We start from the raw sequence: 57671 nt of genomic DNA on the forward strand, positions 1-57671 counted from the left end.
CTCCACAGCGAAGCTCGAGGGTGCCCGCACCGGCGACCGCTTGTATGGGAAGTAACCCGAACAGCCCATGGAGAGGTCCTCATGACGAACAGCCCGCGTCACCACGCCGAGAAAGGCACGAGCACGATCGCGGCCTCAGCCACGACCTGAAATCGATGTTGTCGCGTCGCCGCGCACTGTTCGTGTTCGGCGCGGCGGGTGCGACCGCGCTCGCCGCGTGCTCGACCGCGGGATCGACGGCGACGTCGTCCTCGACAGGGGCGGCCGCGACCACGGGGGAGACGGTGAGCGACGGCACGTGCGTGGCGGCGGCGCGGCAGGAAACGGCCGGACCGTATCCCGGCGACGGGTCCAACGGCCCGAACGTGCTGGTCGAGTCGGGGATCGTGCGGCAGGACATTCGCAGTAGCTTCGGCGCGTACACCGGGACGGCGGAGGGTGTCGCGACGACCATCGAACTGAACCTGCAGGACCTGACGAAGGACTGCGCGGCCGGCGCGGGAATGGCCGTCTACCTGTGGCACTGCGACCGGGACGGCGAGTACTCGCTCTATGGTCAGGGCATCACCGAGCAGAACTACCTGCGCGGCGTTCAGTTGGCGGACTCCGCGGGCACGGTGTCGTTCACGTCGATCTTCCCGGCCTGCTACTCGGGACGGTGGCCGCACATTCACTTCGAGGTGTTCGACTCACTGGAATCTGCGGTGGCGGGCGAGGACGCCCGGTTGACGTCGCAGATCGCTGTGCCGCAGGACGCGTGCACCACGGTCTTCGCCTACGACAGCGGTTACGCGAACAGTGTCGGCAACCTGTCGAAGGTCTCCCTGGACTCGGACAACGTCTTCGGGGACGGCTGGGATGCCGAGTTGGCCACCGTGTCGGGCGAACCCGCCACCGGTATGACGATCTCGATCACGATCGGTGTCGCCGAGAAGTCGGCGAACGCGCAGTCCGCGCCGAGCGGTCCCGGTGGGGGTGGCGGACAGCCGCCGAACGGGGCGCCCGGCCGGTAGCCGTCGCGGCTCGGTTCCGTCGTCGGTCAGCTGACGTGCCACCCGGGTGGACGGTCGAGTTCGTTCCATTCGCGCGTCAGCTGAGCCTGCTGGCGGCGGGACGCGACCCAGTGCACGACGAGGAACAGGAGGCAGTACCCACCGGTCGCGGTCACCCAGATCCCGCACGCGACGCTCACCGCCGTGGCGGCGTTCTGCGAACCGGTCTCCGGTGCCGGGACGAGATCGCCGTTCTGGTCGAGCCAGACGGTGACGGTCTGGCCGGCCTTCGCGGCCGATTCGGTCGGAACGTCGGCGGTGTGCGTCTGCCCGTTCGCCGACCACTGCACCCGTGCGTGGGCTTGATACTGGGGTGAGGCGGGCAGGGGTTCTCCTGCGCTCCCGGTGCGGGAATCGTCGACGAGCGTGGCGGGTGTCGGGTGCTGGGTGGCGAGTTCGGCTCGCGTCTGCTGGTCGAGCCGCGAGTACGTCTCCGTTCCGTAGGCCGCGGCCAGTGGAATCATCATGAGCACGAAGAACACCCCGATGAGAACCATCGCGGATCGGAGCCGGTCGCACCCCCGCATGAGAGGGTTGCGGCTCCATGGACCCAGACGCCACAGGCGTATCGGCGCTGCACACGTTTCGCTCATCGCGCACCTCCGGGTGGTTGCCCACCACCATTGTGCAACCGAAACGGCTGCACGTGTAGGGCCTTCTGGCAGGTGTTCGCGCGCGGTCGGCGTGGCTGCGTCAGACCCGCCGGGACAGGTCGGGCGACGGGGGAGCTGTCAAACGCCGATGCCGGTGAAGGCTTTGGTCAGTGCCTCGATCCCGGCCCGGACCGTGGGGCGGTCGTTGTCGGCGCGGCGGAGCGCGTAGATCTCGCGCTCGAGTGTGGGACGCACCGGGACGATCGCCACGTTGTCCGGTACCCAGACGCGGGCCAGGCGCGGCACGAGTGCTGCGGCGAGACCGTGCGCGACGAATTCGAGTTGAGCCGCGAATTCGGGCACTTCGTACCTGATATCCGGTTCGACGCCGCGGTTGCGCAACGTCTGCACCAGCCAGGTGTGGTACACCGCGCCCTTCTTCCACGTCGTCCACGGCATGTCCGCGATCTCGTCGAGGTCGACGTGGTCGCGAGAGGCCAGCGGATGGTCCCGGGACAGTGCGACGTCGGCGGAGTCGCGGTGCACCAGGGTGTGGACTGCGTCCTCGGGCAGGTGCAGCGGCATCGTGACCCAGCTGTCGACGACGGCGAGGTCGAGTTCACGGCGCACGATCGCGGGTACGAGGTCCTCGGTCTCGCCGGCGAAGAAGCTGACCGCGAGCTGCGGGTGGCGCCTGCGCAGCGTCGCCACGGCAGTCGGCACGACGACTCTGCCTGCGGAGGAGAAGGACCCGATTCGCAGTTCTCCCACCACATCGCGGTCGAGGGAGACGACTTCGGATTCGGCCTGCGCCAGAAGCGATATCACTTCCTGTCCGCGACGGGCCAGGAGCCGGCCCGCATCGGTGAGCTGGACGCCGCGGCCTGCGGGCACCAGGAGTGCGACGCCGACCTCGCGTTCGAACTTTCCGAGTTGCTGCGACACCCCGGACGGCGTCACGTGCAGGGCGCGGGCTGCGGCGCCGATCGATCCGTGTTCGGCGACAGCGCACAGCGCGCGGAGGCGATCGACACTCAACATAGTAGTAATGCTACTGCTTTCATGACACGACTATTCACTTGTTGTAATGGTTGGAGCCTCGGAGAATTCTCGGTGTGACTACCGCCCTCCGTTTGCGTCCCCGTGCCCTCGTCAGCCCCTCGTTCAGCGTCGCGTCCGTGGATCCGCGACTGCTGGTGCTGGCGGGTGCGGTGGCGACTTCGCTGACCGGCAGTCTCATCAAGCTGTCCGGGGTGGAGCCGGCCACGTCGACGTTCTTCCGGTGTGTGCTGGCGCTGCCCATCCTCGGTCTCCTTGCGCTGCAGGAGTTTCGGCGGTACGGCGGGATTCCGCGTCGGGTGATCGCGGCCCAGGTGCTCGGCGGGATGATGCTCGGCGTCGACTTCGCGCTGTGGGCGCGATCGATCCACCTGATCGGCGCCGGAATCTCCACCGTCGTCGTCAACGTGCAAGTCGTCGTCGTGCCACTGCTCGCGTGGGTCTTCTTCCGTGCACGAGTGCCGGTCCGTTTCGTCGTGGCGGTTCCCTTCCTGTTCGCCGGCGTGGCGCTCGCCGGCGGAATCCTCGGCGGCAGCGGCGACGGCGATCAGCTGTTCCTCGGAACTCTGCTGTCGCTGGCGGCGGGCGTGGCCTACGGGATCTACATCTTCGTCATCGGCCGCGCCGGATCCGCACACCGGGCGCCGTCGCAGGTGTTCGTGTCGACGATCGCCGCGGGCGTCGTCGGGACCGCAGTGGGATCACTGTGGGGAACGGTGGACCTGACGCCGGGATGGCCCGCGCTGGGATGGCTGGCGGCGCTGTCGTTCAGCAGCCAGGTACTCGGCTGGGTCCTCATCGGATTCGCTCTGCCGCGGCTCGCCGCCGAGGTGGGCGCCACGTTGCTGCTGCTCCAGCCGGTGCTGGCGATGCTGTTCTCCATCGTGATCGTGCACGAGCGACCCAGCATCGGGCAGTTCGCCGGTTGCGCACTCGTCGTCGCAGCGGTGTGGATGGTCACCCACGTGAAGCCGGCGGACCGGCGTCCGGTGACCGCCCGAATCGCCGAATGACCCGGGTGCGGCGCCTGCCCGTGTTTCACCCCGTCCGCAGCGACGGCTCGTCGGCGGGCGGTTCGGGTGGGTGCTGTCGCTGCTTCGCCGAGTACAGCTCGCGGTCGGCGTGCCGATAGAGCGCGGTGAGTGGGTCGGCCTCTCCGGTGCACGACGCGGCGCCGAAGCTGAACGGGGTAGGGCTCCGCCGGGCGAGTTGCGCCGTCACGCCGGGCAGCTCGGCGTGATGCTCGCCAACCACGCAGGTGACGAACTCGTCGCCGCCGACCCGGGCGAGAAGGGCGCCGCGGGGCATGTGCGCGGCGAGGTAGTTGGCGAGGTCGACGAGAACCGCGTCGCCCGCGGCGTGGCCGTAGTGGTCGTTGGTCGACTTGAACTGGTCGACGTCGATGAGGACCAACGACACGGAGACCTGTCCCGTGCCCGCGCTTTCGAGCGCATGCCGGAACGCGAGCTCGAAACCGGCGCGGTTGAGCAGGGCCGTCAGTCCGTCGGTGCTGGCCGATTCGATCAGGGTCCGGGTGAGGGACCCGAACATCCCGGCCGCGCCGACTACGCAGGTGACGGCCACGACGAGAACGGCGGCCTTCACGGTCACCGTGTCCACTTCCACCGGCACCAGCGTGAAGGCGGTGGGCGCGACGACGACTCCGACCACCATCAACCCGGTGAGGCATCCGACGAGGAGCCTCGACTGCCGTTTCGGGTAGAACACGACGAAGTACATCGCCAGGAACATCGCCGCGATCGCGCAGAGCAGTTGGGCGACGGCGAGAACGAGACCGGACATGACGATCGGTGTGGCGAGCAGTGCCGCCGCCGTGCAGACCTGGTAGGCGCGTCGGCTCGGCCTGCGCCCGCCCCGGTGCAGCACGACGAGTGCGAACACTCCGAGGAGAATGCCCGCCGTGCGAGCGGCGACGGTCTCCGGCCGGATCGACAACCCGACCATGGGCGGGAGGACGAACCCCGCGAGGTGCAGCGCAGTCGTGATCCACAGGTAGCGGCGCAGGATGCGCGGCTGATAGTCCTGCAGGACCGTGTCGACGGACGAAGCAGCGAGGGGCCTCACCCTCGCAATTATCCAGGACCTGTCCCGGAAAGGGCGGGCTCTCGCGACCGCCCCTCCCGGGAGACCGAGTCAGCTGGGCGTGGACGCGGGAATTTGCGTGGCATCGTCGTGCCACGGCGGTGTCTGGATGCCCGCGCCGTCGTACATCGGGAGTCGAATCCCTTCGCCGTACCGGGCGATCTGGTCCCAGGGGCGGTTGAGGCCGAACGTGCCGTAGGTGCGGACCCGGGTCACCGCGTCGAGGTCGAGGGTGTCGACGAGGACTTCTTCTCCCGACCCTGCCTGCTGGCGGATGATGCCCTCGGGGTCGACGACGACGCTTTCGCCGACTCCGGCCGGGTCGGCGCCGTTCACGTTGACGACGTAGACCTGGTTGGTCCACGCGTTGGCGCGGGAGCAGACGAGTTCCATCTCGCGGTCGCGGGTGGTGGTGAGGGTCGGTTGGATGATCACTTCCGCGCCGAGCCAGGCCAGTTGGCGCGCGGTTTCCGGGAAGGAGCCGTCGTAGCAGATGGCCAGGCCGATGCGGCCGATGCCGGGAATATCGAAGACGACGAACTCGCTGCCGGGTGCGGTCTGCTCGTACGGCTGCCAGGGGAAGACCTTGCGGTAGCGGGCCACCACCTCGCCGAGAGGTGATACGGCGATGGCGGTGTTGTAGATCTTGTCGTCGTCGCCGCGCTCGTAGAGGCTTCCCGGCACCAGCCACAGGCCGGTCTCCTCGGCGAGTGCGCAGATCCGGTCGATGTGGGGGCCGGCGAGTGGGAGCGCCACCTTGTCCATCCAGTCGGCGCGGGCCTGCAGTAGGGGCGCCTCCGCGGCCAGCACGAGTTCGGGGACCACGACGAGTTCGACGTGCGGGAAGGTGTCCCGGACGGCGCGGACCTGGTCGGCGAACCGCTGCCAGGTGGCCTCCACGTCGAACGGGACGGGGGCGGTCTGGATGGCGGCGATGGTCAGTGTGCGCATGGGTTCAGTCCTCTGTGACGGTCAATTCGGTGACGGCGGTGCGGCCGTCTCGGAAGAAGCGGCGGAAGCGGGTGCGGACGAGCACCATCGCCACGGCGCCGACGGCGATCGAACCGACACCGAGCAGGAACACCCCGCCGATGCCGTGGAACGAGGTCGCCCCGTAGTCCGGGTCGAGCATGTCGTGGGCGCTGCGCGCGAAGGCGGCGAGCATGATCGTGCCCCCGAGTGCGGGCAGGATGCCCCGGAGGAACAGGTCGCGCGGCGAGTCGGTCAGGCGGTGGCGGAAGTACCAGACGCAGGCGAGACCGGTGACACCGTAGTAGAACGCGATGAGGAGGCCGATCGAGAGGATCGCGTCGCCGAGGAAGTTGCCGGAGACGAGCGTGAGGGCGGTGAGCAGCACCGCGGCGGTCGTACCGAAGAACACGGTGCCGAACGCGGGCGTGCGGGAGGTGGGGTGGATTCGGGTGAAGGCGCGGGGCAGCGCGCCGTGGGTGCCCATGGAGAGGGTGGCGCGTGAGCTGCCGATGACACAGGTGAGCAGCGCCGAGATCGCCGAAACACAGATGGCGAGTTCGACCACCTTCGACAGTCCCGCGCCGAGTACCGGCGGCCCGAGCGTGGCGAGCACGTCGCCCGCGTTGTCGGGATTGCCCAGGCCCAGCCCGTCGGTGCCGATGCCGGCGAAGCTGATCGCGGCGAATCCGGTGAACAGATACGTGCCCAGCAGGACGAGGGTGGAGATCACCGCGGCCTGACCCGGGATGCGGTCGCTGTCACGGGTTTCCTCGTTGACGGTGATCAGCGCGTCCCATCCCCAGTAGATGAACAGGCACAGCAGTACCGCCTCCGCGAAGGGGCCGAAGCCGCCGAATGCGAACGGGTTCAGCCAGGACAGGCTCGGTGTGGAGGCGCCGGTGCGGGCGAACGCGGCCGCTCCGAAGCCGAACAGGGCGACCAGTTGCAGCCCCAGCAGCACGTACTGCACGGACGCGGCCAGTTGCAGCCCGCGGTAGGCGATGGTGGTGACCGCGGCGACGATCAGGACCGCGGTGACGATCACCGCGACGTTGTCGGACGCCAGCGAATCCAGGCCGAGCAGGGTCAGGAGGTATCCGGCTCCGACGCGGGCGAGTGCCGTCATCGCGATGAGGGTCGCGATCTGCACCACCCAGCCGCCGGAGAGCCATCCCGTGTGCGGACCGAACGCGCGGGTGGTCCAGACGAACGTGGTGCCGCAGTCCGGCATCTCCCGGTTCAGCTCGCGAAAAGCGAACGCCGTCAGAAGGATCGGAACGAAACCGAGGAGGAGGGCGGCGGGGGCGAGGTTGCCGACGACCATCGTCACGAAACCGAGCGTGACCGCGATGCTGTACGCCGGCGCGACCGAGGACAGGCCGAGCGCGACTGCGGCGAGCAGACCCACGGAGCCGCCCCGCAGTCCCTTTCCGGTGGGTGCTGGTGGTGGGTCGAGACTCGTCTCGGCGTCGGTGGGATTGGTCGACACGGTGACTCCTGAGATCGGGGCGGATTCTTTAAACAGAAATTTAAGAACAGTGTGATCTACGTGTCAATAGCTGGGAAGGTATTGTCTAAATCTCCATATAGAAACCGGGGAAGAGCGGAGCGAGGGCAGTGGCGCGGAAGAAGGATCAGGGGGCCCGCCGGGCCGAACTCGGTGAGGCCGTCCAGCGGGCGGTGCTCGCGCGCGGACTGGAGGGGGTGCGTCTTCGTGACATCGCGGAGCAGGCCGGGGTCACCCCTGCGGCGGTGCTCTACTACGGCGACCTGGACGCGTTGATCTACGAGACGTATCAGCGGGCCATCGAACGGTTCAGCCAGGAGCGCGAGCGCGTCGCCGACCAGTTCCCCGACGCGCGCGACCGCCTCCGGGCCTGCATCGACCACGGGGTCGCGAGCGGACCGGACGACGAACTGGTCCGACTGCTGTTCGAGTGCTGGCCTCGATCGCTGCGCGACGCCAAGGCGGCGGCCCTGGACAGTTCGCTGACCGAGCGCCAAATCGCCGTCTACTACGGCATTCTCGTCATCGGGCAGACTCAGGGTCACTTCACGCTCACCGACCCGCCGCGCCTGCTCGCAGCGAATTTCGTGGCCATGGAGGACGGCTATCAGATGGAGGTGCTGGCCGGCCGTCGCAGCCGCGCCGAGGTGATCGCCAGCCTCCACTCCTACGCGCGCGCGGCCACCGGACACGATCTGAATGGCTAGGCAGGGTATGGGAAACTGGGAGTAACAGATAGGTTGGATTCGCGTCGCCAGGCCCGGCCGCCGAGCACCGAAAAGGAGCCTCCCATCAAGATCCTGCAGAACGTCTCGAGCGAGATCCGCGAGTGGGAACGCGGCTTCAGGACGGTGATGCTCCGAGTACGCCAGATCGGGGTGCTGATCGACCGTCTGGGGCCCGCGGCCGACGACCTGTCCGAACTGCTGGACGCCGCCAAGCAGATCGCGGAGACAGCGGAGGGGCTCGCCGTGAGCGCAAAGGGCATCGACCGGAGCGCCGAGATCATCGCCCGCGACGCGGAGAAGATCGCGCAGGCGCTGCCCGCGGTCGAGCGGCTGGGGAGACTCGCAGACCGCCTACCCGGAGGGGGTAGACGGTCTGCTGCCGGGCGGTGACGGATGGACGCGGCCCCGTCAGGCGGTGTTACCGAGCGAGATCGTGAACGTCGGTGCCGACGAGGCGCAGCTCGGCGGGCTGCGCCTTCGGGTCGTCGGCGATCCCCGAAATCGGCATCATGGCGAGAGCCTGATCGAATGCGTCGACGAGCCATTCCCCGGTCACCGTCACGAGTTGGGTGTCTTCGGCGGCGGGCTGCTTCTGGAAGAAAGTCACCACCCACGGGTTCTGCGCGTCCGGATCGGAACTGAGATCCCCCGGTGCGTTGGTGGCGAGCAGGTGAATGCCGCGCTCGAAATCGACCCGGACGGCATAGCCGGTGCCGGTGTTGACGACGGTGGCTGGGCGGTGCGCGGCCAGGGCCAGCGTCATGAGGGCATCGGCGTAACGGGTGGTGTGCTCCACGGTGAGTGGCATGAACGATCACCTTTCAACTTCTGTGAGCGTCGCCGCGGCAGAGCAGGCCCGGAGTTCAGTGGTCCGGAAATGCAGTTCCTCCGACAGGTCACGAGAAGATAGAAGTAAAGCTGTTCGTCGGGAGCTTCGGCTGCGAGAGCGTCGTGCGGTGTGGTGCTCTCACTGTCGGCCACCTTCGAGGTGGGCGTCCTGGCACAGCGTGCACAGTTGGTACGCCCGATCAGAGCACGGACGCGTCGGGCGGTCCGTGAACTGCGGTAGCTGTGTACTCAACTACGACTAACCGTACGGTGCCGGAACCGGATACGCGACACGGGGGCGTCCGCCGGACAGCGTTGTGGCCCATGACCTGGGGTCATGGGCCACAACGTGTCGTCCTGCGGGTCGGCTCAGTGCTGCAACACCGGGTAGTCGGTGTAGCCCTTCGCGCCTTCCGAGTAGAAGGTCTCGGGGTCCGGGGTGTTGAGCGGCAGGTCTTCCTGCCAGCGCCGCACGAGATCCGGGTTGGCGATCGCGGGACGCCCGACGACGACGGCATCGGCGTGGCCGTCGTCGAGGATGGCCAGCGCCTCGTCGCGGGTGGTGACTGCTCCGAAACCACTGTTGATCAGCACCGGACCGCCGAAGCGCGTCCGCAGGTCCTGCGCAAGGGGCCCGGACGGGTCCTTGTGCAGAATGCTCAGGTAGGCGGGCTTCAACGGAGCAATGGCGTCGACCAGCGCGCCGTAGGTGGCCCGAACGTCGTCGGCGTCCAGTTCCAGGGCGTCCTGGATGTTGTGTTCGGGTGAGATGCGGATACCCACCCGGCCTGCGCCGATGGCGTCGGCCACGGCCTCGACCACCTCGACGACGAAGCGTGCCCGGTTCGTGGGGGAGCCGCCGTACGCGTCCTCACGCAGGTTGGACGCCGGGGAGAGGAATTCGTGCAGCAGGTAGCCGTTGGCGGCGTGGATTTCGACCCCGTCCATCCCGGCTGCCACCGCGTTCCGCGACGCCTGGACGAACTCCTCGATGACGGCGGGAAGTTCCTCGGTACGCAGCGCGCGGGGCACCGGGTACGGCTCCTTCCCCTCGTATGTGCGGGTCTCACCGTCGATGGCGACGGCGCTCGGGCCGACTACCTCGTGACCGCCGGTGGTTCCCTCGTGCGTGACGCGGCCGGCGTGCATGACCTGGGCGACGATCCGTCCACCGGCTCCATGCACGGCGTCGGCGACGTTCTTCCAGCCCGCAACCTGCGGGGGTGTCACCAGCCCGGGCTGGCCGGGGAAGCCCTGGCCGGCGTGGCTGGGGTAGGTGCCTTCACCGACGATCAGACCGAGAGAGGCCCGCTGACGGTAGTGCTCGACCACCAGCGGTCCGGGCACACCGTCACGCCCGGAGCGGACGCGGGTCAGGGGTGCCATCACGACCCGATTGGGCAGTTCGAGTTCGCCGAGTGTCAAGGGGGAGAAGAGATTCACAGATATCGGTCTTTCCGTAGGCGTGTTCGGCAGCTCCGTTCTCGGTGCCGCCGCGCAGGATCGGGATCCACTGGGGGAACGGGCCTACGGGTCGGGCTATTCCGACTCGTGACGGCCGTCACTGTGAGGGCACCGTCCCCGAGTCGGGGAATTGCGCTCGCCTACAGGCTGTGGTCGCATTCGAGCAGGGCGTCGAGCCAGAGCAAGGCTTCGACGAGGGCCTGCATGCGAATGAGTGCGGTGTCGGCAGGCACGGGCGGCGGGGGATCGGATCCTGCCCGGTGCCTGCTCTGCAGGTGTCTCACGACGGCGGTGAACAGCCACTCGGCGGGCGCGGGCAATTCCTCGTTCAACTCTGCGGTGTCGTGCACGACGGGTACGACGCTGATGAAGCTGTCGACGGCGTCGGTGACGCTCGAGGCCGGATCCGCGATGAGGTCGGCGATGGTCGTGACGATCCACGCCACGACCGCCGTGAACGCCGACCGGTCGCTGCTGTGGTCGCACGCGAGCTGGGAGATCTCGGGTGCGAGCGCGTGGAAGTCGCGGTCGCCGACCAACGTCAGGAGGCGACCGCCCAGTTCCGCGCCGTCGGCGCGCTGAGGCCCATCGATCATGGCTGTCCCACGGCAGGTATTCGGCGCCGTCAGGTTTGCGGATGGGGCCGAGGGCGTCACGGCCCTAACAGCCGAACGGAATGCACAGAGAACCCGTGCATGCCGCGGCGGCCGCGACAGAAAACGGCTGGTCGAGTCCGGTGGCCAGGACGGTGCCGCCGGCGGCGGGCAGGGCGACCACGGTGCCCGAATCGAACTCGGTGACGTAGTGCGTCCCGCCGGACACCGCCACATCGAACGCGTTGCCCAGGCCGGTGGCGAGGGTGGTGGGCCGGTCGTGACGACCGCCCGACGGACGAGCGGGTGAACGGTGATCGGCGCGTCGGCAAGTCCTCTCCTGGCCCGTGTCCGGAAGAATACAACCCGTCACTGTGCGATCCGCCGGGGTTAGGGCAGGACGTCCGTGCCGCTCAGACCTCTGCTGCGACGGGCGGCTTGACTCCGACGACCGGGCACTGCGCCTCGAGGAGCACACGCTGGGCGACGCTGCCCATGAGGAGTTTGCCGACGGGGGAGCGTCGTCGCATGCCGAGGACGAGGAGCTCGGCGGCGGAGTCGTAGGACGCGTCGATGAGGTTGTCGGCGTGGGAGCGGTCGGGTTCGTTCCGTGCGATGCGGTAGTCGACGCCGGCGGCGTCCGCTTCCTCCCTCGCGGAGTGCAGTTCGGCCCCGAACCCGGGATTCGAGGCGCTGTCGCCGTCCGCGATCACGACGAGATCGGTTGCGCGCATGCGGGCTTCGGCGAATCCGAAGGCCAGGGCACCGCGACCTTCGACTGTCGGAACGTAGCTGAGAATGACGCTCATCGTGACCTCGGCTCGAGTACGGGAGTGGTCAGGGTGCCCTGGGCGAGGTATTCGTCGAGGTTCTGCAGCGTGAGAGCCTCCATCGCGGCCCGGGTCTCGGTCGTGCCGCTCGCGACGTGGGGGAGGAGGACGACGGTGTCGAGGGCGAGCAGCGCTTCGGGCACGTGCGGTTCGCGGGCGAATACGTCCAGTCCGGCACCGGCGAGCTTGCGTCCGGTGAGCAGTTCGACGAGCGCGTCCTCGTCGACGACGCTTCCGCGCGCCACGTTGATCAGGTAGCCGTCGGGCCCGAGGGCTTCGAGAACCGTTCGGTCCACGAGCTTTTCGGTGCCCTTGCCGCCTGCTGCGGCGACGATCAGCACATCCACCCCGGCGGCGAGTGCGGCGGCCGAGCCGACGTACGAGAACGGGGAGCCGGGAACCTCGCGCCGATTGTGGTACGAGATCGTGCAGCCGAAGCCGGTGAGGCGGGTGGCGATGGCGGAGCCGATGCGTCCCAGCCCGACGATGCCGACCCGCGTGCCGCTCACCTTCCGGGTGAGGGGGAAGTTGCCCTCTGCGGGCCAGCGGCCGTCGCGCACGAAGCGGTCGGCGGCGGAGAACCCGCGGAGCGTGTCGATCAGCAGTCCGACGGCGGTGTCGGCCACGCAGTCGGTGAGGACGTCGGGGGTGTTGCTCACGCCGATTCCGAGTTCCTCGGCGAGCACGACATCGGTTGTGTCGTAACCGACTCCGAAGTGCACGATGGCACCGAGGTTCGGTAGGTCCGTCATCAGTGCGGCGTCGACTCCGGTGCGACCGGACGTCACGACCGCGGTGACGGACTCGCCGTGCTCGGCGAGAAAGCCGGTGCGGTCTTCGCCCAGCGGGAGGTCGAGTGCGTCGTACTTCTCGGAGAGCGTCGCGGTGAGGGACGGCTTCAGCGGCCCGACCTTCAGGACGCGTCCTCCCGAAACAGTCTGTACAGCAGCTTCTTTCACGGACGACTCAGTGGTCACCATCGTGCCTCCTGACGAGTGGTGACGCGACTCTCCGCGTCACCGGTTACCCGTACGTTAAGCGGCGCCCGGAATACCTGTCCAACACGTAAATAACATGGATCGATACTCAAACGGCATTGGTCGGCGGAGCGTTGACGTGCGCAGATGTCGAAACTCCCTGTATGTGCCGGTCAGGGGCCTGCCGGCGTGATCGCAGTCTCCATCAATTGTGCGTGTGACGGCCCTCACGAGCTGTTTCGGGCCGTTTCCCCCTGTTGACGCTCCTTCGGGCCGCTCATAGCGTGTGTCTACCGTCACAGGCGGGCCCTCTTCACTCGCGTCGAGTACGCGACACATCCCTACGGAGGACACCATGAGCCCTGCACGTTCGCTGCAGCAGGGAACCCGTTACCGCGCCGTCGTCGTGGCCACCGCCGCACTGACGGTGCCGGCTCTGGTCACAGGTTGCTCGGTGGCCAATTCGAGCCACAGCGACGCCGCCAGCCCCGACACGTTGCGGATCGTGCTCCCGCAGGAGCCGCCCACGCTCGAACCCTGCGACGCGTCACTGACCTCTACCGGAGTCGTCGTCCGCTCCAACATCACCGAGCCGCTGGTGGAACGCAACGCCGATACCGGCGATCTCGAACCGAAGCTCGCCGACTCGTGGGAGCAGACGTCGGACACCGTCTGGACGTTCCGGATCCGTCCGGGCGTCACGTTCAGCGACGGCAGCGTCTTCGATGCCGAGGACGCCGCCTTCTCGATCGATCGCACCGTCAACTCCACCATCGGCTGCGACGTCGACGGGTACGTCTTCGGCGACGACGAACTCGAGGTGAACGCCATCGACTCGTCGACCGTGACGGTGCAGACTCCCGTCGCCGACCCGATCCTTCCGCTGCGGATCTCGTTCGTGGAGATGGTGCCCTCCACCACCGACGCGCAGGACAAGGTGCGCGATCCCATCGGCACCGGCCCCTACGAGATCGACTACTGGGATCACGGGCAGCGACTCGCGCTGGTCCGCAACGACACGTACTGGGGCCCGGCGCCCGAGTACACGCGGGCGATCTACCAGTGGCGGACCGAGGGCAGCGTCCGGGCCGCGATGGTCACCAACGACGAGGCCGAACTCGCCACGTACCTCGGTCCGGAGGACGGCGCGGGCGACCTCGGTGTCGCCTACCCCAACAACGAGACGACGGCGCTGCGCATGATGGCCACCGAACCGCCGCTCGACGATTACCGCGTCCGCGAGGCCATCGACCTCTCCGTCAACCGGGCGGGGATCGTCAAGGCACTGTTCCAGGGTCTCGGCGAGCCGGCCGGGCAACTTGTCGGCAGCAGCATCGTCGGGTTCGACCCCGGCCTGCAGCCGACCCTCTACGACTCCGATCGCGCCGCGCAACTGGTGGCGGAGGCCAAGTCCGACGGCGTTCCCGTCGACAACCAGATCCGCCTGATCGGGCGCACGGGCCAGTTCCCGAAGATCAACGAGACCATCGAGGTCATCCAGAACTCGCTGAGCAAGGCCGGCCTGAACGTGAAGATCGAGATGATGGACACGGCCGGGCAGATGCAGTACCAGATCCGGCCGTTCCCGCAGGGCACCGGACCGATTCTGCTGATGATCCAGCACGGCAACCAGGCGGGTGACGCGCAGTTCACCGTCGACCAGTACATGCGCAGCGACGGATATCAGAGCTACTTCGGTTCGCCCGGATACGACGCGCAGATCGACGCCGCCGAGCAACTCGTCGGCGACGCCCGTCAGGACGCGTTCGCCTCGGTACTGGCCAACGAACCGAAGGAGATCCGGCAGTTCGCGTACATCGCCCACATGAACGCGGTGCTCGCCAAGTCCCCGACCGTGCAGTACGCGCCCAACTCCGCGACCGGCGACGAGATGCGCCTGAGCGAGATGACCCACGCGGACACATCCGCGAACGGCTAACCCACTCTTCCCAGCCCCCCGGAGGAACTGAGATGTCCCAACCGAACCCGATCCGAAGGCGGTGAGTCATGTTCGCCTTCCTGCGCCGACGCGTCTACACCAGCCTCGTACCCCTCCTCGTCGTCCTCTTCGGTGTGTTCCTGCTCGCCCGTCTCACCGGCGACCCGACCAACCTCTACCTCCCGGTCTCCGCGACACCGGATCAGCGCGCCGAGTTCGCGGCCGAGAACGGCCTCGACAAGCCGGTGCTGAGCCAGATGGCCGACTACCTGTCCGGGGTCGTCCACCTCGACTTCGGCGAGTCGCTGCGCACCGGTGAATCCGCCGCGACCATGGCGTTGCGGGCGTTCCCGGCCACGCTGCAGCTGGCGTTCTTCACGATGCTGCTGGCGATCATCGGCGCCATCGTGATCGGTTGCTGGGCGGCGTACCGGCCGAATTCGCTCGCCGACCGGATCTCGAGCCTGCTGTCGATGACCGCGGCCAGCATCCCCGACTTCTGGTTCGCCATCACCGGAGTGTGGATCTTCGCGGTGGTGCTGGGGGTGCTGCCCACGTCGGGTACCGGAAGCGCGCTGTCGTGGATCCTGCCGATCGCCACCCTGCTGATCCGGCCGCTCGGCGTGCTCACCCAGGTGGTCCGCGGTGCGATGGTGTCGGCGCTGTCCGCACCATACGTACGACTGGCCCGGAGCAAGGGCGCCGGCGATCTGCGCGTCGTCACCCATCACGCGCTCCGCAACGCCGCGGCTCCGGCGCTGACGGTGGCCGGCGACCTCACCGTCGGACTGGTCAACGGCGCCGTCGTCGTCGAGGCGATCTTCGGCTGGCCCGGCATCGGCAAGCTGATGATCGACGCGATCCTGCAGCGCGATTTTGCGGTCCTGCAGGCGGCGGTGCTGCTGACCGCGGTCAGCATCTTCGTGCTCAACATCCTGATCGACGCGGGCTACGCACTTCTCGACGCGCGTGTCCGTGAGAAGTCCAAGGTCTAGGAGGCCGCCGACATGTCCATAGACAACGCACCCCGCCTGGACGGAGCCGGCGACGTCTACCCGGGCCCCGACGAGACGCCCGCCGTCGCGGTCCCCGTCGAAGAAACCGTTCCGGCACCGAAACCGTCCCGGAGCAAGGCGCCGTTGTGGCGACTGCTCCTGCGCGACCGGATGGCCACGGTCGCGGCGGCGATCCTGGTGTTCGTGTTCCTCGTCGCCGTCTTCGGCCCGTGGCTCGTCGGCGACGCCGCGACGGATCAGAACCTCGACCAGTCCAACCTCGCGCCGTTCCACGTGGCGAACGGGTGGATGAACATCCTCGGCACCGACCCGCTCGGACGCAGCATGCTCGCCCGCCTGATCGTCGCGTGCCGCACCACCCTCCTGGTGGCGCTGCCCGCGGTCGCGCTGTCCTGCATCATCGGGTCCCTCGTCGGCATGTGGGCGGGCTACCACCGCGGCTGGCGGGAGACGACGGCGATGCGCGTCGCCGACGTCATCATGAGCTTCCCATCGCTGCTGATGGCCGTCGTCGTCCTCTACGTGTTCTCGCCCAGCGCCGCGAACATCGTCCTGGTACTGGCCATCACCCGCATCCCGATCTACCTCCGCACCGCCCGCGCGGAGTCGGCGGAACTGCAGAGCCGGTTGTTCGTGGACGCCGCCCGCACGTTCGGCGCCCGCAGCGGTGCCGTCATCCGCAGGCACGTGTTCCCCATCCTGCTGCCGACGCTGCTCACCGTCGCCACCCTCGACTTCTGCTACGTGATGCTCGCCGAGTCGTCGCTGAGCTTCCTGGGCATCGGCATCCAGCCGCCGGACATCAGCTGGGGCCTGATGGTGTCCCAGGGCCGGACGTACCTGCAGACGGCGTGGTGGCTGTCGTTCTTCCCCGGCCTCGCCATCGTGATCACCACCGTGTCGGCGACCGTGCTCGCGGCGTGGGCCCGGATCGCCACCGACCCCGCCCAGCGCTGGCGTCTGACCGTCCCGCGGTCGCGCCGCTCCCGGCTGTTCCCCACCCGAAAGGTCGTCTCATGAGTGCACCCGCACCGGCTGTCGAATCGCCCGACGTCGCAGACACCGACCGCGTCGCCCTCGAGGTCGCGGATCTGACCGTCGATCTGCGTACCCCCTCGGGTACGGTCCGGGCCGTCGACCACGTGTCGTTCACCGCGCGGCGCGGCGAGACCCTCGCGTTGCTCGGTGAGTCGGGTTGCGGCAAGTCGATGACCGCGCAGGCGCTCGTCGGCCTGCTCGAACCGATCGCCGACATCACCGACGGTTCGGTCCGTCTCGGCGACGTCGACCTGGTGACGGCGAAGGCCAGGACCCGCCGCACCCTCGCCGCCACCGAACTGGCCATCGTGTTCCAGGACGCGCTGACCGCGCTCAACCCGGTCTACACGGTCGGCAAGCAGTTGGCCGAACCGTTCCGCATCCATCGCGGGCTGTCCTCGAAAGAGGCGCGACGGGAGGCGATCTCGCTGATGGAGAGGGTCGGGATTCCCGAGCCCGAATCGCGCGTCGACTCCTACCCGCACCAGTTCTCCGGCGGCATGCGGCAGCGCCTACTGATCGCGATGGCCGTCGCACTGAGCCCGACGGTCCTGCTCGCCGACGAGCCGACGACGGCACTCGACGTCACGGTGCAGGCACAGATCATGTCGCTGCTGCGGGATCTGCGCACCGAGCACGACATGGCCGTCATCCTCATCACCCACGATCTCGCGCTCGTCGCGGAGGAGGCCGACCGCGTCGCGATCATGTACGCGGGCAACGTCGTCGAGACGGGCCCGGTCGCCGAGGTCTTCTCGTCGCCGCAGCACCCGTACACCAAGGGCCTGCTCGATTCGGTTCCCGTGCACGCGGTCCGCGGCGAGGACCTGAAATCCATCGGCGGCACCCCGCCCGACCTGCACTCCATTCCGTCCGGCTGCGTCTACCAGGCGCGCTGCCCGCTGGCCCGCGACCTGTGCCGCACCACCCGCCCACCGCTCGCCGACGTCGCCACACCCGGTCGCCGCTCGGCGTGCCACTTCCCCGAGGAGATCTCGCATGTCTGAGTCGATTCTGAAGGTGCGGGGCCTCACCAAGACGTTCAAGGTGCCTGCCAACGCGGCGGGCAAGAATCAGTTGCGCGCGCTCGACGGCATCGACCTCGACCTCGCCCGCGGCGAAACGCTCGGGCTCGTCGGCGAATCGGGCTGTGGCAAGTCCACTCTCGCCCGCACGCTGATGATGCTCGAGCGCCCCGACTCCGGTTCGGTGACGTGGGACGGCGTCGACCCGTTCTCGCTGAAGGGCAAGGACCTGCTCGCGTTGCGCCGCCGGGTGCAGATGGTGTTCCAGGACCCGTACGCGTCGCTGAACTCCCGGATGTCGGCGGCCGACATCATCGCCGAGCCGTGGCGCACCCACAAGGCGATGTACAAGACGAGCCGCGACCGGGCGGCGCGGGTGCGGGAACTGCTGCACCTGGTGGGGCTGCGGCCGAGCGACGAGCACCGGTACCCGCAGGAGTTCTCCGGCGGTCAGCGGCAGCGACTCGGAATCGCCCGCGCCCTGGCGCTGAACCCGAGCGTCGTCATCTGCGACGAACCCGTGTCGGCGCTCGACCTGTCGGTGCAGGCCCAGGTGCTCAACCTGCTGAACGACCTGCAGAAGCAACTCGGCATCTCGTACGTGTTCATCTCGCACGACCTGTCGGTGGTCCGGCACGTCGCCGACCGCGTCGCCGTGATGTACCTGGGACGGATCGTGGAGACCGGTGCGACGGACGCCGTCTTCGACCGTCCCGCCCACCCGTACACCGAGGCCCTGATGTCGGCGGCACCGAAGCTGGACGCCGCTTCCCGCGGCAAGCGGATCATCCTCGACGGTGAAGTGCCGTCGCCGCTGAACCCGCCGTCGGGCTGCCGGTTCCGGACCCGCTGCGCCCACGCGACCGACATCTGTGCGAGCACCGCGCCACCTGCAGCGGTCGACGAGCGCGAGAGCGGCCACGTCGCCGAATGCCACCATCCCCGGCGTCCGGTCGAACTCGGCGTCCCCGTCGCGGTCGGGTGAGCGGGGCAGAGTTCGCGATCATCGCGTTCGCCGTCTTTCTCGCCTCGTGCATGCAGGCCTCGATCGGATTCGGGATGGGCATGCTCGCGGCACCCGTCGTCGCGCTCGTCGACCCGGGCCTGCTGCCCGGGACGCTGATCATGACGGCGACGGTCGTCACGGTGATGGTGGTGTGGCGGGAACGCGACGCCCTCGATCTGTCGGGCACCGGGTGGGCGCTGGCCGGCCGGGTGCCGGGCACGATCGCGGGCGCGTTGCTGCTGGTGGTGCTGCCGGAACGGGGGCTGTCGCTGCTGCTCGCCGCCGTGGTGCTGGCCGGGGTCGTCTTCGCGACGCTGGGCTGGGCACCGCCGCCGCGGCGCCGGAACCTCGCCGTCGCCGGCGCCGCGTCGGGGCTGCTCGGCACGGCCACCTCCATCGGCGGACCGCCGATGGCCCTGGTGATGCAGGGGTCGAAGGGGGCGCAGCTGCGCGGCAACATGAGCGCGTTCTTCCTGGTGGGCTCCACGCTGTCGGTGGCCGTTCTCGCCGCGACGGGGTCGGTGCACCGCGAGTCGGCGGTGATGTTCCTGCTGCTGACCCCGGCGACGGTGCTCGGCTACGTGGCGTCGCGGTTCGTGAATCGCCACCTGGACGCTGCACGCCTGCGCCGGGCGTCGATCACGGTGTCCTGCGTGGGTGCGTTGATGCTGATCGGACAGCAACTTCTGTGATGCAGTGTCTGCATCGTTCGATGCTCAACAAGTCTTGGACATGTATCGATCGGGCAACTTAGAGTTTTGGTTGTGAGCGCCTCACGGGCGGCGCTGCGCTGTGAAGGAAGGTTTTCGGAGATGAGTACAACGAGCACCCCGGTCGTCACCGACATGCGAGTGGTCCCGATCGCGGGACACGACAGCATGCTCCTGAACCTGTCCGGCGCGCATGCCCCGTACTTCACCCGGAACCTGGTGATCCTCACCGATTCCGACGGCAACACCGGTGTCGGCGAGGTGCCCGGCGGTGAACCGATCCGCCGTACCCTCGAGGACGCCCGCGCCATCGTGACAGGCCGCAGCATCGGCGAGTACAACTGCGTTCTCGCCGATCTGCGGCGCACGTTCGCCGACCGGGACGCCGCGGGCCGCGGCAACCAGACGTTCGACCTCCGTGTCGCGATCCACGCCGTCACCGCCGTCGAGTCGGCACTCCTCGACGTGCTCGGGCAGCACCTCGGCGTTCCCGTCGCGGCCCTGCTCGGCGAGGGTCAGCAGCGCGAGAAGGTGCAGGCGCTCGGCTACCTCTTCTTCGTCGGCGACCGGAACAAGACCGACCTCGAGTACCAGTCGGGTGCGGCGGAGTCCGACGACTGGCTGCGACTGCGGCACGAGGAGGCGCTGACACCGGACGCGGTCGTGCGACTGGCCGAGGCGGCCCAGGCGCGATACGGCTTCGCCGACTTCAAGCTCAAGGGCGGCGTCCTGGCACCCCGCGAGGAGGCGGCGGCCGTCACGGCGCTGGCCGAGCGATTCCCCGACGCCCGGATCACCCTCGACCCCAACGGCGGCTGGCTGCTGTCGGAGGCGATCGAGACCTGCCGCGGACTGAAAGACGTTCTCGCGTATGCCGAGGATCCCGTCGGGCCCGAGGGCAGCTTCTCCGGTCGCGAGGTGATGAGCGAATTCAAGCGCGCCACCGGACTGCCGACAGCCACCAACATGATCGCCACCGACTGGCGCGAGATGGGACACACCATCCGCTCCGGCGCCGTCGACATCCCGCTCGCCGACCCGCACTTCTGGACCATGAACGGATCCGTCCGCGTCGCCCAGCTCTGCGACGCGTGGGGCCTCACGTGGGGTTCGCATTCCAACAACCACTTCGACGTGTCGCTCGCGATGTTCACCCATGTCGCGGCCGCGGCTCCGGGCGACATCACCGCCATCGACACCCACTGGATCTGGCAGGACGGTCAGCGGATCACCAAGGACCCGTTCGAGATCGAAGACGGTTACCTCACCGTGCCGTCGACCCCCGGCCTCGGTGTCGAACTCGACATGGACCGCGTCGAGGCCGCCCACGAGCTGTACCGGCAGAAGGGGCTCGGCGCGCGCGACGACTCGATCGGCATGCAGTTCCTGGTGCCCGGCTGGACGTTCGACAGCAAGCGCCCGGCGTTGGTGCGCACCTGATGAAGGTCGTCGTCGGCGACCGGAATCTGCTGCCGCATCGCGAACTGTTCGAGTCGGGGCTGCCGTCCGGTGCGACGGTGTCGTGGCATCGGACATTCGACGAGTCGGCCATCGTCGCCGACCTCGCCGACGCCGACGTCTATGTCGGCGGCCGGTTCACCGCCGCGATGGCGGCCGCGGCGCCGAAGCTGCGCCTGCTGCACGTCGCCGGCGCGGGCACCGACAACGTGGCGTTCGACGCGCTCCTCGCGGACACCCTGGTGGCCAACACCTTCCACCACGAGGACTCGATCGCCGAGTACATCGTGTCGGCGGCACTGATGCTGCGCCGCGGATTCCTCCGGCACGATCGCGCCCTCCGTGGCGACGTGTGGGCCACCTCGGTGTACGACGACGCGATCGCGCAGTGCCGGTCGATGCGGGGCGCGCGGGTCGGATTCGTCGGCTTCGGTCACATCGGCCGGCGGTCGTGGAACCTGCTGCGCGCGCTCGGGTCCGAGGGCTGCGCCGTGACCGGGCGGGGAAAATCTCGACGCCGACGCGGAAGGCCTCGCCTGGGCAGGGGGCAACACGTCGCTGCTCCGGCTTATGGCGGAGTCCGACGTCGTGGTGGTGTCCGCACCCCTGAACGATCACACTCGCGACATGATCGGCGGCGCGGAACTCGACGCGCTCGGCCCCGACGGCATCCTGATCAACGTCGGGCGCGGCCCCCTCGTCCAGGAACAACCGCTGTACGACGCGCTGGCGTCGCACCGGATCGCGGCCGCGGCGATCGACGTCTGGTACTCCTACCCCGACGCCGGCGGTCACGGCGCCCCGAGCGCGCTGCCGTTCCGCGACCTGCCGAACGTCCTGATGACCCCGCACTCGTCCGGCGTCACCGACCACACGTTCGTCGGCCGCGTCGGCGACATCACCGACAACATCCGCAGGCTGGACACGGGGCGGACGGTCCTGCGCACTTGTCGCTGAGGACCGCCGCAGTCTTGCGACCTTCTATATAGGAGTTCCTATATAGAAGGAGTCGGTGTCAGCGCGAGTGACAGATCCTGAACGATCGGCGGACGGAATCGCTGCGACCAGGCGATTTGGAAAACGGCGGACGGTTCGCGTAACTTATTCCAAGTCAGAGCGACACGGACACCGACCTTCACCGCAAGGTGAATGCAACGAGGTTGTACGAAGTGCCTGACCAATCCGAAGTTCACCATCGTGTATGGTTGTGCTTCAACCCCGGAATGTCTTCAGCGGGTGCCGGTTTGCGCCGGTCAGTCCGATGAGATAAGCTGGAAAAGTTGCCCCGGAGCGGCTGGCAAGTGTGCCAGAAGTGATGGTGTGTGCGTGTTCTTTGAGAACTCAACAGTGTGTCGATGAATGTCAGTGCCAAATGTTTTTGGTACTCCGCATCACGGATGATCAACCGCCTCTTGGGGTTTGGTTGTGAGGTGTGGTGTGGGTATTTGCTGGCTCTTCTCCTTCTTCCGTCGGAGGGGGGTCAGTGTTTGAAAATGCTAGTTTGAGTTTTTGATCGCTAGTGATTTGACTCGATGTCTATGACTGATTTCCAGGTTCGCCTGCGATTTCTAGAGTCTTCAACGGAGAGTTTGATCCTGGCTCAGGACGAACGCTGGCGGCGTGCTTAACACATGCAAGTCGAGCGGTAAGGCCCTTCGGGGTACACGAGCGGCGAACGGGTGAGTAACACGTGGGTGATCTGCCCTGCACTTCGGGATAAGCCTGGGAAACTGGGTCTAATACCGGATATGACCTTCGGCTGCATGGCTGAGGGTGGAAAGGTTTACTGGTGCAGGATGGGCCCGCGGCCTATCAGCTTGTTGGTGGGGTAATGGCCTACCAAGGCGACGACGGGTAGCCGACCTGAGAGGGTGACCGGCCACACTGGGACTGAGACACGGCCCAGACTCCTACGGGAGGCAGCAGTGGGGAATATTGCACAATGGGCGAAAGCCTGATGCAGCGACGCCGCGTGAGGGATGACGGCCTTCGGGTTGTAAACCTCTTTCAGCAGGGACGAAGCGAAAGTGACGGTACCTGCAGAAGAAGCACCGGCTAACTACGTGCCAGCAGCCGCGGTAATACGTAGGGTGCAAGCGTTGTCCGGAATTACTGGGCGTAAAGAGTTCGTAGGCGGTTTGTCGCGTCGTTTGTGAAAACTCACAGCTCAACTGTGAGCCTGCAGGCGATACGGGCAGACTTGAGTACTGCAGGGGAGACTGGAATTCCTGGTGTAGCGGTGAAATGCGCAGATATCAGGAGGAACACCGGTGGCGAAGGCGGGTCTCTGGGCAGTAACTGACGCTGAGGAACGAAAGCGTGGGTAGCAAACAGGATTAGATACCCTGGTAGTCCACGCCGTAAACGGTGGGCGCTAGGTGTGGGTTCCTTCCACGGGATCTGTGCCGTAGCTAACGCATTAAGCGCCCCGCCTGGGGAGTACGGCCGCAAGGCTAAAACTCAAAGGAATTGACGGGGGCCCGCACAAGCGGCGGAGCATGTGGATTAATTCGATGCAACGCGAAGAACCTTACCTGGGTTTGACATATACCGGAAAGCCGTAGAGATACGGCCCCCCTTGTGGTCGGTATACAGGTGGTGCATGGCTGTCGTCAGCTCGTGTCGTGAGATGTTGGGTTAAGTCCCGCAACGAGCGCAACCCTTGTCTTATGTTGCCAGCACGTAATGGTGGGGACTCGTAAGAGACTGCCGGGGTCAACTCGGAGGAAGGTGGGGACGACGTCAAGTCATCATGCCCCTTATGTCCAGGGCTTCACACATGCTACAATGGCCAGTACAGAGGGCTGCGAGACCGTGAGGTGGAGCGAATCCCTTAAAGCTGGTCTCAGTTCGGATCGGGGTCTGCAACTCGACCCCGTGAAGTCGGAGTCGCTAGTAATCGCAGATCAGCAACGCTGCGGTGAATACGTTCCCGGGCCTTGTACACACCGCCCGTCACGTCATGAAAGTCGGTAACACCCGAAGCCGGTGGCCTAACCCCTTGTGGGAGGGAGCCGTCGAAGGTGGGATCGGCGATTGGGACGAAGTCGTAACAAGGTAGCCGTACCGGAAGGTGCGGCTGGATCACCTCCTTTCTAAGGAGCACATCTCCAATGTTGTTGTCACACAGGTGTACAGCGGCTTGGCAGAGACCGTTTAGTCCTCATCAGTAGGGCTGCGGACGCTCATGGGTGGAACACTGACAAACATTCTTTTCACTACTGCCGGCCCGAGTGCCGGTGGGAGAAGAGTTATATCGATGCACTGTTGGGTCCTGAGGGAACACGCGAGTGTTTTTTCTACAGGAAGTGACGACAAGCAAGCACTGCAGGTCAAACCGCAGGAGGGTGTGCCCGTGAGGGTGTGCTTTTTCTGGTCTGGTGTCTGTGTGGGTGGTTGGTTGTGTGTTGTTTGAGAACTGCACAGTGGACGCGAGCATCTTTGTTGTAAGTAATGAAGAGCGTACGGTGGATGCCTTGGCACCAGGAGCCGATGAAGGACGTAGGAGGCTGCGATAAGCCTCGGGGAGCTGTCAACCGAGCTGAGATCCGAGGATGTCCGAATGGGGAAACCCAGCACGAGTGATGTCGTGTTACCCGCACCTGAATATATAGGGTGTGTGGAGGGAACGTGGGGAAGTGAAACATCTCAGTACCCACAGGAAGAGAAAACAATAGTGATTCCGTGAGTAGTGGCGAGCGAAAGCGGAAGAGGCTAAACCATGGATGTGTGATAGCCGGCAGGTGTTGCATTCGTGGGGTTGTGGGGTTCATCTTGTCAATGCTGCCGTGTTGGCCGACAGTAAGAAATCATTGTGTTAGTGGAAGTGGTCTGGAACGGCCTGTCGTAGAGGGTGAGAGTCCCGTACACGAAAACATGATGACTGTCGTGATGGAAACCCAAGTAGCACCGGGCCCGTGAAATCTGGTGTGAATCTGTCGGGACCACCCGATAAGCCTGAATACTCCCTGGTGACCGATAGCGGACTAGTACCGTGAGGGAAAGGTGAAAAGTACCCCGGGAGGGGAGTGAAATAGTACCTGAAACCGTGCGCTTACAATCCGTCAAAGCCTTTGCACACTTCGGTGTGGGGGGTGATGGCGTGCCTTTTGAAGAATGAGCCTGCGAGTTAGTGGCATGTCGCGAGGTTAACCCGTGTGGGGTAGCCGTAGCGAAAGCGAGTCCGAATAGGGCGTCCGTAGTGGCATGTTCTAGACCCGAAGCGGAGTGATCTACCCATGGCCAGGTTGAAGCGACGGTAAGACGTCGTGGAGGACCGAACCCACTTAGGTTGAAAACTGAGGGGATGAGCTGTGGGTAGGGGTGAAAGGCCAATCAAACTCCGTGATAGCTGGTTCTCCCCGAAATGCATTTAGGTGCAGCGTCGCGTGTTTCTCACCGGAGGTAGAGCTACTGGATGGTCTAGGGGGCCCACAAGCTTACCGAAATCAGCCAAACTCCGAATGCCGGTGAGTGAGAGCGCGGCAGTGAGACTGCGGGCGATAAGGTTCGTAGTCGAGAGGGAAACAGCCCAGATCGCCAGCTAAGGTCCCTAAGCGTGTACTAAGTGGAAAAGGATGTGGGGTCGCGAAGACAACCAGGAGGTTGGCTTAGAAGCAGCCACCCTTGAAAGAGTGCGTAATAGCTCACTGGTCAAGTGATCCTGCGCCGACAATGTAGCGGGGCTCAAGTACACCACCGAAGCTGCGGCATTCACACAATGCACCCCCTTGATTCTGCGGAGTCTTGGGCAGTGGTGTGGATGGGTAGGGGAGCGTCGTGTGGCCATGGAAGCGGCGGGGTGACCCAGCCGTGGAGGCCACACGAGTGAGAATGCAGGCATGAGTAGCGAAAGACGAGTGAGAAACTCGTCCGCCGAATGACCAAGGGTTCCTGGGCCAGGTTAATCCGCCCAGGGTGAGTCGGGACCTAAGACGAGGCCGACAGGCGTAGCCGATGGACAACGGGTTGATATTCCCGTACCCGTGTGAACGCGCCCCTGGTGAATCAGTGATACTAACCATCCTGAAGCGTCCTTACGCCCCTTCGGGGGCCCTGGATGTGGATGCATGGGACCTGATCTGGTAGTAGCCAAGCGATGGGGTGACGCAGGAAGGTAGCTGAGCCAGTCAGTGGTAATACTGGTGTAAGCCTGTAGGGCGAATGGTAGGCAAATCCGCCGTTCATCAAGCCTGAGAGGTGACGCATAGCCGAATGAGGCGAATTCAGTGATCCTATGCTGCCGAGAAAAGCCTCTAGCGAGCTTTCACACGGCCCGTACCCCAAACCGACACAGGTGGTCAGGTAGAGAATACTAAGGCGATCGAGATAACTATGGTTAAGGAACTCGGCAAAATGCCCCCGTAACTTCGGGAGAAGGGGGGCCTCGTCCGGTGATCACTCTTGCAGTGTGAGCTGGGTGGGGCCGCAGAGACCAGTGAGAAGCGACTGTTTACTAAAAACACAGGTCCGTGCGAAGTCGTAAGACGATGTATACGGACTGACGCCTGCCCGGTGCTGGAAGGTTAAGAGGACCGGTTAGCCACTTCGGTGGCGAAGCTGAGAATTTAAGCCCCAGTAAACGGCGGTGGTAACTATAACCATCCTAAGGTAGCGAAATTCCTTGTCGGGTAAGTTCCGACCTGCACGAATGGCGTAACGACTTCTCAGCTGTCTCAACCATAGACTCGGCGAAATTGCATTACGAGTAAAGATGCTCGTTACGCGCGGCAGGACGAAAAGACCCCGGGACCTTCACTACAGCTTGGTATTGGTGTTCGGTTCGGTTTGTGTAGGATAGGTGGGAGACTGTGAAGCGCTCACGCCAGTGAGTGTGGAGTCGTTGTTGAAATACCACTCTGATCGTATTGGACCTCTAACCTCGGACCATGATCTGGTTCAGGGACAGTGCCTGGTGGGTAGTTTAACTGGGGCGGTTGCCTCCCAAAATGTAACGGAGGCGCCCAAAGGTTCCCTCAGCCTGGTTGGCAATCAGGTGTCGAGTGCAAGTGCACAAGGGAGCTTGACTGTGAGACTGACAGGTCGAGCAGGGACGAAAGTCGGGACTAGTGATCCGGCACCGGCAAGTGGAAGCGGTGTCGCTCAACGGATAAAAGGTACCCCGGGGATAACAGGCTGATCTTCCCCAAGAGTCCATATCGACGGGATGGTTTGGCACCTCGATGTCGGCTCGTCGCATCCTGGGGCTGGAGTAGGTCCCAAGGGTTGGGCTGTTCGCCCATTAAAGCGGCACGCGAGCTGGGTTTAGAACGTCGTGAGACAGTTCGGTCTCTATCCGCCGCGCGCGTTAGAAACTTGAGGAAGGCTGTCCCTAGTACGAGAGGACCGGGACGGACGAACCTCTGGTGTGCCAGTTGTTCCACCAGGAGCACCGCTGGTTAGCTACGTTCGGAAGGGATAACCGCTGAAAGCATCTAAGCGGGAAGCCTGTTCCAAGATGAGGTTTCTCACCCCCTCGAGGGGGTAAGGCCCCCGGCAGACCACCGGGTTGATAGGCCAGAACTGGAAGTCCGGTAACGGATGCAGGTGACTGGTACTAATAGGCCGAGGACTTACCACAAAGAAGCTACGCGTCCACTGTGCAGTATCTGAAACAACACACACGTTTCAGAACAGAAGAAAGAAGCACACCCCACCACCCACGGTGATGGGATGTGTCTTCGCTGATGTTCCGTGTGACAGTTTCATAGAGTTACGGCGGCCATAGCGGAGGGGAAACGCCCGGTCCCATTCCGAACCCGGAAGCTAAGCCCTCCAGCGCCGATGGTACTGCACCCGACAGGGTGTGGGAGAGTAGGACACCGCCGAACATCCGTTACCGAAAGCCCCCCAACCTTGTTGGGGGGCTTTCGGCATTCCCGGGGCACGAACACCCGTGCCGCACACGTCCTTTCACCCCGGCGCACCGCAGGCAGACGGTCAATCGGTCGGTCGATTCCGGCAGCCACCGCCAATCGCGTGAAGACATGCCGACGCGTCGCGGAATCGACGCGTGAAATGCGTTCGGAGACCACAGTCGAGGCGCCGGCTGGCGGTAGCAGGGATCTGTGAGGTTCGACTCGATGTAGAGGCGAAGTCGCGCCGGCAGACTGTGCTCGAGTGACTCCCGATGTCGTGCTTCGTCGTCGGCGGCGCTCGCGACGAGTACGCGAGCGAGCCGGACCGTCGCGCACTCGAGATGGTCGAGAAGCAGCGGAGCCGCTGCGGCCGTCCGGGCCAAGTGGTGGAGATGCGTACACAGCATGTCATACAGAGGGTTCGCGGGAACCAGATACTCCACCGCCCCGGTGACAGTCGCCGCCGGCATATCCCATTGCGCGTGATCGAGATTCACCGCGATCCTTAGCCACCTGCGGCTTGTCGAACCAGTTGGATCACCCGGACGCACCAGCGCTCCGAGAAGTACTCGCCCGTCGCGGCGACGGATCCCGGAGTGAAGTACGAATGGCCGATGCAGTAGTCCTTGCCGAGGTTCGGGTCGGCCTCGATCACCTCGTTCAGCCTGGTCATCCGTACCGCGATGCGGTCAACGACCGATTCGTTGTAGCCGCGTTCGATGACGAACTCGCGCCAGGCATCGTTGTACTCCGGCCCCAGATCGAAGAAGGCAAGTCTCCGCCGTAGCGCCATGTCGACCGGGGCCAGGGACCGGTCCGCGACGTTCATCGTGCCGATGAGGTGCAGGTTCGAGGACCGATGAAACGGTCCTTCCCTGTCCCGCGGGTAGGCGAGGTTCAGCGCGTTCTCGGGGTCGCGCTTGTCGTGTTCGAGCAGGGTGAGCATCTCGCCGAAGATCTGTGCGGGATTGCCGCGGTTGATCTCCTCGATGACCACGACGTAGTCGTGTTCGGAAGTCTTGGCGGGCGTTCTGGGCGGCGGTGAGCAGAGGGCCGTCGATCAGGGTGAGTTTGCCGTCGGAGCCGGGCCGGAACCCACGGACGAAGTCTTCGTAGGACATCGACGGGTGAAACTGCAGGAGGGTCATCCGGTCGGAATGAGGCTCGTTGCACAGCACCCAGCCAAGGCGTCGGGCGAGCCACGTCTTGCCGGTTCCGGGTGGCCCTTGCCAGATGATGTTCTTCTTCGACTTCACGGCCTCGATCATTCGCTTCCAGGAGTTGAATGTCGAGGAAAGAGCCATAGGCAACGATGTCGGCGACGACGTACTCCGATGCGACTTCCCGCACTGTCGCCTCGGGACCGTCGTCCGCTGACTCGACGTCCGCGGCGGCTGTGATGTCGTCGGCGGGTGCCTGTGGCGCGTCGCTGATCGCATGGAAATGCCACGCGCTCAGCGAAAGCTCCGGTGGCATGTCGAACGGAGAATCCCGGGACGAGAGCCAGGCGCTGACGGTCTCGGTGTTGGCCAGGAAGTCCTCGCCGGAGATCTTGCCCTCGAGGTTGAGCTGCGCGGCAACGTCGCCGTACTTGTTCGCGAAAAGATTTACGTTGACGCCACCGAAGGCGGTATAGGTTTCTGGCCTGACCCAATACGCGCCCATCGTCAGCATGCGTGTCTGACCTGTGGCGGCCGCATCGAATGCGGTGATCAGCCGTTCTCGGTTGGCCTCGGTCCGGGATTCGGCGTACGCCAATTCGGCCTCGAAAAGGTCCCAAAGGATGTCGATGGCGCCGTCGGCGCGGTCGACTTCCCAGCGTATGAATCACGAGTTCATGTTGTTCACCACGGGTATTCCGTCGAAGGTCACCAACGAGGCGCTACGCAAGCCCAAGACAGGGATACGTGCGGCCGCACGGGACCGGGTGCACTACCCGGTCGGCGGTCTCCGCACTGTATGTCGCGATGCCCTGAAACGGGCATATCAGCTGAAACGGGCATATCGGGAGTGGTGGCTGCGCCTAGACTCCGAAGATGGTGCGCAACGCGAAGGCTGCACGTCAGCAGCCCACCGATCAGCGTTCGGCGTTCGACAGGTTCGTCGAGCAGATCGAACTCCGGGTCAGCCAGGCGCCGTTCTTCGGGATCTGCGCCGGAGTGGTCGCGCTGTGGGTCGTCAGCATTCCGCTCTGGAAGGACCTTCACGAGTGGCAGATCGCCATCCACACCGTCGGCGCCGTCTTCACGTTGCTCCTCGTGGTCCTGCTCGAGAATGCCAGCCGCCGCGCCACGGAGGCTCTGCAGGAGAAACTGAACGTCATCGCCGAGGCGCTCGCCGCCCTGCTCGATTCCTCCGCCCAGGACAACCCCGAGCTGAGGAAGGCAGAGGAGAAGTTGCGGGAGGCCGTCGGGCTCGAAGACCGGCACTAGCCACCCGCCCCTGTGACTTGGCACACCAAGCAGGTAAGTTATGTGTAACCGCAAAAACTACTAACCAGTAGGGGTACGAAATGCCTGTTCCATCCGCCGCCACGTTCGCGCGGCTCGCCGACCTCATCGCCATCCCGGATGCGGCGGATCGCCCGACGCGGTCCGTCGTCGAGGCGTTCACGGGTAAGGAACTGGCCACCGTCCCGGTCGGTACCGCTCAGGACGCCAAGGACGCGATCGCACGCGCCCGGGTGGCGCAGAAGGAATGGGCCAAGCGTCCCGTCACCGAGCGAGCCGCGATCTTCCACCGGTACCGCGACCTGGTCCTCGAGAACCGCGACGCCCTGATGGACATGGCTCAGGCCGAGACGGGCAAGTCCCGCGCCGCCGCGCAGGAGGAGGTCCTCGACATCTCGATGACCGCCCGCCACTACGCGCGCGTCGCCCCCAAGCTGCTGCGTCCCCGCCGCATCTCCGGCATGCTGCCCGGTCTCACCAAGACGGTCGTGCGGTACCAGCCGAAGGGCGTCGTCGGCGTCATCTCACCGTGGAACTACCCCATGACCCTCGCGGTGTCCGACGCCGTCGCCGCGCTCCTCGCCGGCAACGCCGTCGTCCTCAAGCCCGACAGCCAGACCCCGTACTGCGCGCTGGCCTGCGTCGACCTGCTGTACCAAGCCGGGCTGCCGCGCGACCTGTTCGCCGTCGTCCCCGGACCGGGCTCGGTGGTCGGCACCGCCCTCGTCGAGAACACCGAGTACCTGATGTTCACCGGGTCCTCGGCCACGGGTCAGCTCCTCGCCGAGCAGGCCGGTCGCCGTCTCATCGGCTTCTCCGCCGAACTCGGCGGCAAGAACCCGATGATCGTCACCGCAGGCGCGAACCTCCGTGAGGTCGCGGACGCCGCCGTCCGCGCCTGCTACTCCAACTCCGGGCAGCTGTGCATCTCGATCGAGCGGATCTACGTCGAGGAGTCCATCGCACCCGAGTTCACCCGGTTGTTCGGGGAACGCGTCCGCAACATGAAGCTCGGCGCCGGCTACGACTTCGGCATCGAAATGGGCAGCCTCGTGTCCGAAGCACAGGTCAAGGCCGTGTCCAGCCACGTCGACGACGCCGTCGTCAAGGGCGCCACCGTGGTCGCCGGTGGTAAGGCGCGCCCCGACCTCGGCCCCCTGTTCTACGAGCCGACCGTCCTGACCGGTGTTCCCGAGGACGCCGAGTGCTACCGCGACGAGACGTTCGGGCCGCTGGTCTCCATCTACCCCGTCACCGACGTGGACGAGGCGATCGAACGCGCCAACGACACCGAGTACGGCCTGAACGCCAGCGTGTGGGCGGGAACCAAGGCGGAGGGCGAGGCCATCGCCGCACGGATCCACGCCGGAACCGTCAACGTCGACGAGGGTTACGCCCCGGCATGGGGCAGCACCGGTGCGCCGATGGGCGGCATGGGAGTGTCCGGTGTCGGTCGCCGCCACGGCGACGACGGGCTCATCAAGTACACCGAACCGCAGACCATCGCCACCACCCGCATCCTCAACCTCGGCGGTCCGCGCGGACTGTCGCCGAAGGTGTGGGCCAAGATCATGCCGCCTTTCGTGAAGGCGCTGCAGTGGATTCCGGGCCGCTAGACGTGGACAGCGCGAGCATCCTGATCGACGTCCCGCCCGGCAAGGTGTGGAACGTGGTGACCGACGTGGAGGGCATGGGCCGGTTCAGCCCCGAGAACACCGGGGCCCGTTGGAAGTCCGGCACTCCGGCAATGGTGGGCGCGCGATTCATCGGAGCCAACCGGCACGGCCCGGTGCGCTGGAAGACCCACTGCACCGTCGTGGACGTGATTCCGGGCCGGAAGTTCTCGTTCGAGGCGGACGAGCCCAAGGCGCGCTGGACGTATCACCTCGAACCCTCCGGCGCAGGCACACTCGTCACCGAGACCCGGGAGATCTACGCGACGCCCGTATGGTGGGTACGGCTGGTGCAGAAGTCGAAGGTGCTGGGCAGCAACCGCGACCAGCTGATGCAGGACGGGATGCGGCAGACCCTCGAGCGCATGAAAGTCGCCCTCGAGAGCTGATTTTCCACCCTAGGGTGCCGATTCTTCACCCTAGGGTGGCTGTCGCCGCCGCGCGCAGGGCCCGAGACTGGACGCTGTCCACACCTCTCGGAGGCGCCTCCCATGAATCCTCGGCCGACACCCGTCGAAGCTGGTCGGTCGTGCCCTGACGTCCGCCGTGAGGACGTGTGGTTCTCCTCGCGGGGACAGCGCTGCGCGGCCTGGCTGTACCGGCGCCAATCCGAAACCCCTACGGCAGCACCCTGTGTCGTGCTCGCGCACGGTTGGAGCGGGGTGCGCGAACAGAGGCTCGACGCGTTCGCGGAACGGTTCGCGGCCGCGGGAGTCACGGCGCTGGTGTTCGACTACCGCTATTTCGGTGCCAGTGAGGGCGAACCCCGCCAACTGCTCGACATCGACAGCCAACTCGACGACTGGGACAGCGCCGTCGCGTTCGTGCGCAGCCGCCCGGACATCGACCCCAGCCGGGTCGCGCTCTGGGGTACGTCACTGTCCGGCGGGCTCGTCCTGACGGCGGCGGCGCGGGACCGGCGGGTGGCCGCGGTCGTGTCGCAGGTTCCGTACGTCGACGGTCTGACGAACCTTCCGCGACTGGGCGTGGTCGGCCTCGGCCGCATGGCGGTCGCCTACCTGCGGGACCGGTACGCCCAGTTGCGGCACCGGCCGCCGTACATGTTTCCCGTCGTCGGGCCACCGGGTTCGTTCGCGGCCATGACCACACCCGACGCGGAGGCGGGATATCACGGGATGGATCCGCCCGGTTCGACATGGCGCAACGAGACACCGGGGCGGGTGGCGTTGCAGGCGGCGCTGTACCGGCCGACGAAAACGGTCGCGAAGATCGCCTGCCCCGTCTTCTTCGCCATCGCCGACCACGACGTCGTCACGTTCACCCGCAGCGCGCAGAAGGCCGCGGCCAAGACCCCGGGCGCCGAGGTGCACGTGTACCCGGGCGGTCATTTCGACCCCTACTTCGGCGAACTCTTCGAGCGGGTGGTCGCGGACGAGACCGACTTCCTCGTCCGCCACCTCCGTCCCGCGGCTAGCCGCTGACCGTGCCGAACTGTTCGCGCAGAACGCCTTTGACGACCTTCCCGCTGGCGTTGCGGGGCAGTTGGGGGAGGACCTCGACGAATTTGGGCCGCTTGTAGCGGGCGACCCGGCCGTCGAGCCAGTCCGCGAGGGCGTCGACCTCGAGCGCCGCCCCGGCCCGCGGGACGACGACCGCGACGGGAACCTCACCCCAGCGCTCGTCGGCCCGCCCGATCACGGCGACATCCACGATGTCCGGGTGGGCGGCCAGGGCATTCTCGACCTCGGCGCAGTAGATGTTCTCCCCACCCGAGATGATCATGTCCTTCTTGCGGTCCACCACGTACACGAACCCGTCCGAGTCCACCCGCACGAGGTCGCCGGAGTGGAACCAGCCGCCGTCGAACGCGTCCGCGGTCGCCGCGGGGTTCCGCCAGTACCCCTCCATGAGTCCCGGGCCGCGGTAGACGATCTCACCGATCTCGCCCTGCGCCACGTCGTTCATCGCCTCGTCGACCACGCGCATCGCCACGGTGTCGATCGGTTTCCCGACCGACCCGATCTTGCGCACGGCGTCCTTGCCGTCGAGCATGCACGTCACCGGAGACATCTCGGTCTGCCCGAAGAAGGCGACGATCGCGGCGTCCGGGAAGGCGGCGTACAGGCGGTCGAGGAGTGTCGGAGTGGCCGGCGCGGCTCCCCAGCCCAGCACCCGCAGGGCGAGATCCCGGCCGTCGGGGCCGGCGTCGTCGAGGATGGCCTGCCACTGGGTGGGCACCATGAACACACTGGTCACCCGCTCGCGCTCGAGCGCGTCGAGTAGCTCGGCCGCATCGAACGCACCGGTCGGGTGGATCACGATCGTGGCGCCGATCAGCAGGAACGGCCCCACGCTGCCGAGGGCGGCGATGTGGAACAGCGGGGACGAGACCAGGTTGACCTCGGACTCGGTGTCGAACAGCCGCCATCCGCGGATCAAAGTCAGCGCCTGTGCCTGCAGATTGAGGTGCGACAGCACCGCGCCCTTCGGACGACCGGTGGTGCCGGACGTGTACATGATGGCGGCGGGGGAGTCTTCCGCCACGTCCGCGATCGGGACGTCGGGATCGGCTGCGCGCAACTGCGTCTCGAGCGAGACGTCGTCGGGGGCGTCGCCGACCACGAGAACCGGCACGCTCTCGTCGACCTCCGCGGCGAGACCGGTGAGTGAATCCTCCACGACCACGACGGTGGCGTCGCTGTCGGCGACGATGAACCGCACCTCGCCGGGACTGAGCCGGAAATTCACCGGGACCGCGATCGCACCCACGCGAGTCGCGGCCAGCATCACCTCGAGGAACTCGGGGCGGTTGGTCAGCAGCAGCACGACGCGGTCGCCGCGGCCGACACCGTGGGCGGCGAGGACCGCCGCCGTCCGCGCACTGCGGTCCTCGAGCTCACGCCAGGTGGTCGAGGTACCCCGGAACCGGAGCGCCACCGCATCGGGTTTCGCGAACGCATGCCGGGCAACATGATTGGCCCAGTGCGTGCGCCGGGAGGCGAAGGGCTGAGCGTTGGACGTCGCTGTCATCGTGATGCCGTCAGCCGCGGCCGAACACTGCGGGTCGCTTCTCCAGGAACGCCGCGACACCTTCCTGGTAATCGGGGGCGGCGAGGAGGTCGAGCTGACCCGTGCGCTCACGGGCGAACGCGTTGTCCAGTTCGAAGAGGGTGGCGTCGTTGACCGCGTCCTTGGTGAAGTGGAACGCCTCCGACGGTCCGTCGGCGAGACGTCGCGCGAGGGCGTCGACGGTCACGGCGAACTCGTCGTCGGGGTACACGTCGGCGATCAATCCGGCCGCGAGAGCCTCAGCAGCGGGCAGTCGTTCGGCCAGCAGCGCCATCTTCAGTGCGCGGGCGCGACCGATCGACGCGGCGACGAGTGCGGTGGCACCACCGTCCGGCATCAGGCCGACCTTCGTGAACGCGAGCAGGAAATAACTCGACGCGGTGGCGATCGTGAGGTCGCAGGCCAGGGCGAGGGAGACCCCGACGCCGGCGGCGGGACCGTTGACAGCACCGATCACCGGCCGGGGGAACGCGCGGATCGCGGCTGCCGTGCGGTTCGCGGCGTCGATCGTCGCGGACGACGGCGGGCCGGAGACGTTCTCGCCGCCCAGGTCCGCACCCGTGCAGAACGCACGACCGGCGCCGGTGAGGACGGCAGCCCGCACCTCCGCGTCGCCCGCGTACTTGTCGAATGCGTCGGCGACGGCATCGAGGGTTTCGGTGGTCACGGCGTTCATGCGGGAAGGACGGTCGAGGGTGATGCGGAGGACGCCGTCGTCGACGGTCGTGTCCACGCCGGGAATGTCGGAGCTCATGGGGATCCTTGTCAGGAAGGGCGGACGGAGAGGGCGATCTTGCCGGTGGCGGAGCGGGTTTCGAGCGTCCGCAGTGCGTCGCCGGCGTGTTCGAACGAGTAGGTGGTGGGCTCGGCGATCTGCAGCGCACCGGATTCGAGGAGCGGACCCAGGGTCGCCCACTGCCTGCTCGTATAGCCGGGGTTGGTGCGCACGTACTCGCCCCAGCCGGCCCCGAGAACGGAGATGTTACGCAGGAGAAGGCGATTGACCTTGACGGTGGGAATTTCACCGCCGGTGAAGCCGAGGACAACCAGTCGCCCGTTGGGCGCGAGGCTGCGCAGGCTGTCGGTGAAACGGTCGCCGCCGACCGGGTCGAGAATGATGTCGACTCCGCGGCCTCCGGTGAGGTCGCGGACCCGGTCCTTCCAGCCGTCCAGGAGAACGACGTGATCGGCGCGGTTGGCCTTCGCGATGCCGGCCTTCTCCTCGGTGCTGACCACGGCGATCGTCTCGAGCCCCAGCGCGGCCGCGACCTGCAGGGCCGCGACCCCGACACCGCCTGCGGCGCCGTGCACCAGCACGGTCTCTCCGGAGCGGTAGCGGGCGCGCTCGTCGAGAGCGAAGTGCACGGTGAGGTAGTTCATCAGGAAGCCCGCCCCCGCCTCGAGCGACACCGAATCGGGCAGGGGGAACACCGAGTCCGGCTCCACCGCGACGGTCTGCTGCCATGCTCCGTCCGACGCGAGGACGGCCACCCGCTGCCCGGCACGGATGCCGCTGTCCGTGGGTGCGCTGCGGACCACGCCCGCGCCCTCGACACCGAGCACGAACGGCAGTTCCCGGACGAGCTGGTAGCTGCCCGTGGTCTGCAGAAGGTCGGGAAACGACACTCCGGCGGCGTGCAGATCCACGACGACGCGGCCGGTTCCGTCGGGTTCGTCGATCTCGACGAGCTGGACTCCGGCAGGGCCGGAAGCGGTGGTCAATTGCTGGGCATACACGTGGTGATCTCCTCCGTCGGTCCCTGACTATCCATACCAGACGCAACTGAACGGGCGCTAGATAAATTCGACCATTGACCCTGCCGATGACGCCGTGGTACTAACTTTAACGAGCGATCAGTAATCATGCCGAGGCGGAGGACGAGACGTGCCAGAACAGACGGAGACGACGGAGGCAGCCGCACTGTGGGAGCGGCGCGGAGGCATCGGCATCATCACGCTGAACCGCCCCAAGGCGCTCAATGCGGTGAACGGCGCGTTGTCGACCGCAGTGGGCAGTCTGCTCGAGCAGGCCGAGAACGACCCCGAGGTGCGGGTGGTCGTCGTGACCGGGGCCGGCCGCGCGTTCTGCGCCGGCGCCGACCTCAAGGCCCTCTCCACGGGCGGGAACATCGCTGCGGAGGGGCACCTCGAATGGGGCTTCGCCGGATACGCGCAACACTGGATCAGCAAGCCGACCATCGCCGCGGTCAACGGCTTCGCCCTCGGCGGCGGCACCGAACTGGTCCTCGCCAGTGACCTCGCGGTCGTCGATGAGGAGGCGAAGCTCGGGCTTCCCGAGGTCAAGCGTGGACTGTTCGCCGCCGCCGGCGGCGTGATCCGCCTGCAGCAGCAGATCCCGAAGAAGGTCGCGCTGGAGATCGCACTCACCGGCGAACCGATCACCGCGGCGCAGGGCAAGGAACTGGGCCTGGTCAACCGTGTCGCCCCGGCAGGCACCGCCCTCGACGTCGCACTCGAACTCGCCGAGCAGATCGCTGCGAACGCACCGCTGTCGGTGCGCGAATCGAAGGCCATGATCCACCGCACCGCAACTGAACCCGACTGGGGCGACCGGGCGTGGGAGGCGAACAACGCCGCCATCGCCACCATCTTCACCAGCGCCGACGCCAAGGAAGGCCCGACGGCGTTCGCCGAGAAGCGCCAGCCGGTCTGGCAGGGCCGCTGACCCGTGAGTACTTGTTAACGCCCCGCGGTTAATAAGTACTCACAGGCGGCGCAGCCGCACACTTTCTCCTCCTCGAAAGGGAACATCATGACCAACGCTGTCATCGTGGACGTCGTCCGCCTCGCCTCCGGTAAGGGCAAACCCGGCGGTGCGCTGTCGGGCACCCACCCGGTGGAACTGCTCGCGCACGTGCTGCGCACCATCGTCGAACGCAACGGCATCGACCCCGCACAGGTCGACGACGTCATCGGCGGCTGCGTCGGGCAGGCAGGCGAGCAGGCCCTCAACATCTCCCGGACCGCGGTGCTGTCGGCGGGATTCCCGGATTCGGTTCCGGCCACCACCGTCGACCGCCAGTGCGGCTCGAGCCAGCAGGCGGCGCACTTCGCTGCGCAGGGCGTGATCGCCGGCGCCTACGACATCGTGATCGCCTGCGGTGTGGAGTCGATGTCCCGCGTTCCGATGGGCACGACGACCATCGGTCAGGACGCGTCCGGCCCGGGTATCGCCGCCCGCTACCCCGAGGGACTCGTCAACCAGGGCATCTCCGCCGAACTGATCGCCGCCAAGTGGAAGTTCGACCGCGACACCCTCGACGCATTCTCCGCGCAGTCGCATCAGCGTGCCGCCGACGCCCTGTCGAAGGGCCTGTTCGACAAGGAGATCGTCCCGATCTCGGTGACCGACGCCGCCGGTGAGACGGTGACGCATACCACCGACGAGACCGTGCGCGCCTCCACCACCGCCGAGGGTCTGTCCGGGCTGAAGTCGTCGTTCTACTCCGAGAAGTACGCGGCCCGATTCCCCGAGGCGCAGTGGCACATCACCCCGGGCAACTCGTCGCCGCTGACCGACGGCGCGTCCGCGGCGCTGATCATGAGCGAAGAGATGGCGTCGAAGCTGGGGCTGACCCCGCGGGCCCGGTTCCACTCGTTCGCCGTTGCCGGTGACGATCCGGTCTTCATGCTCACCGCGCCGATCCCGGCGACCAAGAAGATCCTCGCGAAGTCGGGACTGAGCATCGGCGACATCGACGCCTACGAGGTCAACGAGGCGTTCGCGCCGGTGCCGCTGGCGTGGGCGCACGAGTTCGGGGCCGACCCGGCCAAGCTCAACCCGTGGGGCGGCGCCATCGCGCTCGGACACGCCCTCGGCTCGTCGGGCACCCGCCTGCTCAGCACCCTCGTCAACAACCTCGAGGCCACCGGCGGACGCTACGGCCTGCAGACCATGTGCGAGGGCGCGGGCATGGCCAACGCCACCATCATCGAACGCATCTGACCCACCTCCCCGAAAAACCCTGCTTCCGAAAGGTATAGACATGATCGTCAACGACAGCGTCGCACTCGTCACCGGCGGTGCCTCGGGCCTCGGCCTGGCCACCACCAAGGCCCTGCTCGCCGACGGCGCCAGCGTCGTCATCATCGACCTGCCCTCGTCCAACGGTGAGACCGTCGCCAAGGAACTCGGCGACCGCGTGCGCTTCGCTGCCGGCGACGTCACCAGCGAGGCCGACGTGTCCGCCGCACTCGATGTCGCGGAATCGCTCGGACCGCTGCGTGTCGCCGTGAACTGCGCCGGCATCGGCAACGCCATCAAGACCGTGAGCAAGAACGGCGCGTTCCCCCTGGCCGACTTCACCAAGATCGTCACCGTCAACCTGATCGGCACGTTCAACGTGATCCGCCTTGCCGCCGAGCGCATCTCGAAGAACGAGCCGATCGACGGCGAGCGCGGCGTCATCATCAACACCGCCTCCGTCGCCGCATACGAGGGCCAGATCGGTCAGGCCGCGTACTCCGCATCCAAGGGCGGCGTCGTCGGCATGACCCTGCCGATCGCCCGCGACCTCGCGTCGCTGCTGATCCGCGTCAACACGATCGCGCCCGGCCTGTTCAAGACGCCGCTGCTCGGCTCCCTGCCGGAGGCCGCGCAGCAGTCGCTCGGCGGTCAGGTTCCGCACCCTTCGCGTCTCGGCGACCCGTCCGAGTACGGCGCGCTCGCCGCGCACATCGTCAGCAACCCGATGCTCAACGGCGAGACCATCCGTCTCGACGGCGCCATCCGCATGGCACCGCGCTGATCGGCGACCTGTGACTCTGCGCGAGGACGGGCCGACCATGACGGAGCCGCTGTACGCCGACTGGCGGACGTTCGAGGCCCTGCCGCTGACGCCCATCCTCGAGCAGGCATTGGATCTGTTCAACGAGAACGGTTACCACGGCACGACGGTGCGGCAGATCGCCCGTCGTGTCGGGGTGACCGTCCCCGCCCTCTACTACCACCACGAGAGCAAGGAAGCCGTTCTCGTGGCCCTGTTCGAACTGCAGATGCGCGAACTGAACGACCGCGCCGAGGCAGCCGCCCGCGAGGCCGGTGACGACGTGGTGGCGCAATTCTCCAACGTCGTCGAGGCGATCGTCCTGTACATGACGTACCGGGTGCGGCACGTCTCCCTCGACACCGAGTTGCGGCACGTCTCGGCCGACAGCCGCAGCCGCTACGCCGCGTCCCGCAAGCGGCTCGAACTGATGTTGGTCGACCTCGTCGCCGACGGCGTCGCCCGCGGCGTGTTCCACAGCGGGGACGTCCCCGAGACCGTGCGCGCCCTCCTCGGGATGTGCCAGTCCATTCCGCGCTGGTACCAGCCGGGCGGGGCACTGACCCCCGAGCAGGTCGCAGACCGCTACGTGAACATCGCCCTACACACCGTCGGGTATCTACCCGCCCACTGACATCGCGCCGGGTCCACCGAGCCGAACTCGTCCCGGCGACAAGGAGAGACCATGCAGCGCACCCTTTTCGACAAGGATCACGAAGCGTACCGGGAGACCGTGCGCGAATTCCTCGCCCGCGAGATCGAGCCGAACTACGAACGGTGGGAATCCGAGCGGCTCATCGACCGCTCGGCGTGGCTGGCGGCAGGCAAGTCCGGGATCGTCGGACTCGGGGTGCCCGAGGAGTTCGGTGGCTCGGGCGTCACCGATTACCGGTTCCGATACGTCGTCGCCGAGGAGATCGCCCGCACCGCGACGACGTCGTTCGGTTCGGGACTGTCCCTCCAGGACGACATCGCCATCCCGTACATCGTGAATCTCGGCACTGAGGAGCAGAAGCAGCGGTGGCTGCCCGGCATGGCCGCGGGCGAGCTGATCGGCGCCATCGCGATGACCGAGCCCGGTGCGGGCAGCGACCTGCAGGGCGTGAAGACCACCGCGGTGCGGGACGGCGTCGAGTGGGTGATCAACGGTCAGAAGACGTTCATCACCAACGGCATTCACTCCGACCTCGTCATCGTCGTCGCGCGCACCGACCCGAGCGCCGGTTCCAAGGGCTTCTCCCTGCTCGTCGTGGAGCGGGGCATGCCCGGTTTCAGCCGTGGCCGCAAGCTGCACAAGGTCGGACTGGCCGGTCAGGACACGGCCGAGCTCGTGTTCGAGGACGTGCGGGTGCCCGCGAGCAATCTGCTCGGCACCGAGGGTCGCGGCTTCGTCCACCTCATGGAAAACCTTCCACTCGAACGTATTTCGATCGCGGTCAACGCGATCGCCGCCGCGAAGGCCGCCTACCAGTGGACGAGGGACTACGTGTTCGAGCGCAAGGCGTTCGGCAAGCCGATCGGCGATCTGCAGAACACCCGGTTCGCGCTGGCGGAGATGCTCACCGAGATCGAGGTGACCGAATCGCACATCGACCGGTGCGTACTCGCCTTGAACGCAGACGAACTCACCGCCGTCGACGCGTCGAAGGGCAAGTGGTGGGCCAGTGAACTGCAGAAGCGTGTCGTCGACCGCTGCGTCCAGTTGCACGGCGGCTACGGCTACATGATGGAGTACCCCATCGGCCGCGCGTACGTCGACAGCCGGATCCAGACGATCTACGGCGGCACCACCGAGATCATGAAGGAAATCATCGGCCGCGATATCGCGGCACGGTAGGCGGCTCCGCCGCCCGTGCGTGGTTGACGAGTCCCTGGACTCCTTAACCGCGCACGGGCGCGAAGCGCCTAGAGCAGGCGGGCTTTCGCGTCCGCGTACTCGCGGGTGAGGCGTTCGACGATCTCCGCTGCCGGGACGACGGCGTCGACGGCGCCGATGCCCTGTCCGGCGCCCCAGATGTCGCGCCAGGGCTTGGCTTCCGACTTCGCGGCGGTGTCCGCCTCCTCGCCGACACCGAAGTCCATGGCGGACGGGTCCGACACGGCGAGGTTGTTCGGGTCGAGTCCGGCGGCCTCGATGCTGCCGCGCAGGTAGTTGCCGTGCACCCCGGTGAACAGGTTGGAGTAGACGATGTCGGACGCGGTGGAGTCGACGATCATCTGCTTGTAGCCCTGGTCCGCGTTCGCCTCCTCGGTCGCGATGAACGCGGAGCCGACGTAGGCGAGGTCGGCGCCTGCGGCCTGCGCGGCGAGGACCGAGCGGCCGTGGGCGATGGAGCCCGACAGCAGGAGCGGCCCGTCGAACCATTCGCGGATCTCCTGGATCAACGCGAACGGCGACAGGGTGCCCGCGTGTCCGCCCGCGCCGGCCGCGACGGCGATGAGGCCGTCGGCGCCCTTCTCCACGGCCTTCTTCGCAAACTTGTTGTTGATGACGTCGTGGAGGACGATACCGCCGTAGCTGTGGATGGCCTCGTTGACGTCGGCGCGGGCGCCGAGGGACGTGATGACGATCGGGACCTCGAACTCGACGATGGTCGCGAGGTCCTCGTCGAGGCGGTCGTTGCTCTTGTGGACGATCAGGTTGACCGCGTACGGCGCGGACGGTGTCTCCGGGTTGTTGGCGTCGTGCTTGGCGAGCTCTTCGGTGATGCGGGTGAGCCATTCACGCAACACCGGCTGCGGGCGGGCGTTGAGCGACGGGAACGATCCGACGATGCCCGAAATCGACTGGGCGATCACCAGGTCGGGACCCGAGACGATGAACATCGGCGACGCGACCACGGGCAGGCGAAGCCGGTCTTGCAGGATGGGGGGCAGGCTCATGAATTTCTCCTTGATGCAGTGGTTTACGACTGGGAGAGCTGGGCGGCCATCAGCGGGATGAGCGCTTGCAGGCCTTTCACGGGGCGGACCATCACCTTGAACGACGTGATCTGGTCGCGGTCGTTCCAGTGGACGAGGTCGATGCCGTTGACGTGGATGCCGTCGAGTTCGGTGGCGAATTCCAGGACCGCCGAACGGTCGCCGTACCACTCCTCGACGTAGTGGAAACCGGTGCCGTCGAAGACGGTCAGGGCGGCGCGGAGGTACGCGAGGACCTTCGCCTTCCCTTCCTGCGGAGTGAACACGGCGGGGGAGGAGAACACGGCGTCGTCCGCGATCAGGGCGTCGAGGGCGGTGAGGTCGCGATGGTCGACGACGTGGTGCCAGCGGTCGACGACGCGGGGGCGGGCCGGTAGTTCGGCGGTCATCCGCGGAACGCCGGGGTCGGGAGGTCGTCGCCGAACACGTCCGGCAGGTCGTCGCGCACGCTGTCGGGGAACACGGCCGGTCGTTTCTCGAGGAACGCGGAGATGCCTTCGCGCGCGTCCGGTCCGATGCCGCGGATGTTGATCCCGCGTGTCTCGACGCGGTGCGCGATCATCGGGTGCTCGGCGCCGAGCGCCCGCCACATCATCTGGCGCGACAGCGCCACCGACACCGGGGCGGAGTGCTCGGTCAGGCTCCGGGCCAGCGCGTACGCCTCGTCGAGCAGGGACTCGCGGGGAAAGAGCTTGTACACGAGGCCGGCGTCGAACGCTTCCGTGGCGGGGAACACCCGGCCGGAGTACACCCAGTCGAGCGCCGTCTGCAGGGGGACGAGGCGGGGCAGGAACCAGGTCGAGCAGGATTCGGGGACGATGCCGCGCCGGTTGAAGACGAATCCGATGCGGGCGTCGTCGGCGGCGAGGCGGAAGTCGGCGGCGAGGGTCATCGTGATGCCCACTCCCACTGCCGGTCCGTTGATCGCGGCGATGATCGGCTTGCGGGATTCGAACATCCGGAGCACCACGCGACCGCCACCGTCGCGGCGGGAGTCGGCTCCCTCGTCCTCGTCCTGCCAATGATCGAACGTGGCGGACCCGGCGGACAGGTCTGCGCCCGCACAGAACGCTCGTCCGGCTCCGGTGAGCACGATCGCCCGGACGGAATCGTCCGCGTCGAGTTGGTCGTAGGCGGCAATCAGCTCGTTCTCCATGGTGGTGGTGAACGCGTTGAGCTGGTCGGGCCGGTTCAGGGTGATCGTCGCGATGCCGTCCGCGACGGCGAGTCCGATGTGATCCACCGCCCCAGCATGACATTGTTACCGAACGATCGCTAGAGCGGGTTCTGTGACGGGACCCACTACCCTGGAGTGGTCGTGTGACGATCGGATCGGGGACGGAGACCGAGGGATGTGCGCTGCAAAGGTGGCCGCCGTGGCAACGGGTACCGGGCGGCAGGTGATCCTCGACTCCGCGGTGGCCAACATGAACGAACGCGGCTATCATGGCACGTCCATGCGCGACATCGCCCGCGGCGCCGACATCACCGTCGCCTCGATCTACCACCACTTCGCGTCGAAGCAGGAGATCCTGCAGGACATCATGGTGCGCGCACTCCACGACGCCATCGCGATGACCCGCGGTGCCCTGCTGCGCTCGGGTGGCGCCCCCGCCGACCAGTTGCAGGCGCTGATGCGGGCGTGGGTCATGTTCCACACCACCCGGCAACTGGACGCAATGGTCGGCGCCACCGAGATACGCAGCCTCGACGACGCCGGCCGCCGGCTCGTCGTCGCCCTCCGCGACGAACAGGAGCACCTCTTCCGCGACGTCGTCGAGCGTGGTGTCGAGGAGGGCGACTTCGCGACCGAATTCCCGCGGGACGCCGTCCGCGGCATCATCAACATGGGTCAATCGGTGTGCACGTGGTGGCACGCCGACGGTCCGCTGAAGCCCGAGGAACTCGCCGAGCGCTACGCCGACCTCGCCCTGGCGATGGTGAAACCGACCGTCTGATCGCCGTGGCCGCAGCCCGGGCAGAATCGGGGTAGCGGGTGTCGCGGAAACGGAGCGTGAGATGAAGTTCGCCAGACGGCTCGACGCTCTCCAGCAGAAGTACCCGGCGATGGGCTTCCCGATCGCCGTCACGTACAAATTCCTCGACGACCAGGGTGTGTACCTCGCGGCGTTGATCGCCTACTACGGGTTCATCTCACTGTTTCCCCTCCTGCTTCTGCTCTCGACGGTGCTCGGGTTCGTGCTGTCGGGGCATCCGGAATTGCAGCAGGACATCATCGACTCGGCGCTGAGCCAGTTCCCGGTCATCGGCGCCGACCTGGCGGACCCGCACCGGATCGGCGGCGGGGTGACCGGCCTGGTGATCGGACTCGTCGGCGCCCTCTACGGTGGCCTCGGGGTGGCACTGGCCAGCCAGAACGCGATGAACACGGCGTGGTCGGTACCCCGCAACATGCGGCCCGATCCCATTCGCGGCCGGCTGCGGGGTCTGCTGCTACTCGGCACGATCGGTCTCGCCGTCCTCGGCACGGCCGCGGTGGCAGCGGTCGGCGCCGCGACGCACCTGTCCGGATCGTTCACCGTGCTTCTCATGCTCGCCGCGATCACGATCAACTCGGCGATCTTCATCCTTGCCTTTCGGCTCGCCACTGCCCGGCCGCTGTCCGTCGCCGACGTCGCGCCCGGCGCCGTCGCAGCAGCCGTGGTGTGGCAGGTGCTCCAATCGTTCGGGGCGTACTACGTGAGCAAGGTGGTGAGCACGGCGTCCGTGACGAACGGGGTGTTCGCCGTCGTGCTGGGGTTGCTGGCGTTCCTCTTCCTCGCCGCCGCGGCGATCGTGGTGTGTGTGGAGATCAACGTCGTCCGCGTCGACCGGCTGCACCCCCGGGCGCTGCTCGGGCCCTTCACGGACAAGGCCGACCTCGTGGAGGGCGACAAACGGACGTTCACCGACCAGGCGAAGGCGCAACGCGCGGTACCGCACGAGGGCATCCACGTCACGTTCGACGAAGTTTCTGCGAAGATGGACAGGCCCAGGCCGCCGTCGAAGGAGGAACGATGACCGATCCGATCTTCGATAAGTCGGAGCAACTGAAACAGGTCCAGCAGGGCATCCTTCCCGGCGAGACGATCATCGCCGTGTACGACTGCATCGGCGCGGGTACCGGCTTCCTCGGGATCACGAACCTCCGCGTCGTCATCCAGGACAAGAGCTTCGTCGGCAAGCGCACCGCGATCACGTCCATCCCGTACAAGAACATCCGCTCGGTCTCGTTCCTCAGCAACAAGTCGTGGGCCGGCCAGTTCTTCTCCTCCAGCAGCATCGCCGTCAACGTCGCCGACACCACGTACGAGGCCGACTTCCGTGGAATGGACAAGGCCCACCACGTGCACACGGTCATCCTCGAACACATCACGTGACGTAGGTCGCTCTGCTCCGGTGCGTCGCCCCAGGTCACGGCGACGCACCCACACACCGCGCCGGTGAGTGGAATCACCCCCGCGTGAATTGTCAATTCGGTTGCAGCCTCGCCCATACTGGTACGAGCCGGTGTGCCACTATCTCGGCCCGGTTCATCCTCAGGCGAGTCCATTGGACGTGCTCGCCGATCCTACGATCAGCCCGACGGGAGTCTTGCTGCCATGACGCCGCCTGCAGTTCACCTCACCGAACCTGCGGTCACCGCTCGTCCGTCTCTGCGTCCGCGGATTCCGTCACCGAGTCGGCGGGGCGCGATGCTGGCGCTTGCCCTCGGCGGGTTCGGTATCGGCACAACGGAATTCGCGTCCATGGGCCTGCTGCCCGCGATGGCCGCGGGGACCGGGGTGTCGGAGCCGGTGGCCGGGCACTTCGTCTCCGCGTACGCGCTCGGCGTCGTCGTCGGGGCGCCCACGATCGCGGCGCTGGCCGCGCGCGTCGAGCGGCGCACGCTGCTCATCGCGTTGATGGCCACGTTCGTCGTCGGCAATCTCGCTACCGCCCTCGCCCCCGGGTACGAGTCGCTGCTGGCCGCCCGGTTCCTCGCCGGGCTGCCCCACGGTGCGTACTTCGGGGTCGCAGCGTTGGTCGCCGCGCACCTAGCGGAACCGGGCAAGCGTGCCAAGGCGGTCGCGACCGTGATGATGGGTCTGTCGGTCGCGAATGTGGTCGGGGTGCCTGCGACGGCGTTCTTCGGCCAGATCCTGGGCTGGCGGTCCGCGTTCGTGCTCGTGGTGATCATCGGAATCGTGACGCTGGTGGCGCTGGCACGTCTGGTCCCGCCGCTGGCCGGGGTGCACGTGAGCAACCCGGTGGCCGAACTCGGGGCACTGAGCCGGGTGCAGGTGTGGATGACGCTGATCTTCGCGACGGTCGGGTTCGGCGGCTCGTTCGCGGTGTACACGTACATCAGTTCGACGCTCACCGACGTGTCCGGGTTGCCGCACGCGATGGTTCCGGTGGCGTTGATGCTGTTCGGTTCGGGGATGATCCTCGGTAACGTCGTGGGTGGCCGCATCGCCGACAACGCGGTGGTCCCCGGGCTGTTCGGGTGCATGATCGCCCTGATCTGCGTCCTGGCCCTGTTCATCGTCGCCGCACACAACCCGGTGACGGCGCTGATCGTGCTGTTCTTCATCGGGATGGCGGTGACGGCGATCTTCCCGGCCGTCCAGTCGCGGCTGATGGACGCGGCGGGTGACGCGAAGACCCTGGCGTCGACGCTGATCCACGGCGCGTTCAATCTCGCCAACGCGGGTGGCGCGTGGATCGGAGGCGTCGTGATCGCGGCCGGATACGGCTACACCGCCCCGGCCGCCGTTGGCGCCCTCCTCGGCGTCGCCGGACTGATCGTCCTCACGATCGCGGTCCTCCTCGACCGCCGGCGCCGGCACGAACCGGCCGCCGACGGCTGACGGTTCAGGCGTGAACCCCGGCGGCGTACCGATCCCGTAGCGTGCCCTTGACGAGTTTCCCGGTGGGGGTTCGGGGGAGGTCGTCGCTGAACACGACGTTCCGCGGTACCTTGAACCGGGCGAGCCGTCCCCGCACGTGGTCGAGGAGTTCACCGGCCAGCGCGTCGTCCCCGATCACACCCGGAACGGTCTGGACCACGGCCAGCACCGATTCCCCCATCTCCTCGTCGGGGATCCCGATCACCGCGACGTCGAGGACGGCGGGGTGTTCGGTGAGGGTGTTCTCGATCTCCTGCGGATAGATGTTGACGCCGCCGGAGATGATCATGAACGACTTCCGGTCGGTGAGGAACAGATACCCGTCCTCGTCGAGGTAGCCGACGTCGCCGGTGGTGGTCCACGTCGGGTGCTGTGGGTGCTGGGCGTCGCGGGTCTTCGCGGGGGCGTTGTGATATTCGAACGGCAGGGTGTCCCGCTCGAAGTAGAGGGTGCCGATCTCGCCCGGTGCGAGGTCGGCACCGTCGTCGCCGCAGATGTGGGCGACGCCGAGCGCGGCGCGGCCGACGGTTCCGGGCTTGCGGAGCCATTCGTCCGAATTCACGAGGGTCATGCCGTTGAGTTCGGTGGACGAGTAGTACTCCGACAGGATCGGACCCCACCACTCGATCATCTGCCGCTTCACCTCCACCGGGCACGGGGCCGCGGCGTGGACGGCGACGCGCAGGCTGGAGACGTCGTACTTCTCCCGGGTCTCGGCGGGCAACTTCAGCATGCGGACGAACATCGTGGGCACCCACTGGCTGTAGGTGACGCGGTACTGCTCGATGTACGCGAGCGCCTTCTCGGCGTCGAAGCGGTCCATCACGACGACGGTGCCGCCGAGGGCCTGCACCGACGCGCAGGTGCGGAGAGGTGCCGCGTGATACAGCGGGGCGGGTGAGAGGTAGACGGTGTCCGGCGTGACTCCCCACACCGTCGCGTTCATCCCGGTCATGGTGTCGCCGGGTTCGTGGATCTGACGTACGGGCAGTTCCGGTTTGATGCCCTTCGGGCGGCCGGTGGTGCCGGACGAATACAGCATGTCCGCCCCGCGGGGCTGGTCGGGGAGCGGGACGTCCGATTCCGCGGCGGCGGCCCGGTCGAGCGAGTTGTAGCCGGGAATGGTTCCCCCGAACGCGAGCCGGTGCTCGGTGGCCGGGGTGAGGGCGGTGAGGTCATGCGCAACCGCGTCGAGTGCGGCGTCGACGATCAACGCCTTGGCACCGCAATCCTCGACGATGTAGGCGATCTCGGGCGGTGTGAGGTGCCAGTTCGCCATCGTGAGATAGAGACCGGAACGCATTGCCGCCCAATAGATGTCGAAGATCGCGGGAGTGTTCGTGGCCAGCACCGCGACGTGATCCCCGCGGCGCAGGCCGAGGGCGTGCAGGTGGCGGGCGATGCGGACCGAGCGGGACTCGAGTTCGGCGAAGGTGACCGTCTGCCCGGTGCCGGCCATGATCACGGCCGGCTTGTCGGGTGTGGTGGCAGCATGAGCGCCGGGATACATGGTTACTCCGATTCGTGAGGGATCTCGAGGGGGGGACACTGTCCGGCCGTCAGCCGAGTTGCTCCTGCGCGACCTTGGACCGGCGGGCCACACCGGCCACCGAGATCAGTCCGATCACCGCCGCCACGATCACGAAGACGGCGGGAGAGAGGATGTTTCCGGTCTTCGCCACGAGCCAGACGGCGACGAACGGGGCGGTGCCGCCGGCGATGACGACACCGAGGTTCCAGCCCATCGCGACACCGGTGAAGCGGACGTCCTTGTCGAACAGTAGCGGCATGAGCGTGTACGAGCCGACCTGGGCTCCGATGGTGTTGACCATGATCAGCAGATAGGCGATCGCGGCGATCCACAGGCTGTGGTGCATGACGGCCATGGCGGGGTAGGTGACGATCGCGAATCCGGCGAGGCTGATCACGGTGAACCGCAACCGTCCGATGCGGTCGGCGAGGACGCCGCCGAGCGGCATCGCGAGTGCGACGACGCCGATGACGGCGGTCGCGATCCAGTACACCGGGGTGCGTTCGTAGCCGAGGCTCTTCATGAGATGGATGCTCATGTAGGTGAGGCCGATGTACGCGGTTCCGTTGCACGCCACACTGATTCCGACCGACTGCAGGAGGGCGAGCGGCTGACGCCGGAAGACGGCGACGACGGGCGCCTGGACCGGCCCGGAATCGGTGTCCTCACCGTGGGTTTCCTCGACCCGGGTGCGGGCCCACAGGCAGAGCAGCGTCAGCGGCAACGCGAGCAGGAACGGGACCCGCCATCCCCAGCTCTCGAGTTGCGCGTCGGTGGTCAACGCCGACACCGTGCCCGCGACCGCTGCGGCCATCGCGAATCCCATCGTGGATCCGAGCGGGGTGAACGCCCCGTAGGTGGCCTTGAGATGCCGCGGCGCGGATTCGGAGATGAACGTGGCCGAGCCGCCGACCTCGCCGCCTGCCGAAAATCCCTGGACCATCCGCACGACGACGAGCAGCACGGTGGCCCAGATCCCCGCTTGCGCGTGGGTGGGCAGGAATCCCATCGCCATGCTGCCGAGGCCCATGCAGACGAGCGTCGCGAGGAGGGCCTTCTTCCGCCCGAGCCGGTCGCCGATGTGCCCGAAAACGATGCCCCCGAGCGGACGCATGAGGTACGCGGTGCCGAACACGGCGAGTGCGGACAGCAGCGCGGTGGCCGGGTCGCTGCTGGGGAAGAAGAGCGGGGCCATCACGATCGCGAGGTAGCCGTACAGGCTGAAGTCGTAGTACTCGATCAGGGTGCCCACGCCGCCCGCGATCGCGGCGCGGCGCGCTCGGATGCGGTCTTCGGTCCGCCATTCGGTGGCGGCAGCAGACCCGGTCAACTGGTCCGTCATTGGTGTCCTGACCTTTCGGAGGCGGATGAGACGTGCATCACTTCTCGTGGATCATGCCAAGCGAACGATCGATTGGCAAGGTGTTCGGGTGGCGGGCCGTTCTCGGCAGTTCCGGGTATTTAGTCGCAGCATACGGAGATATTGACTTCCGACGTTCACTCGGTTGATGATGAGAACCCGCCGAACGAGCGTTTGGCTGAAGATTGAAGTACTCGAAAGGACGCAGCGGATGACGACGTCCCACGCCGAAGCGGACACCCACGAGGACCGGGAGGATTCGGCAGGCGTCGACCTCACCGCTCTCGCCCACTACCTCGACAGCGCACTCGACGGCGGTGTGCGCGGAGACCTCGCCGTCTCGCTCATCAGCGGTGGCCGATCGAACCCCACCTACCGCGTCGCCGACGCCGACCGGACATGGGTTCTGCGGCGGCCCCCGTACGGGCACGTCCTGCCCAGCGCGCACGACATGAAGCGTGAGTTCACCGTGATCAGGGGACTGGCCGGAACAGCCGTCCCGGTGCCCGACGCGGTGCTGCTGTGCGAGGACAAGAACGTGCTCGGAGCCGCGTTCTACCTCATGGAACTGGTGGACGGAACGCCCGTCGGAACGGTCGAGCAGGCGTCGGCGCTCACCCCGGACGACCGCCGCCGGCTCGGGCTCGATCTCGCCGACACCCTCGCCGCGCTGCACGGCGTCGACCCCGACGCGGTCGGGCTCGGCTCGTTCGGCCGCCCCGGCGGATACCTCGACCGTCAGCTCGACCGTTGGTCCCGGCAGTGGGAGGCCTCGCGCACCACCGATCGGCCCGAGGTGTCCGTGCTGCTCGACAAGCTGCGCCGGGCGCTGCCCACCTCGCACTTCCCGGGCATCGTCCACGGCGACGTCAAACTCGACAACGTGCTCGCGTCCCGCGACGACGCCGGGAAGATCGTCGCCGTTCTGGACTGGGAAATGGCCACGCTCGGCGACACGCTCGCCGACGTCGGGATCATGCTGAGCTTCTGGGACCAGCCCGGCGCCGTCGACAACCCGGTGACCAATGGGCTCGCCCGACTCGACGGATTCCCCACCCGTACCGAACTTCTCGACCGTTACGCCACGCGGCGCGGCATCGAGATCCCCGACATCGATTGGTACACGGTGTTCGCCGACTTCAAGATCGCCGTCATCCTCGAGGGCATCAACGCCCGGCACGCGCAGGGCGACACCGTCGGTGGGGGTTTCGACGACGTCGGCGACATGGTCGGCCCGCTGTTGCAGCGTGCACTCGACCTCGCCGCCGTGTCGCCCGTGTCCGAACTCCGCCGCTGACCGCGGCACCACCGAAGAGATTGGAGCCACGGAAGTGGATTTCGACTACAGCCCGAAAGTGCTGGAACTGCAAGCGAAGCTGACGAAGTTCATGCAGGAGCGGGTACTGCCTGCCGAGACGATCGCCGAAGAGCAACTGGCATCGAAGCCGGACCACTGGGGTGCGCCGCCGATCGTGGCCGACCTGAAGGCGGCCGCGAAGCGCGAAGGCCTGTGGAATCTCTTCCTGCCTGCGCGCGAGGGTGCCGGTCTGACGAACCTCGAATACGCGCCGCTAGCGGAACTCACCGGCTGGAGCCCGTTGATCGCACCCGAGGCGTTCAACTGCAACCCGCCGGACACCGGCAACATGGAACTGCTGCACCTGTACGGCACCGACGAACAGAAGCGGGAATGGCTCGAACCCCTGCTCGCGGGCGAGTTCCGGTCGTGCTTCTCGATGACCGAACCCGACGTCGCGAGCTCGGACGCCAACAACGTCCGCCTCGAGATCGCCGAGGACGGCGACGACTGGGTGCTGACCGGCCGCAAGTGGTGGTCCACCGCGGCCCTGCGCGACGACTGCCGGGTGGCGATGGTCATGGGCGTCACCGACCCAGGTGCCCCTGTCGGCAGCCGGCACAGCATCGTCCTCGTTCCCATGGACACCCCCGGTCTGACCATCGTCCGGTCCACGACGGTGCTCGGCTTCACCGACCGCCACGAAGGCGGGCACGGCGAGATCGTCTTCGACGAGGTCCGCGTCCCCAAGGCGAACCTGCTCGGACCGCGCGGCAAGGGCTTCGCCGTCGCGCAGGCGCGCCTCGGTCCGGGGCGCATCCATCACTGCATGCGGTTGATCGGCATGGCCGAGCGGGCGATTGCGCTGATGACCGAACGCGCCCGCACCCGGGTGGCGTTCGGCAGGCCCCTCGCCGACGAGGGTGTGGTGCAGGCGACCGTCGCGGACGCGCGGATCCACCTCGACGCCGCCCGGCTGCTGGTGCTGCGGGCCGCCTGGCGGATGGACGTCGAGGGCACGAAGGCGGCCCGTCACGACATCGCCGCCGCAAAGGTGATGGTCCCGCTCACGGTCAAGCGGGTCGTCGACGACGCGATGCAGATCTTCGGCGGCGCCGGCCTGTCGCAGGACACGATCCTGCCGGTGCTGTACGCGCAGGCCCGGTTCCTGCAGATCGCCGACGGCCCCGACCAGGTGCACCGCCGCTCCCTCGCCCGGGCCGAGTTCGCCACCACCCCGGTCCTGAAGGAAGTCCGCGGGTGAACGAGGACACCACGCGCGCCCGGCAGCAGAGCATCGGCGACATTCCGCGGCGGTCCGCGGCGCGTTTCCCGGACAAGCTCGCCGTGGTGCACCGCGACGTCCGGCTCACGTTCGCCGAATTCGACACGCTGATCGACAGGGTCGCGGCGGCCCTGCACTCCGAGGGGTTGACGCGCGGCGACCGGCTCGCGTTGTTGTCGCACAACTGCTGGCAGTACGCGGTGCTGAACTTCGCAACCGCCCGGCTCGGTGTGGTTCTCGTGCCGGTCAACTTCATGCTGACCGGCGGGGAGATCGCATACATCCTCGACGACTGCGCAGCCGACGCGTTCGTCGTCGAGGACGCCCTGGTGCCCGTTGCCGAGAAGGCGCTCGCGGAATCGAAGGGAAGCGTCCGGGTGCGGGCGACCATCCCGCTCGGCGATACGGCCACACCGGGTGGCTGGCGTTCGTTGAGGGACTGGGCGGAGGGTGAATTCGGTTCGCCGCCCGAGGTGTTCGTGGCAGACGACGACGTGGTCCGCATCATGTACACGTCGGGCACCGAATCACGGCCCAAGGGCGCGATGCTCACCAGCCGGTCGCTGATGTGGCAGTACATCAGCTGCATCGTCACCGGCGGCATGAGCAGCGACGACGTGGAGGTGCACGCGCTGCCGCTGTACCACTGCGCTCAGCTCGACAACTTCCTCAGCACCGACATCTATCTCGGCGCGACGAGCATCATCGTCGACGGGCCCGACCCGCAGGTGTTGCTCCGCACCATCGAGGCCGAGCAGGTGACCAACCTGTTCTGCCCGCCGACGGTGTGGATCTCGCTGCTGCAGTCACCCGAGTTCGCGACCACCGACCTGCGTTCGCTGCGCAAGGGCTACTACGGCGCGTCGCCGCTGCCGGTGGAGATCCTGCGCGAAATGAACCGCCGGTTGCCGGGTATCCGGTTGTGGAACTTCTACGGGCAGACGGAAATGGCGTCACTCGCGACGGCTCTCGGGCCGGAAGATCAAGAGACGCGCGGTGGTTCGGCAGGCAAACCCGCTCTCAACGTGGAGACACGCATCGTCGACGACCGGGACCTGCCGCTTCCGGCGGGCGAGGTCGGCGAGATCGTGCACCGCAGCCCGCACGCCACCGTCGGCTATCTGGGACAACCCGAGAAGACCGCGGAAGCATTCGCGGGCGGGTGGTTCCACTCCGGCGACCTCGGCTACCTCGACGAGGACGGCTACCTGTGGGTGGTCGACCGCAAGAAGGACATGATCAAGACCGGCGGGGAGAACGTCGCGACCCGGGAGGTCGAGGAAACACTCTACGAACTCGACGGCGTCGGTGAGGCCGCCGTGTTCGCGGTGCCGCACCCACGGTGGATCGAAGCGGTCGCCGCGGTCGTGGTCCCCGCCGCCGGCGTCGAACTCGACGAGAAAGACGTCGTGGAGCATTGCCGCGGACGACTCGCCGGATACAAGGTGCCCAAGTACGTGATCGTCGCCGACTCCCTCCCGAAGAACCCGAGCGGCAAGATCCTCAAACGCGTTCTCCGAGACACATTCGGTTCCATTGCCCAAGACTGAGCAGGAGACCACCATGCCCACCGATTCGAACACACAACGCGCGGGCAAGCCCCGGGCCGCGCGCGCCTCGTTCGCGGCCGCCATCTCGACCTCACTCGAGTGGTACGACTTCTTCATCTACGCGACCGCCGCCGCGCTCGTCTTCAACGCCACGTTCTTCGCGACCGACAGCCAGGTCGTCGCCGCCCTCAACTCGTTCGCCACGGTGGCGGTCGGCTTCATCGCCCGGCCGATCGGCGGCGTCCTCGCCGGGCACTTCGGCGACAAGGTGGGGCGCAAACCGGTACTCGTCGCGGCCATCGTCATGATGGCCGTCGCGACCTCGCTGATCGGCCTCGTGCCCAACACCCAGCTCGTGTGGCTCGCACCGACGATCCTCGTGACCCTGCGGATCTGCCAGGGCCTCGCCGTCGGAGCGCAATGGGGCGGTGCCGTCCTCCTCGCCACCGAGAACGCCCCCGCCGGACGTCGCGGGTTCTACGGCAGCTTCGCGCAGCTCGGCGTGCCCATCGGCGTCGTGCTCGGAAACGTCGTCTTCCTGGTCATCACAGCGGTATTCGACTCCGAGTCGTTCCTCGCGTGGGCGTGGCGCATCCCGTTCTGGATCAGCCTCGTGATGCTTCCGGTCGCCTTCGTCATCCACCGCTACCTGGAGGAGACACCCGAGTTCCAGGAACTGTCGAAGAAGCTCGCCGAAGCTCCGGTCGCGCGGAAGTCGCCGATCCTGCAGGTGCTGCGCAACAATCCCGGCACCGTGCTCACCGCGGCCGGCGCGAACGCCATCGGCGTCATCTTCTTCTACACGATGATCACAGGGTCCGTGCAGTTCGCCACCACGTACCTCGGGATCGAACGCTCAACTGTGCTCGGCTTCATCCTCGCCGCCTGCGTTCTGATGATTCCGCTGGTCCCGCTGGCCGGATACCTCTCCGACATCTACGGCCGGAAGCTGATCTTCGGAATCGGCACCGCCGGGATGCTGCTGTGGGGAATCCCCATGTGGCTCATGATCGGACACTCGAGCCAGGGCACGCTGTGGCCGTTCGCGCTCGCCGTCTTCGGCGCCGTGATCGTCATGTCGTTCCAGACCGGAACGCAGGGAACGCTGTTCGCGGAACTGTTCCCGCCCGAGATCCGATTCTCCGGTGCCTCCCTCGGTTACCAGATCTCCGCCATCATCGGCGGCTTCTCACCGATGGTCATGGTGCTGCTCATCAACGGCGACGCGTCCAACGCCTGGCGCGTCGGCGCGTTCCTCGCCGGCGCCGGGGCGGTCGGGTTGCTCTGCCTCGTCACGATCGTCCGCAAGTACTCGAAGCCCGGCATCCAGCAGGCGGCCCGCCAGTCCACCGTGGCGGTGTGAGGCGACGTGAGTGGCAAAGTGTGCTGGCGCACGCTTTGCCCTCACCTGGGGATCAGCGGGACAGCCGGCGCTGCCTCGCGTTGGCGGCGCCGACGAGCGCGCGCAGTGCCTGCGGCGCCCGCTTCGCGGTGCGCAGGATGGCCTGGTCGATCATCCCCAGCTTCGGCGCGAGTCGCGGAACGGTCCGGGGCGCGTGGTCCGCGTCGGTGAGGGAGTAGAGGGGCCAGCGGTCGGGCACGCCCTTGAGGTCGTGTTCCCCGGCGTCGGCGAACCGCAGTCCCGACCCCACCACGAGATCGCGCACGGTACGTGACACCAGCACTTCCCCGGCGCGGGCCGTCGCTCCGATGCGCGCGCCGATGTGGACGGTCATCCCGCTGACGTCGGGACCGTTGCGCTCGACCTGCCCCGTGTGGATGCCGGCCCGCACCTCGAGTCCGAGTTCGGCGGCGCCGTCGACGACCGCCCGCGCGCACCGGACCGCGGACGCGGGACCGTCGAAGATGCTGAAGGTGCCGTCGCCGGCGACGTTGAGGAGGCGACCACCTGCCTTCTCGACCTCGTCGCGGACCTGCCACTCGTGCGCGGCCCGGAGGTCGCGGTAGGCGGCGTCGCCGATCCGCGCGAGCACCTCGGTGGACCCGACGACGTCCGTGAACAGTACGGAGGCCAGGTATCGGCCGGCGTCGGATGCCGGGTGCCCACCGGTGGCCAACTGCTCGACGTGGTCGATGATCGGCTTCCACGCCTCCCCGAGCGACGCGCCGGGAGGCGACGGCGGCAACAGGTGGAAACTGCCGCCCGGGATGCGGTCCGCGACGTACTGCGCGGCGGCCACCGGCACCGGACTACCGGGGACCAGTATCGCCCGCGCCGGGCATTGGATGGACGGCAACGTGTCGGAGTAGTCGAGCCGGAAGATCCACTCCAGGTGGGCCTGTGCGACCGCAGGTGTCGCGGAACTGCGTTCGAGCATCGCCATCAGCCGACGGTTGAACGCCGAGTCCTCCCGGGGATCCCACAGGGGTACCGTGCCGCCCGACCCCCAGTTCCGCGCGGCCGCTCGCCACCCGTCGACGAAGTTGTCGCGTTCGGCGTCGCTCCAGCCGGAGGGATCGTGGTCACCGCCCAGGAGGCGTTCTGCGAACGGCTGGATCAGGACGACGCCGGTGACCCGTTCCGGTGAGCGGGCGGCGACGAGTGCGACGGCACCGCTCCCGCTGGCCACCCCGACCAGCACGGCCTGCCGCATCCCAACCTCGTCCATGATCGCGACGATGTCGTCGGCCTGCTGCTCGAGTGTCGGCAGATGTTCGACCGGGTCGGACAACCCCAGCCCCCGCTGCTGGAAGTACACCGTGCGGGCAAACGTGCTGCCCCGTTCCATCAGGTAGTGGATCTGCGGGTCCGTCCACATGAGGTCGAGGTGCATGTTGATCTCGAACAGCCACACCACGTCGCGTTCACCCGCGCCCACCACCTGGTATGCCAGCGCATGTCCGTCCCGCTGCACGTAGCGGACTGCCGGTGGGTCCATTTTCCCAGCGTAAACGCATGTGAGTGGCAAAGTGGGCGTCCGCACACATTGCCACTCACCTGGGGATGGTGCCCAACTCGCGGGCCCTGGCGATTGCGGAGGTCCGGGACTTGACGCCGAGTTTGCCGAAGATGTGGACGAGATGGGACTTCACGGTCGTCTCGGAGAGAAAGAGTTCCTTACCGATCTCCCGATTGGATCGCCCGGCAGCCACCAACGTCAGAACCTGGATCTCCCGT

50 protein-coding genes, 3 rRNA genes and 3 pseudogenes (1 of these 56 running past the window's edge) are annotated in these 57671 nt (G+C 66.9%); 32 read left to right on the forward strand and 24 right to left on the reverse strand.

The genetic code is table 11. From position 1 onward, the window contains the following. The first annotated feature begins 155 nt into the window (after positions 1 to 155). Positions 156 to 1013 (forward strand): dioxygenase family protein, encoded by an 858-nt coding sequence (locus RHA1_RS18995; protein ID WP_423816239.1) that lies wholly within the window; start codon positions 156 to 158, stop codon positions 1011 to 1013. Between the two features lie 26 nt (positions 1014 to 1039). On the opposite strand, the gene RHA1_RS19000 is transcribed toward RHA1_RS18995, so the two are convergent. Next, positions 1040 to 1645 (reverse strand): Rv1733c family protein, encoded by a 606-nt coding sequence (locus RHA1_RS19000; RefSeq protein ID WP_011596454.1) that lies wholly within the window; start codon positions 1643 to 1645, stop codon positions 1040 to 1042. Between the two features lie 138 nt (positions 1646 to 1783). Continuing rightward, on the reverse strand, positions 1784 to 2686 hold the full coding sequence (locus tag RHA1_RS19005; protein WP_011596455.1) for a LysR family transcriptional regulator: 903 nt from the start codon (positions 2684 to 2686) through the stop codon (positions 1784 to 1786). A 74-nt stretch (positions 2687 to 2760) separates the two neighbouring features. Between RHA1_RS19005 and RHA1_RS19010 the strand changes: the two genes are divergently transcribed. Then, positions 2761 to 3717 (forward strand): DMT family transporter, encoded by a 957-nt coding sequence (locus RHA1_RS19010; RefSeq protein WP_011596456.1) that lies wholly within the window; start codon positions 2761 to 2763, stop codon positions 3715 to 3717. Between the two features lie 25 nt (positions 3718 to 3742). Here RHA1_RS19010 and RHA1_RS19015 read toward each other — a convergent pair whose 3' ends face one another. From RHA1_RS19015 to RHA1_RS19025, 3 genes are all read right to left on the reverse strand, one after another. Next, positions 3743 to 4789, reverse strand: coding sequence for a GGDEF domain-containing protein (locus tag RHA1_RS19015; RefSeq protein ID WP_011596457.1), 1047 nt, complete (start codon positions 4787 to 4789; stop codon positions 3743 to 3745). Between the two features lie 69 nt (positions 4790 to 4858). Then, on the reverse strand, positions 4859 to 5758 hold the full coding sequence (locus RHA1_RS19020; protein WP_011596458.1) for a carbon-nitrogen hydrolase family protein: 900 nt from the start codon (positions 5756 to 5758) through the stop codon (positions 4859 to 4861). A gap of 4 nt (positions 5759 to 5762) precedes the next feature. Then, positions 5763 to 7268: an APC family permease gene (locus RHA1_RS19025; protein WP_011596459.1), complete on the reverse strand. Its 1506-nt coding sequence runs from the start codon at positions 7266 to 7268 to the stop codon at positions 5763 to 5765. Between the two features lie 128 nt (positions 7269 to 7396). Between RHA1_RS19025 and RHA1_RS19030 the strand changes: the two genes are divergently transcribed. Together RHA1_RS19030 and RHA1_RS19035 are read left to right on the forward strand one after the other, a co-directional pair. After that, positions 7397 to 7993, forward strand: a complete 597-nt coding sequence (locus tag RHA1_RS19030) for a TetR/AcrR family transcriptional regulator (RefSeq protein WP_011596460.1) — start codon at positions 7397 to 7399, stop codon at positions 7991 to 7993. A 33-nt stretch (positions 7994 to 8026) separates the two neighbouring features. Continuing rightward, positions 8027 to 8404, forward strand: a complete 378-nt coding sequence (locus tag RHA1_RS19035; RefSeq protein WP_011596461.1) for a hypothetical protein — start codon at positions 8027 to 8029, stop codon at positions 8402 to 8404. 28 nt (positions 8405 to 8432) lie between these two features. Here RHA1_RS19035 and RHA1_RS19040 read toward each other — a convergent pair whose 3' ends face one another. The 6 genes from RHA1_RS19040 to RHA1_RS19060 all read right to left on the reverse strand — a co-directional run bounded on the left by RHA1_RS19040 (position 8433) and on the right by RHA1_RS19060 (position 12709). Continuing rightward, a complete protein-coding gene (locus RHA1_RS19040) occupies positions 8433 to 8822 on the reverse strand; it encodes a hypothetical protein (protein WP_009477012.1) in 390 nt (129 codons plus the stop codon). Between the two features lie 389 nt (positions 8823 to 9211). Further along, on the reverse strand, positions 9212 to 10285 hold the full coding sequence (locus RHA1_RS19045; protein ID WP_041811704.1) for an alkene reductase: 1074 nt from the start codon (positions 10283 to 10285) through the stop codon (positions 9212 to 9214). Between the two features lie 161 nt (positions 10286 to 10446). Beyond that, the gene (locus RHA1_RS19050) at positions 10447 to 10902 is read right to left on the reverse strand and encodes a hypothetical protein (RefSeq protein WP_011596463.1); all 456 of its coding nucleotides are present in this window, start codon (positions 10900 to 10902) and stop codon (positions 10447 to 10449) included. A 64-nt stretch (positions 10903 to 10966) separates the two neighbouring features. Next, positions 10967 to 11272, reverse strand: a complete 306-nt coding sequence (locus RHA1_RS49505) for an NHL repeat-containing protein (protein ID WP_011596464.1) — start codon at positions 11270 to 11272, stop codon at positions 10967 to 10969. Between the two features lie 40 nt (positions 11273 to 11312). Beyond that, entirely contained in the window at positions 11313 to 11708 is a 396-nt protein-coding gene (locus RHA1_RS19055; RefSeq protein WP_011596465.1) for a universal stress protein, read from the reverse strand. Further along, entirely contained in the window at positions 11705 to 12709 is a 1005-nt protein-coding gene (locus RHA1_RS19060; RefSeq protein WP_009477016.1) for a 2-hydroxyacid dehydrogenase, read from the reverse strand. The genes RHA1_RS19055 and RHA1_RS19060 overlap by 4 nt, the downstream gene beginning before the upstream one ends. Positions 12710 to 13061: 352 nt before the next feature. Here RHA1_RS19060 and RHA1_RS19065 point away from each other — a divergent pair, with 352 nt between their 5' ends. From RHA1_RS19065 to rrf, 11 genes and pseudogenes are all read left to right on the forward strand, one after another. After that, complete coding sequence (locus RHA1_RS19065; RefSeq protein WP_041811706.1) at positions 13062 to 14645, forward strand: ABC transporter substrate-binding protein; 1584 nt, start codon at positions 13062 to 13064, stop codon at positions 14643 to 14645. A 68-nt stretch (positions 14646 to 14713) separates the two neighbouring features. After that, complete coding sequence (locus RHA1_RS19070; protein ID WP_011596467.1) at positions 14714 to 15640, forward strand: ABC transporter permease; 927 nt, start codon at positions 14714 to 14716, stop codon at positions 15638 to 15640. 12 nt (positions 15641 to 15652) lie between these two features. Beyond that, positions 15653 to 16681, forward strand: coding sequence for an ABC transporter permease (locus RHA1_RS19075; protein ID WP_011596468.1), 1029 nt, complete (start codon positions 15653 to 15655; stop codon positions 16679 to 16681). Continuing rightward, positions 16678 to 17706 carry an ABC transporter ATP-binding protein gene (locus tag RHA1_RS19080; RefSeq protein ID WP_011596469.1) on the forward strand — a complete coding sequence of 343 codons (1029 nt, stop codon included), beginning with the start codon at positions 16678 to 16680 and terminating at the stop codon, positions 17704 to 17706. The genes RHA1_RS19075 and RHA1_RS19080 overlap by 4 nt, the downstream gene beginning before the upstream one ends. Continuing rightward, complete coding sequence (locus tag RHA1_RS19085) at positions 17699 to 18709, forward strand: ABC transporter ATP-binding protein (RefSeq protein WP_011596470.1); 1011 nt, start codon at positions 17699 to 17701, stop codon at positions 18707 to 18709. Before RHA1_RS19080 ends, RHA1_RS19085 begins: the two co-directional genes overlap by 8 nt. Next, positions 18706 to 19422 (forward strand): sulfite exporter TauE/SafE family protein, encoded by a 717-nt coding sequence (locus RHA1_RS19090; protein WP_011596471.1) that lies wholly within the window; start codon positions 18706 to 18708, stop codon positions 19420 to 19422. Before RHA1_RS19085 ends, RHA1_RS19090 begins: the two co-directional genes overlap by 4 nt. 120 nt (positions 19423 to 19542) lie before the next feature. Then, entirely contained in the window at positions 19543 to 20880 is a 1338-nt protein-coding gene (gudD, locus tag RHA1_RS19095) for a glucarate dehydratase (protein WP_011596472.1), read from the forward strand. Continuing rightward, positions 20880 to 21855, forward strand: a pseudogene (locus RHA1_RS19100) (2-hydroxyacid dehydrogenase). Before gudD ends, RHA1_RS19100 begins: the two are co-directional and overlap by 1 nt. 620 nt (positions 21856 to 22475) lie before the next feature. Then, positions 22476 to 23993, forward strand: a 16S ribosomal RNA gene (locus RHA1_RS19105). Between the two features lie 349 nt (positions 23994 to 24342). After that, positions 24343 to 27478 (forward strand): 23S ribosomal RNA (locus RHA1_RS19110). 133 nt (positions 27479 to 27611) lie between these two features. Further along, positions 27612 to 27728 (forward strand): 5S ribosomal RNA (gene rrf, locus RHA1_RS19115). The 16S, 23S and 5S rRNA genes sit together here, the layout of an rRNA operon. Before the next feature lie 532 nt (positions 27729 to 28260). Here rrf and RHA1_RS51945 read toward each other — a convergent pair. From RHA1_RS51945 to RHA1_RS53995, 3 genes and pseudogenes are all read right to left on the reverse strand, one after another. Next, positions 28261 to 28752 carry an AAA family ATPase gene (locus RHA1_RS51945; RefSeq protein WP_050787331.1) on the reverse strand — a complete coding sequence of 164 codons (492 nt, stop codon included), beginning with the start codon at positions 28750 to 28752 and terminating at the stop codon, positions 28261 to 28263. Positions 28753 to 28840: 88 nt separating this feature from the next. After that, positions 28841 to 29194, reverse strand: a pseudogene (locus tag RHA1_RS53630) (AAA family ATPase); the annotation flags it as partial. 145 nt (positions 29195 to 29339) lie between these two features. Continuing rightward, positions 29340 to 29579: pseudogene (locus RHA1_RS53995) on the reverse strand (hypothetical protein); the annotation flags it as partial. A gap of 212 nt (positions 29580 to 29791) precedes the next feature. Between RHA1_RS53995 and RHA1_RS19135 the strand changes: the two are divergent. The 4 genes from RHA1_RS19135 to RHA1_RS19150 all read left to right on the forward strand — a co-directional run bounded on the left by RHA1_RS19135 (position 29792) and on the right by RHA1_RS19150 (position 33320). Next, positions 29792 to 30187: a low affinity iron permease family protein gene (locus RHA1_RS19135; RefSeq protein WP_007298231.1), complete on the forward strand. Its 396-nt coding sequence runs from the start codon at positions 29792 to 29794 to the stop codon at positions 30185 to 30187. A gap of 80 nt (positions 30188 to 30267) precedes the next feature. After that, positions 30268 to 31821: a succinic semialdehyde dehydrogenase gene (locus RHA1_RS19140; RefSeq protein ID WP_011596478.1), complete on the forward strand. Its 1554-nt coding sequence runs from the start codon at positions 30268 to 30270 to the stop codon at positions 31819 to 31821. 2 nt (positions 31822 to 31823) lie between these two features. Beyond that, a complete protein-coding gene (locus tag RHA1_RS19145; protein WP_041811708.1) occupies positions 31824 to 32267 on the forward strand; it encodes an SRPBCC family protein in 444 nt (147 codons plus the stop codon). A gap of 102 nt (positions 32268 to 32369) precedes the next feature. Further along, positions 32370 to 33320, forward strand: a complete 951-nt coding sequence (locus RHA1_RS19150; RefSeq protein ID WP_011596480.1) for an alpha/beta hydrolase — start codon at positions 32370 to 32372, stop codon at positions 33318 to 33320. Here RHA1_RS19150 and RHA1_RS19155 read toward each other — a convergent pair. Genes RHA1_RS19155 through RHA1_RS19165 form a run of 3 tightly spaced genes read right to left on the reverse strand, consistent with a single transcriptional unit; the run spans position 33310 to position 36645 of the window. Next, entirely contained in the window at positions 33310 to 34869 is a 1560-nt protein-coding gene (locus tag RHA1_RS19155) for a long-chain-fatty-acid--CoA ligase (RefSeq protein ID WP_011596481.1), read from the reverse strand. The genes RHA1_RS19150 and RHA1_RS19155 overlap by 11 nt on opposite strands. 10 nt (positions 34870 to 34879) lie before the next feature. Then, complete coding sequence (locus RHA1_RS19160; RefSeq protein ID WP_011596482.1) at positions 34880 to 35662, reverse strand: enoyl-CoA hydratase; 783 nt, start codon at positions 35660 to 35662, stop codon at positions 34880 to 34882. Positions 35663 to 35673: 11 nt separating this feature from the next. Further along, the gene (locus RHA1_RS19165) at positions 35674 to 36645 is read right to left on the reverse strand and encodes an NADPH:quinone oxidoreductase family protein (protein ID WP_011596483.1); all 972 of its coding nucleotides are present in this window, start codon (positions 36643 to 36645) and stop codon (positions 35674 to 35676) included. A gap of 148 nt (positions 36646 to 36793) precedes the next feature. On the opposite strand from RHA1_RS19165, the gene RHA1_RS19170 reads away from it, so the two are divergent. From RHA1_RS19170 to RHA1_RS19190, 5 genes are all read left to right on the forward strand, one after another. Continuing rightward, the gene (locus RHA1_RS19170) at positions 36794 to 37594 is read left to right on the forward strand and encodes a crotonase/enoyl-CoA hydratase family protein (protein WP_011596484.1); all 801 of its coding nucleotides are present in this window, start codon (positions 36794 to 36796) and stop codon (positions 37592 to 37594) included. Between the two features lie 87 nt (positions 37595 to 37681). Further along, positions 37682 to 38875, forward strand: coding sequence for a thiolase family protein (locus tag RHA1_RS19175; RefSeq protein WP_011596485.1), 1194 nt, complete (start codon positions 37682 to 37684; stop codon positions 38873 to 38875). 40 nt (positions 38876 to 38915) lie between these two features. Then, positions 38916 to 39677, forward strand: a complete 762-nt coding sequence (locus tag RHA1_RS19180) for a 3-hydroxyacyl-CoA dehydrogenase (RefSeq protein WP_005264856.1) — start codon at positions 38916 to 38918, stop codon at positions 39675 to 39677. Positions 39678 to 39714: 37 nt separating this feature from the next. After that, positions 39715 to 40329 carry a TetR/AcrR family transcriptional regulator gene (locus tag RHA1_RS19185; RefSeq protein WP_011596486.1) on the forward strand — a complete coding sequence of 205 codons (615 nt, stop codon included), beginning with the start codon at positions 39715 to 39717 and terminating at the stop codon, positions 40327 to 40329. A 51-nt stretch (positions 40330 to 40380) separates the two neighbouring features. Beyond that, entirely contained in the window at positions 40381 to 41532 is a 1152-nt protein-coding gene (locus RHA1_RS19190; RefSeq protein WP_011596487.1) for an acyl-CoA dehydrogenase family protein, read from the forward strand. A gap of 68 nt (positions 41533 to 41600) precedes the next feature. Here RHA1_RS19190 and RHA1_RS19195 read toward each other — a convergent pair whose 3' ends face one another. The 3 genes from RHA1_RS19195 to RHA1_RS19205 are packed head-to-tail and all read right to left on the reverse strand — an operon-like array spanning position 41601 to position 43860. Continuing rightward, positions 41601 to 42578 (reverse strand): NAD(P)H-dependent flavin oxidoreductase, encoded by a 978-nt coding sequence (locus RHA1_RS19195; RefSeq protein ID WP_009477035.1) that lies wholly within the window; start codon positions 42576 to 42578, stop codon positions 41601 to 41603. A 23-nt stretch (positions 42579 to 42601) separates the two neighbouring features. After that, entirely contained in the window at positions 42602 to 43006 is a 405-nt protein-coding gene (locus tag RHA1_RS19200; RefSeq protein WP_016884374.1) for a nuclear transport factor 2 family protein, read from the reverse strand. Further along, a complete protein-coding gene (locus RHA1_RS19205; protein ID WP_011596489.1) occupies positions 43003 to 43860 on the reverse strand; it encodes a crotonase/enoyl-CoA hydratase family protein in 858 nt (285 codons plus the stop codon). The genes RHA1_RS19200 and RHA1_RS19205 overlap by 4 nt, the downstream gene beginning before the upstream one ends. Positions 43861 to 43969: 109 nt before the next feature. On the opposite strand from RHA1_RS19205, the gene RHA1_RS19210 reads away from it, so the two are divergent. From RHA1_RS19210 to RHA1_RS19225, 4 genes are all read left to right on the forward strand, one after another. Further along, positions 43970 to 44575, forward strand: coding sequence for a TetR/AcrR family transcriptional regulator (locus tag RHA1_RS19210; protein ID WP_011596490.1), 606 nt, complete (start codon positions 43970 to 43972; stop codon positions 44573 to 44575). A 61-nt stretch (positions 44576 to 44636) separates the two neighbouring features. Further along, positions 44637 to 45638: a YihY/virulence factor BrkB family protein gene (locus RHA1_RS19215; RefSeq protein ID WP_009477039.1), complete on the forward strand. Its 1002-nt coding sequence runs from the start codon at positions 44637 to 44639 to the stop codon at positions 45636 to 45638. Next, entirely contained in the window at positions 45635 to 45997 is a 363-nt protein-coding gene (locus RHA1_RS19220) for a PH domain-containing protein (RefSeq protein WP_009477040.1), read from the forward strand. Before RHA1_RS19215 ends, RHA1_RS19220 begins: the two co-directional genes overlap by 4 nt. Positions 45998 to 46219: 222 nt before the next feature. Then, on the forward strand, positions 46220 to 47470 hold the full coding sequence (locus RHA1_RS19225) for an MFS transporter (protein ID WP_011596491.1): 1251 nt from the start codon (positions 46220 to 46222) through the stop codon (positions 47468 to 47470). Between the two features lie 4 nt (positions 47471 to 47474). On the opposite strand, the gene RHA1_RS19230 is transcribed toward RHA1_RS19225, so the two are convergent. Together RHA1_RS19230 and RHA1_RS19235 are read right to left on the reverse strand one after the other, a co-directional pair. Continuing rightward, a complete protein-coding gene (locus RHA1_RS19230; RefSeq protein WP_011596492.1) occupies positions 47475 to 49019 on the reverse strand; it encodes an acyl-CoA synthetase in 1545 nt (514 codons plus the stop codon). A gap of 49 nt (positions 49020 to 49068) precedes the next feature. Continuing rightward, positions 49069 to 50382: an MFS transporter gene (locus RHA1_RS19235; RefSeq protein ID WP_011596493.1), complete on the reverse strand. Its 1314-nt coding sequence runs from the start codon at positions 50380 to 50382 to the stop codon at positions 49069 to 49071. Positions 50383 to 50611: 229 nt separating this feature from the next. Here RHA1_RS19235 and RHA1_RS19240 point away from each other — a divergent pair, with 229 nt between their 5' ends. From RHA1_RS19240 to RHA1_RS19255, 4 genes are read left to right on the forward strand one after another with little or no spacing between them, the layout of a single operon-like run. Beyond that, positions 50612 to 51697 carry a phosphotransferase family protein gene (locus tag RHA1_RS19240; RefSeq protein ID WP_011596494.1) on the forward strand — a complete coding sequence of 362 codons (1086 nt, stop codon included), beginning with the start codon at positions 50612 to 50614 and terminating at the stop codon, positions 51695 to 51697. 34 nt (positions 51698 to 51731) lie between these two features. After that, positions 51732 to 52961: an acyl-CoA dehydrogenase family protein gene (locus tag RHA1_RS19245; RefSeq protein ID WP_011596495.1), complete on the forward strand. Its 1230-nt coding sequence runs from the start codon at positions 51732 to 51734 to the stop codon at positions 52959 to 52961. Next, on the forward strand, positions 52958 to 54532 hold the full coding sequence (locus tag RHA1_RS19250) for an acyl-CoA synthetase (RefSeq protein WP_011596496.1): 1575 nt from the start codon (positions 52958 to 52960) through the stop codon (positions 54530 to 54532). Before RHA1_RS19245 ends, RHA1_RS19250 begins: the two co-directional genes overlap by 4 nt. A 13-nt stretch (positions 54533 to 54545) precedes the next feature. After that, positions 54546 to 55895: an MFS transporter gene (locus RHA1_RS19255; RefSeq protein ID WP_009477048.1), complete on the forward strand. Its 1350-nt coding sequence runs from the start codon at positions 54546 to 54548 to the stop codon at positions 55893 to 55895. 52 nt (positions 55896 to 55947) lie between these two features. Here RHA1_RS19255 and RHA1_RS19260 read toward each other — a convergent pair whose 3' ends face one another. Then, complete coding sequence (locus tag RHA1_RS19260) at positions 55948 to 57432, reverse strand: adenylate/guanylate cyclase domain-containing protein (protein WP_050787332.1); 1485 nt, start codon at positions 57430 to 57432, stop codon at positions 55948 to 55950. Between the two features lie 55 nt (positions 57433 to 57487). Beyond that, positions 57488 to 57671, reverse strand: partial view of a response regulator gene (locus tag RHA1_RS19265; protein WP_009477056.1) — the 3' end only. The gene runs 440 nt beyond the window's last position; the window shows 184 of its 624 coding nt (coding positions 441-624); its start codon lies off the right edge, out of view; the stop codon is at positions 57488 to 57490.

This window comes from Rhodococcus jostii RHA1, from assembly GCF_000014565.1.
Taxonomy (GTDB): domain Bacteria; phylum Actinomycetota; class Actinomycetes; order Mycobacteriales; family Mycobacteriaceae; genus Rhodococcus_F; species Rhodococcus_F jostii_A.

Excerpts from the sequence above, each read along its gene's own strand:
- RHA1_RS18995 (WP_423816239.1), top strand. The coding sequence starts at position 156 with ATGTTGTCGCGTCGCCGCGCACTGTTCGTGTTCGGCGCGGCGGGTGCG.
- RHA1_RS19000 (WP_011596454.1), bottom strand. The coding sequence starts at position 1,645 with ATGAGCGAAACGTGTGCAGCGCCGATACGCCTGTGGCGTCTGGGTCCA.
- RHA1_RS19005 (WP_011596455.1), bottom strand. The coding sequence starts at position 2,686 with ATGTTGAGTGTCGATCGCCTCCGCGCGCTGTGCGCTGTCGCCGAACAC.
- RHA1_RS19020 (WP_011596458.1), bottom strand. The coding sequence starts at position 5,758 with ATGCGCACACTGACCATCGCCGCCATCCAGACCGCCCCCGTCCCGTTC.
- RHA1_RS19040 (WP_009477012.1), bottom strand. The coding sequence starts at position 8,822 with ATGCCACTCACCGTGGAGCACACCACCCGTTACGCCGATGCCCTCATG.
- RHA1_RS19050 (WP_011596463.1), bottom strand. The coding sequence starts at position 10,902 with ATGATCGATGGGCCTCAGCGCGCCGACGGCGCGGAACTGGGCGGTCGC.
- RHA1_RS19055 (WP_011596465.1), bottom strand. The coding sequence starts at position 11,708 with ATGAGCGTCATTCTCAGCTACGTTCCGACAGTCGAAGGTCGCGGTGCC.
- RHA1_RS19060 (WP_009477016.1), bottom strand. The coding sequence starts at position 12,709 with ATGGTGACCACTGAGTCGTCCGTGAAAGAAGCTGCTGTACAGACTGTT.
- RHA1_RS19065 (WP_041811706.1), top strand. The coding sequence starts at position 13,062 with ATGAGCCCTGCACGTTCGCTGCAGCAGGGAACCCGTTACCGCGCCGTC.
- RHA1_RS19070 (WP_011596467.1), top strand. The coding sequence starts at position 14,714 with ATGTTCGCCTTCCTGCGCCGACGCGTCTACACCAGCCTCGTACCCCTC.
- RHA1_RS19075 (WP_011596468.1), top strand. The coding sequence starts at position 15,653 with ATGTCCATAGACAACGCACCCCGCCTGGACGGAGCCGGCGACGTCTAC.
- RHA1_RS19080 (WP_011596469.1), top strand. The coding sequence starts at position 16,678 with ATGAGTGCACCCGCACCGGCTGTCGAATCGCCCGACGTCGCAGACACC.
- RHA1_RS19085 (WP_011596470.1), top strand. The coding sequence starts at position 17,699 with ATGTCTGAGTCGATTCTGAAGGTGCGGGGCCTCACCAAGACGTTCAAG.
- gudD (WP_011596472.1), top strand. The coding sequence starts at position 19,543 with ATGAGTACAACGAGCACCCCGGTCGTCACCGACATGCGAGTGGTCCCG.
- RHA1_RS19135 (WP_007298231.1), top strand. The coding sequence starts at position 29,792 with ATGGTGCGCAACGCGAAGGCTGCACGTCAGCAGCCCACCGATCAGCGT.
- RHA1_RS19140 (WP_011596478.1), top strand. The coding sequence starts at position 30,268 with ATGCCTGTTCCATCCGCCGCCACGTTCGCGCGGCTCGCCGACCTCATC.
- RHA1_RS19150 (WP_011596480.1), top strand. The coding sequence starts at position 32,370 with ATGAATCCTCGGCCGACACCCGTCGAAGCTGGTCGGTCGTGCCCTGAC.
- RHA1_RS19155 (WP_011596481.1), bottom strand. The coding sequence starts at position 34,869 with ATGACAGCGACGTCCAACGCTCAGCCCTTCGCCTCCCGGCGCACGCAC.
- RHA1_RS19160 (WP_011596482.1), bottom strand. The coding sequence starts at position 35,662 with ATGAGCTCCGACATTCCCGGCGTGGACACGACCGTCGACGACGGCGTC.
- RHA1_RS19175 (WP_011596485.1), top strand. The coding sequence starts at position 37,682 with ATGACCAACGCTGTCATCGTGGACGTCGTCCGCCTCGCCTCCGGTAAG.
- RHA1_RS19180 (WP_005264856.1), top strand. The coding sequence starts at position 38,916 with ATGATCGTCAACGACAGCGTCGCACTCGTCACCGGCGGTGCCTCGGGC.
- RHA1_RS19185 (WP_011596486.1), top strand. The coding sequence starts at position 39,715 with ATGACGGAGCCGCTGTACGCCGACTGGCGGACGTTCGAGGCCCTGCCG.
- RHA1_RS19190 (WP_011596487.1), top strand. The coding sequence starts at position 40,381 with ATGCAGCGCACCCTTTTCGACAAGGATCACGAAGCGTACCGGGAGACC.
- RHA1_RS19195 (WP_009477035.1), bottom strand. The coding sequence starts at position 42,578 with ATGAGCCTGCCCCCCATCCTGCAAGACCGGCTTCGCCTGCCCGTGGTC.
- RHA1_RS19200 (WP_016884374.1), bottom strand. The coding sequence starts at position 43,006 with ATGACCGCCGAACTACCGGCCCGCCCCCGCGTCGTCGACCGCTGGCAC.
- RHA1_RS19210 (WP_011596490.1), top strand. The coding sequence starts at position 43,970 with ATGTGCGCTGCAAAGGTGGCCGCCGTGGCAACGGGTACCGGGCGGCAG.
- RHA1_RS19215 (WP_009477039.1), top strand. The coding sequence starts at position 44,637 with ATGAAGTTCGCCAGACGGCTCGACGCTCTCCAGCAGAAGTACCCGGCG.
- RHA1_RS19220 (WP_009477040.1), top strand. The coding sequence starts at position 45,635 with ATGACCGATCCGATCTTCGATAAGTCGGAGCAACTGAAACAGGTCCAG.
- RHA1_RS19225 (WP_011596491.1), top strand. The coding sequence starts at position 46,220 with ATGACGCCGCCTGCAGTTCACCTCACCGAACCTGCGGTCACCGCTCGT.
- RHA1_RS19230 (WP_011596492.1), bottom strand. The coding sequence starts at position 49,019 with ATGTATCCCGGCGCTCATGCTGCCACCACACCCGACAAGCCGGCCGTG.
- RHA1_RS19235 (WP_011596493.1), bottom strand. The coding sequence starts at position 50,382 with ATGACGGACCAGTTGACCGGGTCTGCTGCCGCCACCGAATGGCGGACC.
- RHA1_RS19240 (WP_011596494.1), top strand. The coding sequence starts at position 50,612 with ATGACGACGTCCCACGCCGAAGCGGACACCCACGAGGACCGGGAGGAT.
- RHA1_RS19255 (WP_009477048.1), top strand. The coding sequence starts at position 54,546 with ATGCCCACCGATTCGAACACACAACGCGCGGGCAAGCCCCGGGCCGCG.
- RHA1_RS19260 (WP_050787332.1), bottom strand. The coding sequence starts at position 57,432 with ATGGACCCACCGGCAGTCCGCTACGTGCAGCGGGACGGACATGCGCTG.